The sequence below is a fragment of the Tessaracoccus zhenghani genome, assembly GCF_055326325.1.
Map to the genome: position 1 here is coordinate 515115 of NZ_JBUZNQ010000001.1, position 56870 is coordinate 571984.

The following is a 56870-nucleotide window of genomic DNA, read 5'->3' on the forward strand; positions in this document are numbered from 1 at the left end:
GGTTGGCGGCTTTGAAGTCGATGACCTCGATGGGTTCGGTGTTGCGCTGCGGGATGATCGAGCCCGGGATGGCGGCGATGGCCAGGAGGAACAACAGCAGCAGCGCCGTGCGCATGCTCGTGAGCTGGCCCCAGGCCCACCTCAGTGTCTCCGTGACGGGGTTGCGCCGCCGGTTCACAGGATCGTCCCGAAGTTGGCGGCCCACTGGCGGAGCACCACCATCAGCATGTCCCAGAGGCCGGTGATCATCGCGACGCCCACCAGCATCATGACGATGCCCCCGATGCGCTGCATCAGACGTTGGTTGCGCTTCATCCAGTTCAGCCGCGGCGCCAGGGCGGTGAAGGCCAGCGCGAAGGCGACGAATGGCAGGCCGAGGCCCAGGGCGTAGAAGAAAGCCAGGATGCCGCCGCGCGTGGCGGAGCCCTCATTGAGCGCCATGGTGAGCACCACAGACAGCGCGGGGCCGATGCAGGGCGTCCAGCCCAGGCCGAACACCATGCCGAGGAGCGGCGAGGCCCACACCCCCATCTTCGGCGTCACGCTGGGCGTCCACATGCGCGGCATGGGGAGGAAGCCGGCGAACGCAGCGCCCAGCACCAGGATGATGAAACCGAGCACGATCGTGATGAGCGAGGAGTTGCTGAGGAGCGCGCCACCGATGCCGCCGATCAGCGCCCCGGTGAGCACGAAGACCACGGAGAAGCCGAGGATGAAGCCGAGGGTGCCCAACAGCAGCAGCCGCTTCTTCGCCGTGCCGTCGGCGATCTCGCTGGCCCCCAACCCCGACGCGTAACTGAGGTAGCCGGGCAGCAGCGGGAGCACGCACGGGGAGGCGAAGGACACCAGGCCGGCGAGCACCGCGACGGGGATGGCGAGCAGCATCGACGACCCGAGGGCCGTCTGCACCCAACTCTCCAACAGGATCACGAGGCGTTCACGTCCTCCACGATGCCTTTCAAGGTCGATGCGCTGACCTCTCCGAGCACGCGTGCGGCGACGCGGCCCTCCGCGTCGATGACCACCGTGCTGGGGATGGCCTTGGGCGGCAGCTGGGCGAATTCCAGCAGGAGGACGCCGTCGGGGTCGTGGAGCGACGGGTACCCGATGCCGAACGAGCGCTCGAACGCCAGGGCGGCGGCAACGGTGTCGCGGGTGTTGATGCCGAGGAAATTGGCCGTGCCCTCGAGTTCTTCGGAACTCTTCACCAGTTCGGGGGCCTCCGCGCGGCACGGCGCGCACCAGGATCCCCATACGTTGATGATCAGTGGCTGCCCGGCGAAGTCTGCCGTCGAGAGCGTCTCCCCGTCGAGCGTCTCGCCTTCCAGCGCCGGGGCCTCGGAGCGTTCCTCCGGCGCGATGATGGTCACGCTGCCGTCGCCTCCGACGAAACCGGCCGTGCCCCCGGCGCCTTCGTCCTCTGCCGTGGAACAGGCGCTCAAGAGGAGCGCGGCAGCGGCGAGCCCGGCGACCAGTCGGGTCACGTGCCCACCCTCCACCTGCGGCCGGCCTTGACCGGCAGGAGGTCTGCGGCGGGCTCCGCGTAGTCGACGGCGGTCACCCGGCCGTCACGGAGGGTGAAGCTGGTCACGGAGCAGAGCGTGCACTGCCGCTTCCGCGGGTCGTGGGCGAAGCGGCGGCCCTCCGCGGCCATCCGCGCGATCCAGATGGACAGCTGGTGGCTCACGACGAGGGCCTGACCGCCGTCACCGGCGGCGACGGCCGCGTCCTGGATGGCGGCGGCCATCCGCTTGGCGATCTCCGTGTACGGCTCACCCCAGCTGGGAAGGAGGGGGTTGCGCATGTGCCAGAACATCCTGGGGTCCCGCAGGGCGCGGTTGTCGCGGCCGAAGGACTTGCCCTCGAACTTGTTGTCGGCTTCGATGACCCGCTCGTCCTCGACCACCTCGAGCTGCGGGAACAGCGCCGCCGTGGGCGCCAGGGTCTCCTTGGCGCGCTGCAGCGGGGAGGTGCGCAGGTGCGCCAACGGCACGTCGCGCCAGTGTTCGGCCATGCGGGCGGCCATCTGGTGGCCGAGTTCTGAGAGGCCGAAGCCGGGGAGTCTGCCGTAGAGCAACCCGTCCGGGTTGTGCACCTGGCCGTGCCGCATGACGTGCACCGTAGCTGTGGTCATGGGGAGAGCCTACGCAGTGGCTTCAACGGGCTTGCGCCGGCGACGCCGCTTCCGTTGCGAGGGCTTCGTGAGCGGCAGGCCGGCGTCGATCTGGTCCTGCCTGCGGCGGTCTGCGAAACGGGCGAGCGACTCGGCCAGCGACTCGAACGTGGGGGCGTCGGCGGTCACGTCGACGCGGAGCCCGTGGATCTCGCAGGCGGCTGCAGTTGCCGGCCCGATGGCGGCCACGACGGTGGCGGCGTGGGGCTTACCCGCGATGCCGATCATGTTGCGGACCGCGGTGGCGGAGGTGAAGACGACGGCGTCGAAGTTGCCGGTCTTGATGTCCTCGCGCACCTCCGGCGCGGGAGGCGCTGCACGGACGGTGCGGTAGGCGGTGACCTCTTCCACTTCCCAGCCGAGCTTGCTCAGCCCGACGAGGAGGGGCTCGACGGAAACGTCGGCGCTGGGCACGAGTACCCGGTCCAGCGGGTCGATGAGGTCGTCGTAGGCCGGGAACTCATGGGCGAGGGCGCCGGTGGTGTTCTCAACCACGGGGACGAGATCCGCCTTGATGCCCAGCCTGGTGAGCGCCTCGACAGTGCCGCGACCGACGGCGGCGAGGTTGATTCCGGAGAGCGCGCGTGAGTCCAGGCCGTACTCGTCGAGCCGCTCGGCGATGGCGCCCACGGCATGGGGCGAGGTGAACACGACCCACAGGTAACGACCGTCGACGAGGCCGCGAACGGCGCGTTCCATGGCCTGCTCGGTGCGGGGCGGCTCAATGGTCATGGTGGCCACGATCTCCGTGGAGGCGCCGTAGTGGGCGAGTTCCTCGACGAGGGGATCGAGCGGGTCCTTGGTGCTAGGGGCGACCACCCGCCAGTCGAACAGGGGCTTGCCCTCGAACCAGGCGTAACGCTGGCGGCGGGATTCCTCGATGCCGGGGCCGACGATGAAGAAGCACTCGTCTGCGTCCGAGCTGTCCACCTCGGCCCAGGTGAGCAGTTCGCTGACCTGGCCGGTGCTGCCCACGCCCGTGAGCGAGAGGCAGGAGCCGTCGGCGCCGTAGCGCTGGATGGCCTGCTCGGCCAGCCGGCCGGCGGATTCGCCGGTGGCGCGCACGATCAGCGTCTCGGCGGCGGGCCATCTGTTGATGTCCGGCACCTCGAGCGTGGCGTCGAGAGCAGCGAACGACGACGTCGCCGCAACGGCACCGAACGACAGGGCGGCGCTCCACCGGTTTATGCCCGGTACGACGTTGACGCGCAGGCCCGCAGCCTGGAGAACTTCCGGCAACACCCCACCTGCGTCGGCATCGGTGAAGAAGTCTCCTCCGTGGAGACGGACGACCTTTCGCCCCTTGGCGACCGCACTGAGAATGGCCGTGACCTCGTCGTCGCCACCCGCGAACCGGAGTTCTGCGTGAGCGGGGACGAGATGACTGACCGGTTCCTCGTCGTCGTCCTCGTCGATGATGACCAGATCCGCCATCCGGAGGGCGCGGGACCCGCTCATCGTCAACAGGCCCAGGTCTCCGGGGCCAGAGCCGACGAAGGTCACAGAACCTCCAGTTGGTTCAAACTCCGGCGGGGAGGCCGGGGAGGTTGGTTCCAAGGAGCTGGTCACGTCGAGGATTTTCCGTTCTTAGGCCTTCAGGGGGTCCAGTCTGCGGAGGTGAGCTGAGGCGCGCTGGTAACCAGCGCTGCACGCAACGCCTTCTCGTCGACGAACCAGTAGCCGTGCAGCTCCTGATCCACGAAGGTCACCGGGACGTGGTCTGTAAACCGCGCCCGAAGATGTTCGTGGGTGTCGACATCAATGACGCGCCAGCCCACTCCCATATCCTCACAGGTTCTGCGGATGACAGCTTCGGCTTCCACACAGAGGTGGCAACCGTCGCGGGTCAACAGCAGTACCCGGGAGGGTGGAGTCACTACTTACCGGCGCGGCGACGCTGAATACGAGTGCGCTTCAGCAGCTTGCGGTGCTTCTTCTTCGACATGCGCTTACGGCGCTTCTTGATGACAGAACCCACTGTGTGCCTTTCTAGCCGGGGTTGTACTACGGACGTATCGACTGTCCTGCGGACGGTCAGACTCTCAATCTTAACCTGCACCGGGCAGGTTCAACCAATCCCGCTCCCGCGCGGGCACGGTCAGTGACTAGCTCTTGCCCATCTCGATGCCGCGGGTGCGGCACGCCTCGATGGCGTCGAGGAACGCGGCGCGCACGCCGTGGTCGTCGAGCGAGCGCAGGGCGGCTGCTGTGGTGCCTGCCGGCGACGTGACCATCTCACGCAGTTGGGTGGCCGACTTGCCGGTTTCAGCCAGCATTGCGGCCGATCCGACGAACGTCTGCGTCACCAGCTCGGTGGCCTCCGCGCGGGTGAGCCCCTGGTGCACCCCGCCTTCGATCATGGCCTCGGCGACATAGAAGAGGTAGGCGGGACCGGAGCCCGACAATGCGGTCAGCGCGTCCAACTGCTTCTCGTCGATCACGACGGCGCGGCCCACGGCGTCGAGGAGCCCACGGACCCGCTCGACGTGCTCCACGGTGGCCTGGTTGCCGCGGACGACACCGGCCATCCCCTTGCCCACCAGCGCGGGTGTGTTCGGCATGACGCGGATGACTGCGCGCCCCGGCACGGCGCTCTCCAGCGCTGCGAGGGTCACGCCGGCGGCGATGGAGACCACAAGGCTCTCCCCTGCCAGGTCGTCCTTCAGCACCTTCAGGATGCCGTCGATCTGGTGGGGTTTGACCGCCAGGACGACGGTGTCGGCCTGCGCAGCCTTCGCGAGCGACACCCCGGTGACGCCGTGGCGCTCCTCGAGCTCCTGCACGCGCGGCTCGTAGGCGTCGACGATCACGATGTCGGAGCTGGGGATGCCAGAAGCCAGCCAGCCGGCGATGAGGGCCTCCCCCATGGCCCCGGCGCCGATGACCGCGATCATTTGACGAGCAGTTCTGCGATCTGGATGGTGTTCAGCGCGGCACCCTTGCGCAGGTTGTCGTTGCTGATGAACAGCACGAGGCCCTTGTCGCCCTCGATGCTGCGGTCCTGACGGATGCGGCCCACCAGCGAGGTGTCGCCGCCCGCGGCGGCCAGCGGCGTGGGCACGTCGGAGAGTTCGACACCGGCGGCTTCCGCCAGCACGGCGCGCGCCTCGTCCGGGGTGATGTCGCGGTCGAAACGGGCGTGGACGCTGAGCGAGTGACCGGTGAAGACGGGCACCCGCACGCAGGTGCCGGCGACGAGCAGGTCAGGGAGATGGAGGATCTTGCGCGACTCGTTGCGCAGCTTCTTCTCCTCGTCCGTCTCGCCCTCACCGTCGTCGACGAGGTTGCCCGCCAACGCCACCACGTTGAACGCGATGGGGGCGACGTACGGGCCGGTGCTGGTGGGCTGGAACTGCGAGCCGTCGTGCGCGAGCACGGTGGGGTCCTCGATCTGGCCGAGTTGGCCTGCGAGCGCCTCCACCCCGGCGACGCCGGAGCCGGAGACGGCCTGGAACGTGGTCACCTGCAGCGCGGCGAGGCCCGCCGCGTCGTGGAGGGCCTTGAGCACCGGCATGGCCGCCATGGTGGTGCAGTTGGGGTTGGCGATGATGCCGAGTTCGGCCTTGTCGACGTCCTCCGGGTTCACCTCGGAGACGATCAACGGCACGCGCTCGTCGAGGCGCCAGGCGCTCGAGTTGTCGACGACGGTGGCGCCCGCTGCGGCGACCTTCTCGGCGTACGCCTTGGAGGTGGAGCCTCCCGCGGAGAACAGGGCAACATCCAGACCGGCGAAATCTGCCTTCGCCATGTCCTCGACGATGATCTCCTCGCCCTTCCAGGGCAGCGTCCGGCCGGCGGACCGCTCGGAGGCGAAGTAACGGATCTCATCGACGGGATAGTTGCGCTCCTCGAGCAGGGTACGAAGAACTCCGCCGACCTGCCCAGTGGCACCGAAAATTCCAACACGCATGGGCGCATTGTAACCGCCGACGCCGACGTCGCCCTGGTCGTCGAGCCGCTGTGGACGCCAGGGCGGACTTCAGGTCACACAAGTGCTGGGTTTGAACCCGTCCTTGGAATCAAAGCCAGCATTGAACACGGCCGCCCGGTTTCAGTGCCGGGTTTGGAGCCGAGGACGGCAACAAACCCGGCAGAGGAGCGGAGGGGATGGCGCGAAGAACCCCGGCCTTCCAAGCTGGCTGCCTGGAAGGCCGGGGTTCCGTTTCAGCTACTCGGGTCCTCCGAACATCACGATGTTGTTGAACACCCACTCGTTGCTCTGCGAGAAGGTATACCCACCCGCAGGCTTCGCAGTGGCCGCGTACACCGTCGTCATCGTGTAGGAGCGGCACGCGCCCCGACCGGTGGCGGCAGTGTCGCATTCCGTCTTCCACTGCCGACCGGCCGACGTGAACTCGCCGGCTTGGCCGAGCGGGTTGCCCTTCCACGCCTGACGAGTCATGTACGGCAGGTACGTCAGGTTGTTGAACGCCCACCCCGACTCGCGGACGAACGTGCCGTCCTCGACCTTGACCACCGTGGCCCAGATTTCCGTGCGGCACCGCTCCGTCTGCGAATACGACTCGCACTGCGTGAACCACTGACGACCGTTGACGTCATGCCTGCCCGGCAGCGTGTACGGCGCTGTGCGCACGAGCCCGCCCCCCGGCTTGGTCGGCGTGGTCGTCGGCCTGGCAGTCGGCGACTTCGACGGGCTCGGCGACACCGAAGGCGACGGACTCGGCGACACCGTGGGGGCCGCCTTCTTCGCCACCACGAGGGTGAACGTCGAGTCCGTCGCGTTGCCCTTGGCATCGGTGACCGTCACCGTGACGCTGAACGTGCCGTCCGCCGTCGGGGTGCCCGTGATCACGCCGGTGGTGGCGTTGATCGTCACGCCGGCCGGCAGGCCGGTGGCGGCGTAGGTCAGCGGCGTCGACGCGTCGGTCGCCGTGACGGCGATGCTCAGCGCCTTGCCCACCTGGGCGTCGGCCGGGGCCACGATGGCGTCCACCACGGGTCCGTCCGTATCGGGCACGACGGGCGGGGCGCACCCGACCCAGGCGTTGGCCCAGTCGAAGTGGTCCTGACCGTTGTGACCGTTGGGGTTCAGCACGAGCTGGATGCGGTTCACGCCGGTGACGTCGACGGTGGCGCGCTTGGTGCCCGACGCTGCGGTCACCACACCCGAGGTCCACAGCTGAGTTCCGCTTCCGTCTTCGACGGTAGCGGTCACGTTGGCCGCGGAATTGGTACGCATGCGGTCGTCGATGCCGTAGTTGAACTCCAGCAGCGTGCAGTCGGCGGGCAGGTCGATCACGACGCGGGAGGCGGCGTGGGCGCCGATGCCCTTGGCATAGGTGCGGCCCGACAACGTGATGGCACCGCCGTCGCCGCCAGCGTCCTCACCGTTGGCGGAGTCCCGCTCCACCGGTCCCCACCCGTTCGTGGACGAGACCCATTCCATGTCGGAGAGATAGGTCCCCCCGGCGATCAGGTCGAAGGCCCGGGAGGCCAGCAGGACGTCGCCGTAGGTGAGCTTCGCGGTGAACTCGTCCCATCCGGTGCGGTCACCGGCGTTGAGGGGCAGTTGCACCGTGACGGTGCCACCGGCCGGGACCGAGACCGTGACGGGGCTCCCGAGGAAGACCTCGTTGCCCTCGGCGCCCAGCGTCACGTCGTGCGGCGCGTCGGTGCGGTTGCGCACCTCGACGCTCAGCGTCGCGGCGTCACCGACCTGCTGGACCGACAGCTTGTCGGCGGTGATGAGCGAGCTCGCCACCACCTCGGCGTTGGCCAGCGCGTCGATGACCGCGTCGCGCTTGGCGACCAGCCCCGAGCGGGCGGCCTGCGTGTCCGCCGAGTTGATCGGCTGCGCGAGGGCGGCCGCCACTGCGGCGTGCTGCGAACCGAGTTCTGCTTTGGCGAGGTCGAGCAGTTCGGCGTCCTCCTGGCCGTCCTTGAACAGTTCCCAACGGATGGAGGTCACCGGGCCGTCGGCCCCGGGGTAGACGAGGTACTCGTCGCCCTGCGCGTAGCGGAACGTGGGGTTCTCGTAGACGGATGCCGGCCACGAGTTGTAGGTCCAGCGGAGGTAACCGTCGAGGTCACGCTGCTCGACCACCCAGGGCAGTACGCGCACGTTGACCGGCCGGGTGGCCGTGATGGTGTTCGGGTTGGCGGGTTCGGCCCAGGTGTAGAAGAGGGTGGGTTCGCCGGCGGCCCGGCGGGAGTCGATCAGCTGCTGCGACACCGAACCGAGGAAGGACAGGTTGAACGAGATGTAGTCGGCGATGTCGGCCTCGGCCAGGGAGTTGGCCGCGAGCGCGATCTTGTCGCTCCACTCGGGGTTGACCGACTCGAGCACGGCGAACATGGCGTTCATGCGCGTGAGGGTCTGCTCGTCGAACGCCAGGGAGGTGTCCTCCCACCAGCCCTTGGCCTTCAGGTGCGTCTCGAAGGCAGAGAGGAAGTCGCCCCACGCCTCGTTGTAGCGCGTGCTGCCCACCGTGACCGGTTCGTCGACCCACTCGTTGGTGGTGGTGTCGAGGTAGAAGAGCCTGTCGCGGCTCTGGAACTGCAGCATGGTGAACGCGTGGATCCGGTGGGCGATGCCGGCGGCCTTCGCGTCGGTGACCAGGCGGTCGAAGACGCCGAAGTCGAAGGTGAAGTCGGTGCCGTCGTGGCGCCACTCGACGGTGGAGCGGTAGTTCGACGCGGTCTGCGGGCGGATGGTGCCCTGGTGGTCGACGAGCCAGGGGTCCTCGGTGATGACGAGGTTCAGCACGTCCTGACCGGCCTCAGCCATGTCCTCCCAGTACGGGACGAGGGCCTGGAAATGCTCCTCGCTCCAGTGCTCGAGGCCCAGGTGGTCTGCGACGGTGTCGGGGTGCTGCCACAGGTCGAGGACGAACGGGCGTTCGGCCACGTCACGGAACTGGAGGTCAGGGACCACCACTTCCAGCGGGTAGCTGCCGATCTCGCCGGCGTCGGAGCTGACCGTCACCGAGGTGGTGTAGGTCCCTGCCACGGTGCCCGCGGGCACCCGGACCGTGAGCCAGATGGGCTGGTTCATGCTCGAGGGCAGGTCGACGGATTCCTTGACCTCCAGCGGGTCGGCGATGACGGTGCCCGGCTGGTCGGTGTTGGGGATGTAGCGGGCGTAGCGCACTTCCACCGAGCCGGCCGGGAGGGTGCCCCCTGCGACGGTGGCCTTGACACCGGTCAGGTCCACGCCGGCGGTGACGGCGAGCTGGGCGCTGCCGCGGCTGTTGGCGGGAACCTGCAGCTTCAGCGGCCCCGACGCGGGATCACCCACGGCACCGACGCGCGGCACGCGGGTCAGCGACGAGGTGGCGAAGGAGCCGGTGGGTACCCAGACCTGCGCGTCGAGGCCGGTGCGCATCTCGCGGAGGTCCACCGGGAACAGGTCCGCGGTTGCGTTGACCGTCTGACCTGCGCCCGTGGCGGCTGCGGTGTAGGTCGTGGACCACACCCCCGCCAGAAGATCGGCTTCGGTGACGATGCGGCTGGGGCTGTTGTTCTTGCAGGCGTAGCTGGAGCCGGGCGCCAGCGACGAGAAGTTGCAGACCGTCGCCCCGGTCGGCGCGCTGAAGGCGATGCCCGTCAGCGGGACGTTGCCGGTGTTGTACACCTCGACCCACGGCTGGATCCGGTCGCCGAGCAGGCCGTCGGGCGCGTTGGAGTAGATCGCGTCCAGCACGGGACGGATCTCGAAGCGCGGCTGCGCGGTGAAGCCGGCGCCCTGCGTGACCGCGATGCCGACCGCGACCGCGCTGGTGCCGACAGGGTTGGTGTAGGTCAGCTTGACGGGATGGTTGCGGGCGTCGGCTGTGGCCGGTGCGGTGAGCTGGAGCGTGACCTGGGCCGAGGCCCCGGCGTCGAGCGCCGGCACGGCCACGGGTGCGGCGGCCCAGCCCGCGGTGGCGGGGCTGACGGTGCCGGCCGCCAGGGGGGCGCCGCTCTGATTGGTGACGGTGACGGTGACCGGCGAGGTGGCTCCACCGGTCATGGCCGGCGCGGTGGCAGCGAGCTTGGCGCAGACGCCACCGAGCCAGTCGAGGTCGAACTTCGTGAACGAGAGGTGGCGGTACCCGTCACGCTCGTAGAAGAGGCCAAAGCCGCCCGCGCCCAGCTCGCCGGTTTCGTCGGGCAGGGGGGTGAGGGTGGAGTAGGCCGAGGCGCCGGACTGGACCACCTTGGAGACGGGCCAGGTGGCACCGGAGTCGCACGACATCCGCACCGTGAGGTTGCGGCGCACGTTGCTGTTGGAGGTGTTGGAGAACAGCAGGATCTGGGCCTTGGGGTCCGTCGGGGCGGCGTCCGGGAAGGCGCGGATGATCGAGCCGTTGTTGGCCGGGTCGGGCAGCTGCGAGTCGTTGACCCAGGGGCCGTAGGTCTCACCCTGGTCCGTGGAAATGGCGTAGGCGCGCTGCGGGGCGCGGCGCGTGTTGACCATCACGTCGCCGTTGGCGAGCTCGACCGACTTGTTCTCGTCGGCACCGGCGCCGGGGACCGGCCCGGACGCCTGCCAGGTGGCGCCGTGGTCGTCGGAGTAGACGGACACTGCGCTGAAGCCGGTGCCCTGGATGTTGACCGTGTACTGCTGGATGAGGCGGCCCTTGTGCTCGCCCTGACGCAGCTGGATGCCTTCGCCGGAGGCGGCGAACATGCCTGCCCAGTTGGTCTTGCCGGCCTTGATCTGGTCCGTGATGCGGTGGTGGGTCCAGGTGAGGCCATTGTCGGCGGAGACGGAGTAGTCGGCGTGCAGCACGTTCGGGTCGTCGTGGCTCGCCCCTGTACCGGAGCCTGCGAAGCCCTGGTTGATGGACGCGGCGTAGAACAGGAAGACCTGGTTCGTCTCGCGGTCGACGATGACGGACGGGTCTCCGAAGCCCTTGGGGGCCGCGTCCTGACGGACGACCGTCTGCGGGCCCCACGTCTCGCCGCCGTCGGTGGAGCGGCGCATCAGCATGGTGATGTTGCTGGGAAGGTCGGCCATTGAGGGGCGGCCGTCGTAGAAGGCGAGGATGTCGCCGTTGGGGGCCACCGACAGCGCGGGGATGCGGTAGCGGAGCCAGCCGTTCTCGCCGCGGTTGGCCAGGTCGTGCAGCTCGAGGCCTGCGGCCAGGCCGTCAGCGGGCGCCCAGGTTCCGGCCGGCGTGTCGTTGACGGTGAGCGTGAAGGTGCCAGTGTCGGAGCCGACGGAGTTCGTGGCCGTGACGGTCACGACGGCGGCCACGGCCGCGGCCGGGTTGCCTGAGATGACGCCCGTGGTGGCGTTGATCGAGACGCCCGCGGGGAGGCCGGTGGCGCTGTAGGCGATGGGGGCGGTGCCGGTGGCGCTGGGCGTGACCCAGACCGGCGAGCCGACGTTGACGGACACGTCGGCGATGGCCGCGAGATCCGGCGCCTCGGGGGCGGCGGGCCTGGCGACGGGGAGGGTGCCGTTCAGCGTGGTGACGATCGGGTCTCCGGTGCGCACACCTCCGACGAGGGGATACTGCGTCCAGGTGAGGTCGAAGGCCCCTTGTCCTGCCGCGGCGTCGGCTTCGGTCACCGTGTAGGTGATGGCAGGCGTTCCCGTCAGTGCGCAGGTGTACTTGCCGTCCGTACCCGCGGGGAAGTTGGAATTGGGCCAGCTGCAGCTGGTGGCGTTGGCCAGCGTGGTGGAACTGGCGACGATGTCCCGCGCCGGTGCCGCAGCGTTCGACTCCATGCGGAACTCAAGGGTGACGACGTCGCCCACGGCATATTCTGCCTTGTCGGGCGCGACCGATTGGATCTTCACCCGGCCGAAGTTGACGTCGACCCACTGCCCCACCGCCGGGGTCGTTGCTGCCGTCGCCGATGTGGGAACGAGGGAGAGGCTCCCCAACGCGAGGGCTACGCTCAGCAACCCTGTCAATATCGTTCGGAGGGAGCACTGAGCGCTCGTGGGGGCTGCATTCATCGTCGGCCTTTCGCAGGTGGGCGTCAGCGCCCACTCGTCGTCTCGCAGACCGCAACCGTACGAATTTTGGATGAACAATTCCTAGGCGGCGCCCAAACGCTCATCCGAGTTGTCCGACGTCCGCTCTCCGCGAAGAGAGGCTAATCAGAGCCCGACCCACCCCATCACCACGGGCAGCAGCGGTGCACCGAGGAAGGCGACGATGTCCAGCAGCGTGTGGACGACCACCAGCGGCATGACCCGCTTGATCTTCAGGTAGAGCCAGCCGAAGACCAGGCCCATCACCAGGTTGCCGATGAAGCCGCCGAAGCCCTGGTAGAGGTGGTAGCCGCCCCTGATCACGGCGCTCACCACGAGGATGACCCACATCTGGCCACCCCGCTGGGCCCATCTGGTGAACAGGTAGCCCACCATCACGACCTCTTCGAGCACACCGTTCATCACCGCCCTGGCCAGCAGCATGGGCACCGTCCACCAGTTGTCCGCGAGGTTGGCCGGTTGGACCTGGGTGTTGATGCCGATCTGGAGGGCGAAGATGAAGAAGGCCAGGCCGGCGACGCCGATGACGGCGAACACGCCGAACCCCCACGCCAGGTCGAAGCCTGGTCTACGGAGGTCGAAACCCATCACGCGCCAGGGACCCTCGGCCGGGCGGTGGTGCACGGCCAGCAGGAACAGGACGAGCACCACGGGCATCAGCGGGAAGATGAGGCCGGCCAGCTGGTACGCGAGGTCGAGCCACGGCCGGTCCGGTGTGGTGGACGTGTTCATCCGCGTCACCTGCTGCGCCAGCGGCTCCGGGCGGGTGAGCTTGTTGATGATCGACAGCAGGGCGTAGACCGCCGACTGGCCGAGGGAGATGAGCAGCACCACAACGATCTCGGTGCGCAGGCGCTGGAGCCCCGGGCGGGGAACGGACGTGACTGTCATGGCCTCAACTCTTGTCGGCCACCGCGCGCAGGTAGCTGAACGCTGTGCGGGGACGGGCGGCGACGCGGGTGGTCAGGTACTCGAACCAGCCCGGCCCGAAGGGGACATAGGTGCGCGACCTGAAGCCGATGTCCGCCAGGCGGCGTTGCTCCAGCGGCCGCACGCCGTAGAACATCTGGAATTCGAACCCGTCGCGGGGGATGGCGTTGCGCCGCGCCAGATCCTGGGCGATGGCGATCAGCGTGGGGTCATGCGAGGCCAGCATGGCGTAGGCACCTGATTCCATGGCAACGCGGAGGCAGCGCACCAGGGCCAACTGCTTGTCGCGCTCCCTGCGGTAACCCATCGACGGTGGCACGGGGTAGGAACCGACGCACAGCCGCACGCGGGCACCGGCACCGGCGCCGGCACCGGCAGCTTTGGCCACATCACGCTCGGCGCGTCGGATATCGGCCGGCAACGTGATGCCGAGGAGGGCGTGGTCCAACCTGGCCCGGTGCCAGAGGTCCAGCGTGGGCTGGTACTCGTCGGCCCCCTGCATCTCGAGCGTGATCAGGGCCCCTGCGTCATCTGCCGCCTGGCACAACCCGTCCAGCACTGCTGCTGCCGCCACCCTGTCGGCACGCAGGCCGAGCGACGACGGCTTGACCGACAGTTCGGCGCCCCGGGCAAGGTCGCCCAGGTGCTCGAGCGTCTCCAGGATGCGGCCCGGGGACTCCGACTCGTCGTCGCTGGTGGGCAGGTAGGCCAACGAGATCTCGAGGCCCTGCTTCTGCAGCTTGCGGGCCACCGCGATGGCGTCGGCCTCGGCAGGCACCACGTACGCGCTGGCGAATTCCTCGGCCACGCCGCTGCTCAGGGCTGCGCCCTGAACCCACCGCGACCGGATGACGGAGCGCACTGCGCTGTGGAGCCGCGACATATCAGTGGGCCCCGGCCTGCGCCTTGGCGAGCGTGTCGCGCACGGTCTGCAGGGCCCCGCCCAAGAGGTCCTCGCGTTCGTGGCGCGAGCGGGCCCGGCGCGTCGACACCTCGAGCACGATGTGCCCCGTGTACCCGGTACGCGCGATCTCAGCCAGGACGCCCCAGGCGTTCTGGTCCCCCTCCCCGGGAAGGAGGTGTTCGTCCTTGAAGGACCCGCGACCGTCCGTGAAGTGCACGTTGGCCAGCCTGTCACCCCAGGCGTGCACGAAGTCCATCGACTGGCGCTGCGAGGTGGAGGCATGGGACAGGTCCAAGGCCAGGTGGTCATAGTCATAGGGCGTGGGATCCCAACCCGGCAGGTAGGTCTGCATCGGACCTGCGGGCGTGCGCCAGGGGAACATGTTCTCCACGCAGAACTTCACGTCCCCCTCGGCGTTGAGCCGCTTGATGCCGTCCACGAAGCCGGCACCGTACTCACGCTGCCAGCGGAAGGGCGGGTGCACCACGACGATGTCGCCACCCAGGTGCTGCACCGCCTCACCGGAGCGCTTGAGTTTGCCCCACGCGTCGGAGCCCCAGGTGCCCTGGGTGATCAGCAGGGTGGGCGCGTGGACCGACAGCACCGGCATGCCGTGGTAGTTCGCCAGTTTCTCGACGGCCCCGATGTCTGTGGACAGGGCGTCGACGCCGACCATCAGTTCGATGCCGTCGTACCCGAGCGCTGCCGCCAGCTCGAACGCGCTCGCGGAGGCTTCCGGGTACACGGAAGTGGTCGACAAGAGAACCTTCGACTGGGTCACATCGCCACCCTACCGCGCACACCGATCCGCTCGAACCCCCGCAGGATTGCGAGGGCGGGTACCGCCCGGATGGCCCCCGGCAAGCCCCGATTAGTCGTTTCGCCCCCACGAGGGGAAGAATGTCGGTATGCACGTCGACCATTTGATCTTCGCAACCGGTCCCGCAGGTCTCAAGGGTGAGGCTGAGCGACTGGCTGACGCACTGGGCACCGAATACAAGGATGGCGGTTTCCACCCCCGCTTCGGTACGCGCAACCACATCATCCCCTTGGCGGACGCCCGCTACATCGAGGTGGTCGAGGTGCTCGACCACCCCGCAGCCGACAAGGCCGCCTTCGGCCAAGCCGTCCGCGCCCGCTCCGAAATGGGCGGCGGCTGGCTCGGCTGGGTATTGAGCGTCAACGACATCTCCCCCTACGAGAAGCGCCTCGACCGCTCCGCAGTGCCGGGCTCGCGCCTGTTCCCCGACGGCCGCCGGCTGGAGTGGGTCCAGATCGGCATCCGTGGGCTCATCGCCGATCCGCAGCTCCCCTACTTCCTCGAGTGGAAGTCGGACGATTCGCTGCGCCCCGCCGCTCTCCACGGCGACTGCGTGTTGAAGGAACTGCAGATCTCGGGCTCGGCGGACCGCCTCTCGGAATGGCTCGGCGTGGACGTGGCGGACCAGATCGACGGCATCAAGCTCGACCTGGTGTCGCCCAACGGCACCCCCGGCCTCAACTCCGTCACGTTCGACACCCCCTCCAAGGGCACCGTCACCATCTAGTTTCGTGGGGCCACCGACGACGGCTCATCCACACTTTGTCTGCGCCGTGACCTAGGCTCAAGCGCGTGGCGAAGAAACAGGACACCTACAACTGCACCGAGTGCGGCTGGACGTCCGTGCGCTGGGTCGGCCGCTGCGGCGAATGCCAGGCCTGGGGCACGGTGGTCGAGCGCGGGGCCCCACGGCTGCGTGCGGTGGCCTCCTCCGTGCCGACGCAGCAGGCGGTGCCCATTTCCCAGGTGCCCACAGATTCGGCCCAGCGCAAGCTGACCACCATCGCCGAACTGGACCGCGTGCTGGGTGACGGCCTCGTTCCCGGCGCGGTCGTCCTGTTGGCGGGCGAGCCCGGCGTCGGGAAGTCCACGCTCCTGCTCGACGTCGCCGCCAAGTGGGCCCGCTCCGGGGAGAAGACGCTCTACATCTCCGGCGAGGAGTCCGCGTCCCAGGTGCGGCTGCGCGCAGAGCGCACAGGCGCCGTCGACGACGAGCTGTACCTCGCCTCGGAGACAGACCTCGGCACGGTGCTGGGCCACATGGAACAGGTGCGCCCCTCCCTGCTGGTGCTGGACTCGGTGCAGACCATCTCGGCCGCGGACGCGGACGGCGCGCCGGGCGGCCCCAGCCAGGTCCGCGAGATCACCGCCGCCATCGCCCGCGTCGCCAAGCGCGAGAACATGGCGGCGATCATCGTCGGGCATGTCACGAAGGACGGCGGCATCGCCGGTCCCCGCACGCTGGAGCACCTGGTGGACGTGGTCCTTACCTTCGAGGGGGACCGCCATTCAGGTTTCCGCATGGTGCGGGCCACGAAGAACCGCTACGGCCCCGCAGACGAGGTGGGCTGCTTCGAGATGAGCGAGAACGGCATCGTCGAGGTGCCGGACCCGTCCGGGCTGTTCACCACCGCCCACAACGAGCCGGTGCCGGGCACCTGCGTCACCGTCACGCTCGAAGGGCGGCGTCCGTTGCTGGCGGAGATCCAGGCGCTCATCGCCCCCTCGCCGCAGTCGTCGCCGCGCCGCACCACGCACGGGCTCGACGGCTCCCGCATCGCCATGGTGCTGGCCGTCCTCGAGCGCAAGGTCAAGCTGCCGCTGTCGGCGTTCGACGTCTACGCCTCGACGGTGGGCGGAGCCCGGGTCACAGACCCTTCGGCAGACCTCGCCGCGGCAGTGGCCATCGCATCAGCCGCCCTGGACAGGCACTACCCCAAACGGCTCCTGGCCCTGGGCGAGGTGGGCCTGGCCGGAGACCTCCGCAGGGTGCCCGGTGCCGAGCGTCGTCTGGCAGAGGCGGGCCGGCTCGGCTTCGAACTGGCCATCATCCCCACCGGCTCGCGCGACGTCACGGCCCGGGTGCCCAAGCTCGGGAACCTGCGCGTGGTCGAGGTCCCCACTCTGGCAGACGCCCTCGGGGTACTGGATCTCCGGCGGCCCTGACCTCGCCAGGCCCCGTTGAGCGGTTTGCCGCGGTGACAGGATGCGCACGCCGCCACCGCGCGGCGCGGCTTACGATACGAGGGCGCAGACAGCAGACGGAGGGCAGCAACACGTGAAGACCACCACCTCCATCCCGGGGCTGTTGGTACTGCACCTGAACGTGCAGTACAACGACGACGGGTGGTTCAAGGAGAACTGGCACCGGGCGTCCTTCGGCGCGGCCGGGTTGCCGGATTTCGGTCCGGTGCAGCAGAACGTCACGCACACCGTGGACCGCGGCGTCACGCGCGGCTTCCACGCCGAGCCATGGGACAGGCTCATCACGCTCACCAGCGGACGCGCCATGGGCGCCTGGGTGGATCTCCGGCCCGGCGAGTCCTTCGGCCGCACCTTCTACTGTGACCTGGACACCTCGGTGGCCGTGTTCGTGCCGCGCGGTGTGGCCAACGCCCACCAGGTCCTGGAGGACGGCACCACGTTTTCCTACCTGCTGGAACACCACTGGACCCCAGACGCGCGCAAGCAGTCCGCCACCGTGAACCTCTTCGACCCGGCGCTGAACATCCCGTGGCCGATCTCACGGGACCGGGCTATCGTCGCCCAGCGCGACGCGTCGCTGCCGCTGCTGCGGGACGCCCCGCCGATGCCCCCACGACGCACGCTGGTCGTCGGCACCGACACCTCGTTGGGCAGGGCCCTGGCCCGCCAAGTCCCCCAGGCCGTGGGCCTGCCCTCCTCCGCCTTCGATGCTGGAGCGGCCCCCGTCGACCTCTGGGCGTTCGACACCATCATCGGAGCAGCCGGCAGACTGCCCACCGGTCTCCCGGGCCAGTTCGAGCGCGAAGAGACGTGGTCGTCCGCCGCCGGCCGGGCACACCGGCTCGCGGAGATCGCCCGCACGCACCGGTTGCGCTACGTGCACCTCTCGGCAGACGGGGCTTTCCAGGGCCCGGGTCCAGAGCACGGCGAAACCGACGCGCTCGATCTCAGCCATCCGCACGGGCAGGTGCTCGCGGCTGGCGAACTGATCGCCGCGACAGTCCCCAGGCACCTGATCATCCGGACCGGGTGGGTGATGGACTCGGCTGAGGGGTTCCTCCGCGACATGACCGCCCGGGCCCGGCACCACCAGTCGGTCACCGTGCTGGGAGATCATTTCGGCCGGTTGACCTTCACGGACAACCTCGCGGCGGGAATCATCCACCTCGTCCGGACGGGGGCCGCTCCCGGCGTCTACAACCTGACCGGTGACGGCCGGTCGGTGAGCTGGGCGCAGGCGGCGCAGCGGGTGTTCCAGATCGTCGGCGCAGATCCGGCTCTGGTGCACAGTTCGGCTGTTGCCGATGCCCCATCCCCCGCCCTGCTGCGGCTCGACAAGATCAAGGCCACCGGCTTCACACCGGACAACGCGTGGCTGGGCCTCATCGACAAGGTGCACGGGGCCAAGCCCGCACCGCTGCAGGCCACCGGGGAGGCCGCTACAGCAGCGGCAAGGATGCCGGGCAGGCCCTACACGGTCATGTTCGTCTGCACGGCCAACATCTGCCGCTCGGCCTATGCAGATGTCGTCGCCCGGGCGCGCAGGGTGCCGGGTCTCCGCTTCCTCTCGGCAGGGATCCAGGCCCTCGTCGGGCATGAGATCGACCCGCCCATGGCGGCACGTATCGTGGACGGCGACTCCTCCACCCACCGCGCCCAGCAACTGACCCGGGCCATGCTCGAAGAGGCAGACCTGGTGATCGCGATGGCCGCAGACCACCGTCGCTACATTCTCGACAGTTGGCCGGCGCTGGGCCGCAAGGTGTTCGTCATCGGGCACATCGCCCGGGAACTCGCCACCCTGCCGGAGTCCGCCACCCTCAGCGGAGTCACGGAGCACCTCTGGAGGCACCGCACCTCGGACACCGCTGATGACGTGCCGGACCCGTACGGCCGCGGCGACGCGGCGGCCAGGACGGCAGCGGACAGCATCGACACCCACCTCCACATCATCCTCGGGGCTCTGACCGAGCTGGCCGGCCGTGACTGAGTGGCTCCGCATCGGCGAGGTGTCACGCCTCACCGGCCTGACGCACCGCACGTTGCGGCACTACGACGAGCTCGGCCTGCTGGTGCCCAGCGGCCGTTCCTACTCTGATTACCGGCTCTACTCGCCGGAAGACATGGAACGGCTGCTGGCCGTTCAGCACCTCAAGTCGCTGGGCCTCAGCCTGGACGAGGTGCGGCAGGTGCTGGACGACCCGGGAACGGACGCGGCTGAACTGATCGGCCGGCACATCGTGGCCGTCGAGGCGCGCATCGGCGAGGAGCAGGAACGGCTGGCCCGGCTCCAGCGGCTGCGGGCAGCCGCGCAGACCGGGTGGGACGACGTGCTCGACGTGCTGTCGCTGGGCGAACAACTCCAGCACGAGGACCCCAATGTGCGGTTCCGGGCCGCGCTCACCGAGCAGGGGGCGGCCGCCGTCGAAGACCTCGTGGAGAGGCTCCGCTCAGATCCGGAGCCGGGCGTCAGGGAGGCGGCCACCTGGGCGCTGGTGCACCGCGGCGCCGTCGTGATGAACGCCATCGCGTCGCTCGGAGACGGTGACGAGCAGGCCCGCCGGTCACTGGCCCACGTCCTGGGCAAACTCCGCGACCCGGTGGGGATCGCCACGCTGGGAGAGCTCGCGCACGACGACTCCGAGGAGGTCGCCGCCAGGGCTGCCTTCGGGCTGGGACAGGTCGGCGGCGAGGCCGCAGCGAAGCTGCTGGTGCCGTTGCTCTCCGATGAGCGCGGCGCGGTGCGTGAGGAGGTGACCCGGAGCCTCGGGCGCATCCCCGAAGCTGGATGGTTGCTCAGGGACGCAGCCGTCGACGCTTCGGCCGTCGCGCGCTTGCACGCCATCGAGGCCCTCGCGGGTCACTCGGACCCGGCCGACGTGCCGGTGCTCATCGCCGCGCTGCACGACGCGGACCCCGAGGTGCGCCTGGCCGCCCTGCTGGCGCTGGGCGAACGACCCGAACCCGAGGCGGCCGCCGCCATCCGGGAGGAGGCCTCGTCGACAGACGATCGCACCCGGTTGGTGGCGCGGCGGTTGCTCGGGTCGTCCTAGCCCGCCGCCCCACGTCGCGTCGCCGCTGACCGCCGATTGAGCGCCCCGGCTGGTAGCGTCGATCACCCGAAACAGGAGGACGGCAATGAACAGCGACCAGTACCACGGCAGCGGCCAGCTCCCAGAGGACATCACTCCCCTCCCCGGCGTGAAGGCGCAGGACCCGGACACGGGAGCGGAGGACCCCCGCCGCTCGGACGAGGAGATCGCCGACGAACTCGAAGACGATCCGGCGATCGATTCCGACACCGGCACCGTCCTGGATGCGGACGACGACAACCTTGACGATGACATCGACGAGGACGGCACCGACGACCTCGGCGCGGTGCCGTTCACACCCGTCCAGCCCAAGCATCTCGGCGGCTGACCGGGGCCTGTCGGATTGACCGACGGGCCCCGGCCGCCACTGGAGCTCAGGAGGGGTTGTGCACCCGCTCCTCGAGGAAGCGACGCGCGACGGCCGCGAGCGAGCGGTCGTCGCCCTCAGCCACGCGGGCCAGTGCTTCGTCAGAGGCGTAGCCCAGTTGACCGAGCGCGGAGACGGCGGCGAGCCGCACGTCGGCGTCCTCGTCGGCCGTGGCCTTCTCCAGGGCTTCAGCGGCGCTGTCCGCCTCGGGTCCGCCGACGTAGCCGAGCGCCTCGGCGGCGTGCTCACGCACGGCCGTCGACTCGTCGGTCAGCCGTGCCACCAGTGCGGTCACACCACCCTCGCCCAGCTTGCGGAAGGCGTCACTCAGCGCGTCGCGCTGCCAGTCGTCGCCGTCACCCAGACGCGCGGCCAGGTCACCGGCGGCCAGATGGCCGCCCGTGTTGGCAGCGGCCCGGTACGCCTTGAGTGCGACGTCCTTGTGCGGGTCCGCCACCAGCGCACGGACGTGCTCGAAGTGCTCCGGGTTGCCCACCTTGCTCACCACGTGGGCGCCGGTGAAACGGACGTGCTCGGAGTCGCTCTGCAGCATGGCGAGGATCTCGTCGTTCGCCTCGTCGGCGTGCTGCACGACGGCCCACGTGAGGTCCTCCCGCACGCGTCCGTCGGTCTCCGTCTTCAGGTGCGCCAGCAGCGCCGGGACGACGGCCGGGTCCTTGATGGACCCGAGAGCCAGCGCGGCCATGCGACGGTCGGTGCCGACGGGGGAATCGAGCTGATTGATCAGGGTCTGGGCATTTCGTGTCATGCCTCAGAACGTAAAGCCTCACGTCGCGTGAAGGTCAACCGGCGAAACCGGGGTCGACTACGCTGTGGGCAGAACCAGGGACAGGGAGCAACGATGCCGGACATGGCCATGATCACCAGGTTGGGCACGCTGCTGGTGCGCCACATGGGCGCCTTCAGCACGCAGAGCTCCGAGATCCCTGGTGACTCGCCGGACAGCAACAAGACGGCTGAGGACGCGCGCAACTTCACGCGGTCGCTCGAGGAGATGGGCCCCACCTTCATCAAGTTCGGGCAACTCCTGTCCACGCGGCGTGACCTGCTGCCCGCCGTCTACACCGACGAGCTCAGCCGGTTGCAGGACGACGTCGAAGTGGTGCCCGTCGAACAGATTCGCGCGCGCATCGAAGAGTCGCTGGGCGGCGCGTCCGTGAACGCGATGTTCTCGGAGTTCGACGACGTGCCGATCGCCGCCGCCTCCCTCGCGCAGGTGCACCGGGGGGTGACGAAGTCCGGCCGCGACGTCGTCGTGAAGGTGTTGCGCCCCGGCGTGCGCGACCGGGTGCGCAACGACCTGGATTCCCTCGCAGGCCTGGCAGATTTCGTGGACCACAACACACCCGTCGGCCCCCGCCTCGGTGCCGCGCGGATGCTGGCCCAGTTCCGGCGCTCCATGGCCGACGAGCTGGACTACCGCAAGGAGGCGGCGAACCTGCGCCTGTTCGCGGACCTCGCCGAGGACGAACGCGACCTCGTGGTGCCCACCCCCATCGACGACTACTCCACCGACGAGGTGCTCACGCTCGAGTTGATGCCCGGGAAGAAGATCACCGACGTCGGCAGGATCGAACTGCTCGACGTCGACGGCCCGGCGCTGGCGGGTTCGCTGTTCCACTTCATGCTGAAGGCCATGCTGGTGGACGGCATCCTCCACGCGGATCCCCACCCCGGCAACCTGTTCCTCACCCCGGACCACCGCATCGCCATCCTCGACGTGGGCATGGTGGTGCGTCTGCCCGCGCGGGTCCGGACGTCGCTGGTGAAGCTGCTCGTGGCCATCGGCGACGCCGACGGCGAGGCCGCGGCCATGGTGCTGGCCGGGATGGGCCACCCGCTGGAGGACTACGATGCGGCGGCCTTCCGTGACTCCGTCACCCACCTCGTGTCCACCACGCTCGCCATGGGCCCGGATCTCCAGGCGGGCACCGTGCTGATGGAACTGGCCCGGCTCTCCGGGGAACACGGACTCCGTCCTCCCGCGGAGATGACGATGGTGGGCAAGGCGCTGCTGAACCTGGATCAGGCCACGCAGCACCTGGATCCCGGCTTCACGCCCATCGAGGCCATCCGCGCCAACGTCTCCACCATCCTCCGCGCCGGTTTCAGCCCGAGCGCCAGCCAGACGCTGCTGAGCGGGCTGGAGGGCAAGGAGTTCATCGAGCGGCTCCCCCGCCGCGCGAACCGCATCCTCGACTCCCTCGCCGAGGGCGAGTTGAGCGTCAACATCAACGCCGTCGACGAGGACCGGCTCCACATGGTGCTGCACCAGGTGGCCAACCGGGTGTCGGTCGCGCTGATCCTGGCCGCGATCACGGTGGCGGCCGCCCTGCTGATGGTCGCCGACGTCGGGCCCCGCCTCCTGGGGTACCCGGCGCTGGGCGCGATCTTCTTCCTCATCGCCGCCATCGGCGGCCTGGTCATGGTGGTCGGCATCCTCTTCGAGGACCGGCCCCCGGTCCGTCGCGTCAAGCGTCGTGACAGGCGCCGCAAGCTGTACGACGACGCCCCCGTAGACTGACCCCGACGTAAGGAGTCCAGGTGCCAAGGTCCGCCATCCGCCGCTATCTGCGGTTGCTCGCGCCGGGCACCCAGCTGCGCGGTGGCCTGGATCGCATCCTGCTCGGCCGCACGGGTGCCCTCATCGTGCTGGGCAACAACACGAAGGTCCAGCAGGTCTGCTCGGGAGGCTTCCAGCTGGGCGTCGACTGCACCGAACAGAACCTCCGCGAACTCGCGAAACTCGACGGGGCGATCATCCTCACCAACGACCTCAGCCGCATCGTGGCCGCCGGCGTGCACCTCGTGCCGGAGGGCGACCTGCCCACGGCGGAGACGGGCACCAGGCACCGGTCGGCGGACCGCACCGCCCAGTCGGCCGGCGTGCCGGTGGTCACCGTGTCGGCCTCGATGAGCACCGTCTCGCTGTTCCTGGGCGGCCGGCGCCATCCCGTCGAGACCGTGCCGCAGGTGATCAGCCGGGCCAACCAGACGCTGGCCACCCTCTCGCGCGTGGTCACGCGGCTCACGGACCAGATGGAGCAGTTCACGCTGCTCGAGATCGGCGAGCAGGTCACCCTGCGCGACCTCACGCACGTCGCGCACCGCCTGGAACTCACCCGCAGGTTGTCCACCGAGATGCGGTTCCATGTGGACATCCTCGGGGTCGAGGGGAGGCTGGTCGCGCTGCAGCACACGGAACTGGCCAGCCACTTCGAGGGGGTCGCGGATCTGCTGACGGAGGACTACGCGCACAACCTGGCGGACCCCTCGGAATTCGACCTGCTGGCGCTGCACAACTTCTCCCCCGAGGAACTCTTCAGCGGCGGCCTGGTGGCGGAGCGGCTGGGGTTCGGGGCGAACGCCAACCTGGAACAGAGCCTGGAGACGCGCGGCGTGCGACTCCTCTCCCGGGTGGGCCGGTTGCCGGCGCCGATGGTGTCGAAGCTGGTGGGCAGGTACACGCTGCAGGAGATGTTCGGGGCCTCCGTGTCGCAGTTGATGGAGATCGACGGGATCGGCCCGCGCCGTGCGCGCCAGATCCGCGACGCTCTGCTGCGGATCACGGAATCCAGCGGTTCCTGACAGACGCCCGTCAGCCCCGAACCCCCTGCGGAGCGCTTCCCGGACTGCGCTATGGTGGACGCCGAACACAGGGGAGCGCCACCGGGGCGCTGAGAGTGCGGGAGGCCGCAGACCCTCAAACCTGATCCGGTTAGCACCGGCGTAGGGAGTTGGGAATTCTCCTCGGCATCCGCCGAGCCCTCCTCTTGAAGGAGCGGACATGAAGTTCTTCGCACACTCGGCCATCGCGGGCACCGCCGTGTTGGCGCTGGCGGCCTGCGGCGGCGCGGCCACGCCGGGGGGCACGGACAGCCCTGCGGGCGAGACGTCCGAGGCGGTCACCTCGTCGTCGACCCTGACTGTGGTGACCCACGATTCGTTCAGCCTGCCGGACGACCTCAAGGCCAGGTTCGCCGAGGAATCGGGTCTGGACGTGACCTACGTCCAGCCCGGCGACAGCGGCACCCTCGTCAACCAGCTCATCCTCACCAAGGATTCGCCGCTCGGCGACGTGGTGTTCGGCATCGACAACACCTACGCCTCGCGCGCCGCGGAGGAGGGTGTCCTCTCCGGTTACGAGTCTGAGGCCCTTCCCGAGGAGGCCGAGGCCATGGCCACCGAGGGCCTCACGCCCATCGACTTCGGCGACGTGTGCATCAACGCCGACAAGCGCTGGTTCGCCGAGCACGACGTGGCGATCCCGGCCACCCTCGACGACCTCCTGAAGCCTGAATACAAGGACCTCCTGGTCGTGACCCACCCGGCGTCCTCCTCGCCGGGCCTGGCCTTCCTGCTCGCCACCATCGGCGAGAAGGGCGACGGCTGGCTCGACTACTGGTCCGCCCTGGCGGACAACGGCCTGAAGGTCGCCTCGGGTTGGACCGAGGCCTACTACACGGACTTCTCGGGTGCCGACGGCGCAGGGCCCCGCCCGCTGGTGCTGAGCTACGCCACCTCCCCCGCGTACACCGTGGACGGGGACGAATCCACCACCGAGGCGCTGCTGGACACGTGCTTCCGCCAGGTCGAGTACGCCGGCGTCCTCGCGGGCGCCCAGAACGAGGAAGGCGCCCGCGCCTTCGTCGACTTCCTGCTCAGCCCCGATGTGCAGAGCGTGTTCCCCACCGAGATGTACATGTACCCCGCGGTGACCGACACCGAACTGCCCGAGGAGTGGGCCCGCTTCGCGCCGCTGGCGCCGTCGCCGGTGGAGGTCTCCCCCGAAGAGATCGACGCGAACCGTGACCAGTGGATCCGTGACTGGACCGAGGCCATGGGGTGAGATCGACCCTGGGTTGGCGGCTGGGATGGGCGCTGACGGCGCTCGTCCCGGCCGCCTTCCTGACGCTCTTCTTCGCGTGGCCCGCCGCCGCGCTCGTGCTGCGGGGGTTCCACGACGACACCTCATGGACGCTCGAGGGTTTCAGCTCAGTCTTCGACTCCCGCCGCACCTGGGGGGCCATCTGGTTCACCCTCGGCTCGGCCACCGCCTCAACGCTGCTGTGTCTGGTGCTCGGGTTGCCGGGCGCCTACCTCCTCTACCGCTGCCGGTTCCGTGGCCGCGACACCTTGCGCGCCCTCATCACCATCCCCTTCGTGCTGCCCACGGTGGTGGTGGGCGTCGCATTCGGCTCATTGCTGCGCCCCGACGGGCTCCTCGGCTGGCTCGGCCTGGCCGGCACCCCGGCCGCCATCCTCGCCGCGATGGTGTTCTTCAACTACTCCGTGATCGTGCGCACGGTGGGCACCCTCTGGGCGCGCCTCGACCCGCGCCTGGCCCAGGCCGCCGGCACTCTGGGCGCCTCTCCCCTCCGCACACTGCGCACCGTGACGCTGCCGGCGCTGACGCCGGCGATCGTCTCCGGCGCATCCCTGGTGTTCCTGTTCAGCGCCTCCAGCTACGGCATCGTGATGGTGCTGGGCCAGACCCGCTACCGCACCATCGAGACCGAGATCTGGTTCCTCACCACCCAACTCCTCGACCTGCCGTCCGCCGCCGCCCTGTCGATCACCCAACTCATCATCGTGTCCGCCGCTCTCTGGTTGAGCGGCCGCGCCCAGGCCCGCATGACCCGCGCCCTGAGGCTGCAACCCGACGTCGACTCGGAGCGCGGCCTCTCCCTTCGCCGCGACGGCCTGGCGCTCGGCCTGACGCTGGCCGTGGCCGTGGTGCTGCTCGGCCTCCCCCTCGCCAACCTCGCGTGGCGCTCACTGCACCGCGACGGTGGGTTCACCGTCGTCAACTACCTGCAACTCGCCGCCGAGGGCGGCGCCGGAGTCAGCGTGTGGGAAGCACTCCGCACCTCACTGGTCACAGCCCTCGCAGCGACGGCCATCGCCGTGACGCTCGGGCTGCTCGTGGCGCTCGTCGCCTCCCGGCGACCCCGGCGTGCCGTGGGCAGATCGGCCCTGGCCGTGTTGGAGTCACTGTTCCTGCTGCCACTGGGCGTGTCCGCCGTCACCGTGGGCTTCGGGTACCTCATCACGCTGAACCGGCCGCCGCTGGACCTCCGCTCCAGCATCGTGCTCATCCCCGTGGCCCAGGCCGTCGTCGCCCTGCCGCTCGTGGTCCGCACGCTGCTGCCCACCCTGCGCGCTATCGACCCCCGGCAACTGGAGGCCGCGGCCACGCTGGGCTCCACGCCCTGGCAGGTGGTGCGCCGTATCGAGCTGCCCCATCTCGGCCGGGCGGTGGGTCTGGCGGTGGGGTTCGCCTTCGCCACCTCGCTGGGCGAGTTCGGCGCCACGAGTTTCCTGGCCCGGCCGGACAACCCGACGCTGCCGGTGCTGATCTTCCGGCTGTTCAGCCGCCCGGGCGCAGAGAACTACGGCGTGGCGCTGGCCGCCTCCGTGGTGCTGGCAGGATTGGCAGGGATCACGATGGCCGCCGCCGAACGCCTGCGGCCGAAGGAGGTGGCCGCGTGGTAACCGGTCTGGAAGTGCGCGATGTGTCGGTCCACTACGGCCGCACCGTCGCCGTCGACGACGTCTCGCTCCGGGTGGAGCCGGGCACGATCGTGGCGCTGTTGGGCGCGTCCGGATCCGGCAAGTCGACGCTGCTGCGGGCCATCGCCGGCCTGCAACCCCTCTCGTCCGGGGCCATCCTCTGGGACGGAGAGGACCTCGCCCCCGTGAAGGTGCACAAGCGCAACTTCGGCCTCGTGTTCCAGGACGGTCAGCTGTTCCCGACGATGAACGTGGCCCGCAACATCGCCTACGGTCTGGGCAAACTCCCCAAGCCGGAGCAGCACGAGCGCGTGGAGGAGATGCTCGAACTCGTGGGCCTGGCAGGCTACGGCAGCCGCAGGCCCACCGAACTGTCCGGAGGCCAGGCCCAGCGGGTGGCGCTGGCCCGCTCGCTGGCCCCGTCGCCGCGGGCCCTCCTCCTCGACGAGCCCCTCTCCGCGCTCGACACCGGTCTGCGGCGCCGGCTGGCCGACGACCTCGCCAGGATCCTGCGCGAGACCCACACCACCGCCGTCTACGTCACCCACGACCACCAGGAGGCGTACACCATCGCGGACTTCGTGGCCGTGCTCGACGAGGGCCGGCTGCTCCAGCTGGCCTCCCCCGAGATCCTGCGGGAGCGGCCGCACAACAGGCAGGTGGCCGCCTTCCTGGGCTACCGCGCGTTCGTCGTCGAGGCCGAGGCACGCCGCCTGGGCTGGACGGGCAGCCTGGCCACGGGCGAGCTGCTGGGCATCGGCCCGGCCTCGCTCCAGCTGGATCCGCACGGTGTCGAACTGCAGGTCGTCGACCAGACGCTCACCATCGACGACGTCGAGGTGAAGGTGCTGCTGCCCGACGGCCAGACGGCGATGGTGGCCTCGCCGTCGAAACTCGACACGCGCTCAGTTCGGGTGACCCTCGTCGGGGGCGCGATCGTTCCGGCGTGACACAATGTCGCCATGCCGAAGATCGCCGCTGCCTCCGTCGCAGAGCACCGCGCGCAGGTGGAGGTCAAACTCCTCGACGCAGCCGAGGCGCTGCTCCGCGCCGGGCTGCCCCTCACCGCTGGGAAGGTGACGCAGGACGCGGGCATCGCGCGCAACAGTATCTACCGCTACGTGGACAGCATCGACGACCTCCGTGGCATGGTCGTGGCCCGCTACCTCCCCCTGTGGTCCAAGACGGTCGGTGACGCCGTCGCCGAGGTGTCGGACCCCGGGGACCAGGTTGTCGCCTGGGTGCGGGCCAACCTCGAGGAGGCCGCCAGCACCGGCCACGGGTGGCTCATGCAGATGGCCCAGCAACCTGGAGCCTCCAGGGCGACCTCCGCCATCGCGGACCAGGCCCACGACGTGCTGCGCGCCTCACTGATCCGCGCCTGGCGCGCACTGTTGACGGACCCGGATCTGATGCGCCTCAACGTCGCCCTGACCCGCGGCATCCTCCAGGCCGCGTTCGTGCAGCTTGATCGTGGATTTCCACCCGAGAAGCTGATTCCGTCGGTGGTGGACGCCGCCAGGGCCCTGGTTGACGCGGCAACCGGCCCTGCGGCACGCGTAAATTAGTTTCCTCCCCCCTGCCCCGCCTGGGACACCGGGGATAAGATTGCCCCGAACGGCGCCTGATGGGCGCGGAAGGTGCGGGGGCCATGTCACCACAGATGGCAGATCGGCTGGTCGCGGTCCTCGCGCGGCTGTCGCCAGGGGTGGTGTGCGTCAGCGGAGGCGCGGCAGGTGACCGTTCCGCCGTCGTCGAGGAGGCGCTGCAGCGGCTGACCGGCCAGTACCGGGAGCCCTCCCACGTCGACCTGACCACGCTCGACGCCGACCAGGCGCTGGCGCGGGTACTCACCGCGATGCGCAGGCTGCCGGCCCGCCGCACCTCCGCTCCCGGGCGGTCCTCCATGTGGGAGCCGGAACTCCTCGTCGCAGACCACGCCGAGAACCTGGCGGGACGCGAGGCCCAGGTCTCGGCGGCCGCGGAGCGCGAGGGCGTGGCCGTGCTGGCCGTGTCCCCGCACCGCCTCAGCGGCGGGTTGCTCGCGTCCCTCTCGCTCGGCCCGGTGGAACAGCAGCCACCGCCCCGGGCACCGGCGGAGCACGACGCAGCAGTCGGTCCCGAGCGGTACGCGGCCATCGCCCGGCAGGCCGCACTCCACCGCTCGAGCGGCGACGACCTGTCGGCCATCGCCCTGCTCGCCTCCACCTACGATGCCGCCCGTGGCGCCGTCCACGAACTGGAGGCGGTCAACCCCCCGATGGCCGCGAGGCTCGCCGTCGACCTCCTGCCGGAGGCGGACCGCCGGGGCGACGAGGACATCATCGGCGACGTCCTGTACCGGCTCCTGAACCGGGCAGACACCCCCTTGGAGGTGAAACTGGACGGTTTCACCTGGTTGGCCCTCATCGAGTCCTTCACCCCGGACGCGGTCCAGCGGGTGCCACGCATCCAGAAGAACCTCAACACCGGGGTGGCGATAGCGGAGGCCCTGGGGCGTCCTGAGTACCTGCTGTTCCCGCGCCTGGCCGAAGTCCTGACCCTGGGCGTGCTGCGCGACTACGACCGCGCCGGCAAGGCCGCCGCTGACGGTCTCGAGATCGCGACGCGCCTCGGGCTGGACGGCTGGCGGGCCCGCTTCGAGTTCGGCGTCGCCACGATCCGCCACGTGCTGGGGGACCACAAGGGTGCCACCGACATCGCGATGTCCGCCTGGCAGCGGGCCGAAAACGCCGGAGACCAGAAGGCGATGATCTACAGCGCCCTGCTGCTCGGGCGGCTGCCGTCCACCAGACCTGATTCCCCCGGCGGCCTGCCTACCCTGCGCCGGGCGCTGTCGCTCGCCCGGGACCTGGGTGACCGGCGCCTCGAATCCTTCACCCTGGTGCTCCTCGCGGTCCAGGCGCTCTTCACCGCAGACCCCCTCAGCTCCGCGCCCTGGCTGATCGCGCGCTACCGGCTGGTGGCCCGCAACCGCAACGGCAACGCCCTGGTGCCCCACGTGCTGTTGACGCTGCGGTTGGCCGCCCGCATGGGGCATCCCCGGGTCGCGGCCCGGTTGCACGGCTCACTGCTGCAGTGGAACGAGCTCATCCTCGGCGCGCTCCCCTCGGTGCTGGAGACCCAGTACTACGAAGCGGTGGCGATGGCCAGCGCTTCCCTGGGCGAGGCCGAGTTCGGCCGGTGTGCGGAGGAGGGCACGTACCTGTCGCTGGAGAGCGCCGCCGCGGAGGCAGTCGATTACGTGCTGCGGATCGCGAACCCCGGCGCGGCTGCCGCACCCACCTCGTCACCGCCGGGCGAGTTGACCGCCCGGGAGCGGGACGTGCTGCGCCTGCTGGTGAGCGGGCACCGCAACAAGGAGATCGCCGAGCGCCTGGTCCTCTCCCCGAAGACCGTGATGCACCACACCAGCGCCATCTACCGCAAGCTCGGCGTACGCGGCCGGGCAGAGGCCGCCGTCGCCGCCGTGCGCGTGGGCATCATCCCACCACCCTGAGGCGGGCCGGGACGCAGCGCGGGGTGGGCCCTTCCGGACCCACCCCGCGACAGCTGTACGGACGGTTACTCGGCGGTCTTCGCCGGTTCCAGTGCCTCGACGGCGGACTTGACGACGCCGGTGAACGTGAACGGCAGCTCCGCTCCCTCTTCCGCGACATCCACCAGGACGATCTGACCGGCGGTCAGGTCACCGAAGAGGATCTTCTCGGCGAGGATGTCCTCCATGTCGCGCTGCAGGGCGCGACGAAGCGGACGGGCGCCCAGCACGGGGTCGAAGCCCCGCTTGGCGATCAGCGTCTTGGCCGCGGGCGTGAGCTCGATGCCCATGTCCTTGTCCTTCAGGCGGCCCTCGATCTGGGCGACCATCAGGTCGACGATCCGCTCGATGTCCTCCTGCGGAAGCTGGTGGAACACGACGATCTCGTCCACGCGGTTGAGGAACTCGGGGCGGAAGTGCTGCTTGAGCTCGTCCGACACCTTGTTCTTCATCTTCTCGTAGCTCGAGCCATGGTCGTCGGCCCGGGAGAAACCCAGATTGACCGACTTCGAGATGTCGCGCGAACCGAGGTTCGTCGTCATCACGATGACCGTGTTCTTGAAGTCCACGACCCTGCCCTGCGCGTCCGTGAGGCGACCCTCATCGAGGATCTGCAGGAGCGAGTTGAAGATGTCCGGGTGGGCCTTCTCGATCTCGTCGAACAGGACCACGGAGAACGGCTTGCGGCGCACCTTCTCCGTGAGCTGGCCGCCCTCCTCGTAGCCGACATAGCCGGGGGGCGAGCCGAACATCCGGGAGGCGGTGTGCTTCTCGGAGTACTCGGACATGTCGAGCGTGATGAGCGCGTCCTCGTCGCCGAACAGGAACTCCGTGAGCGCCTTGGTCAGCTCCGTCTTGCCGACGCCCGAGGGGCCGGCGAAGATGAACGAGCCGCTGGGGCGCTTCGGGTCCTTCAGGCCTGCGCGGGTGCGTCGGATGGAGCGCGACAGCGCATGCACCGCGTCGCTCTGGCCGATGATCCGCTTGCCGATCTCGTCCTCCATGCGGAGCAGCCGCTGGGACTCCTCCTCAGTGAGCTTGAACACCGGGATGCCGGTGGAGCCGGAGAGCACGACCGCGATCTCCTCCTCGCCGACGACGGCGGGGATGTCGGAGTCGCCCTGCTTCCAGGCCTCCTCCTTCTCCGCACGCTGCGCGCGAAGCTTCTGCTCCTCGTCTCGGAGGCGTGCTGCCTTCTCGAAGTCCTGCGCGTCGATCGCGGAGTCCTTCTCCATCTTGTTGGCAGCGATCATCTCGTCGAATTCACGCAGGTCCGGCGGCGCCGTCATCCGCTGGATGCGCAGGCGGGCGCCGGCCTCGTCGATCAGGTCGATGGCCTTGTCCGGCAGGAACCGGTCCTGGATGTAGCGGTCTGCCATGGTGGCCGCGGCCGCGAGGGCCTCGTCGGTGATCGTGATGCGGTGGTGGGCCTCGTAGCGGTCACGCAGGCCCTTGAGGATGTCGATGGTCATCGCGACGGAGGGCTCAGCCACCTGGATGGGCTGGAAACGGCGCTCCAGCGCGGCGTCCTTCTCGATGTGCTTGCGGTACTCGTCGAGCGTGGTGGCACCGATGGTCTGCAGCTCACCGCGGGCCAGCATGGGCTTCAGGATCGACGCGGCGTCGATGGCACCCTCGGCTGCACCCGCCCCGACGAGCGTGTGGATCTCGTCGATGAACAGCATGATGTCGCCGCGGGTCTTGATTTCCTTGAGCACCTTCTTCAGGCGTTCCTCGAAGTCACCGCGGTAGCGGGAGCCGGCGACCAGCGCGCCGAGATCCAGCGTGTAGATCTGCTTGTCGCGCAGCGTCTCCGGCACGTCACCACGCACGATCGCCTGGGCCAGGCCCTCCACGACGGCGGTCTTGCCGACGCCGGGCTCGCCGATCAGCACCGGGTTGTTCTTGGTGCGGCGGCTGAGCACCGTCATGACGCGCTCGATCTCGTGCACGCGGCCGATCACAGGGTCGAGCTGGTTCTCACGCGCAGCCTGTGTGAGGTTGCGGCCGAACTGGTCGAGCACCTGCGAGCTGGACTTCTCAGCCCCGGTCTCTGGTGCACCGGACATGGAGGACTCGCGCCCCTGGTAGCCGGTGATCAGCTGCAGCACGGTGTTGCGCACGCGGCTGAGATCAGCACCGAGCTTGATCAGCACCTGGGCGGCCACACCTTCGCCTTCGCGGATGAGGCCGAGCAGGATGTGCTCGGTACCGATGTAGTTGTGGTTCATCTGCAGAGCCTCGCGGAGCGAGAGCTCGAGCACCTTCTTGGCGCGCGGCGTGAACGGGATGTGCCCCGTTGGCACCTGCTGGCCCTGGCCGATGATCTCCTCGACCTGGTCACGCACGGCCTCGAGCGCGATGCCCAGCGATTCCAGAGCCTTCGCAGCCACGCCCTCGCCCTCATGGATGAGGCCGAGCAGGATGTGCTCCGTGCCGATGAAGTTGTGGTTGAGCAGCTTAGCCTCGTCCTGCGCCAGCACTATCACGCGGCGGGCTCGGTCCGTGAACCGTTCGAACATAAGAACTTCTTCCCTTCCCGTTGCCGCGCGACGCGCACGGAGGCAACTTGAGTCTCAAGCTTACTAACGCTTGGAGAGGAACAAAGGTCCTACGCTTCTCCCGCGGCGAACAGACCCGCGGATGGACCAGGGTGCCCGGCGGTGGTACACCGCCGGGAGATCAGTTGGCGGCTTCGTACGCAGCGACGATGTCGGCTGCGATCCGGCCACGATCGGAGACCTTGTACCCGTTGGCGCGAGCCCAGGCGCGCACGTCGGAGTTGGTCACCTTCTTGGCCCCACCGCGACCGGAGGAGGCACGCCGGCGGCCGACCTTGTCCGCCTTGGCGATGTAGGGGGCGAGCAGTTCCCGCAGCGCCTCTTCATTCTCGGGCGTGAGATCGATCGTGTAAGCGTCACCACCGATGGAGAATTCCACCGGCTTAGCCCCCTCGGCGCCGTCGAAGTCGTCGATGTGAACCACGCGGACCAGTCGGGCCATTGAAATCTCCTTATTGGATGTATCCCTAGAAAGCTAGGATAACTAGCAGATTAGCGCTTCGGTCGGGTCTATGAATAGAGGGTGCCAGCATGATTTCCACGAGATACAGCGTTGGCGGGCTTGCATTCCCTGACCACCGGCCCATCAGCCTAGGCCCACGCCACCCCACGAGCGCCGGCCTGATCACCATCGCCGTCGACACTGAGGCCGGCCGCATTGTCGCCGCGGATGTGACCAGCGGTTACGGTCACCGGGGTGCGGAGAAGCTCTTCGAGGTGCGGGATTACCGGACCATGATCATGCTCGGGGACAGGCATGATTGGCTCTCAGCATTCAGTGGTGAATTGTCGCTGACTCTCACGCTGGAGAATGCCATGCGCCTCAGCGCCCCACCACGGGCAATCATTCTGCGCACCCTCCTCGCCGAATTGGCCCGCATTCACTCCCACCTTTCCTTTCTCAGCTATTTGTCACCCGGCACGGAACCACACGAGCGCCTGTGGCGGGTGATTGAGGAAATCCGCACCCGCTTCCTGGCCTGGACCGGCAACCGGGTCCACCCCATGCTGAACCGGGTGGGAGGCCTCTCCGCGGACGCCCCCGACGGGTGGCTCGCCACGCTGGACGAATTGTTGGACGACGTGGCCCGGCTGTCGGCTGACCTCCGCGGGACCCTCGACCGGACCAGCAGGTTCTCCGGCCTGGGAATCCTGGACGAGTCCGCCTGCCTGGGGTTCGGGCTGACCGGCCCGGTGGCGCGGGCTGCCGGTTTCGACCCGGATCGGCGGGCCGACGGCTACCTCGCCTACGGCAGTGTCTTCCGCCCAGTCCACACCCGCACCGCGGGAGACGCCGAGGCCCGCCTCGGGGTGCTGATCGACGAGGTGGGGACCTCCGTCGACATGATCCGCGTGGCCCTCTCCTTGGCGGCGCAGACGCCTGGTGAGGTCAACATCAAACTCTCCCGTCGTCTCCGGGTGCCGGAGGGAGAGCACAGCACCGACATCGAGGCACCCTGGGGGGTCGCCTCGTGCCTGATGAACTCGCGGGGCGGGCAGACTCCCTGGCGGGTGGCGCTGCGCACGCCGTCGTTCGCCAACGTGTCCGCGCTGGGCAAGGCCCTCGAGGGCGCCATCACAGCGCAGATCCCCGACGTCATAGCCTCATTGGGCTACTCCATCGGGGATCTGGACAAGTAGGGCGGTACTGCGCCTCTCAGGCGTGCCTGCGCAGGTCCGGCAGTACGTCGAGGTTGAGCTTGGCGATGTCCACCATCGTGGGGTGCTCGTCCTCGCCCCAGATGTCGTCGATGCTGGGGTGCAGCGCGCGGCTGGGCAGTTCGACGATATTGGCGGTGTTCTCGGCCTCACGCCCGGCGCGCTCCGCCTCGAGGTCTGCGATGCGCTTCTCCAGGGCGACGATGCGGGCCTGCCGCTCCGCCACCTCCGCGCGCAGCCAGACGCTGTTGCCGCGCATGGAGCTGAGTTCCGACTTGGCGGCTCCCAACTGGCCACGCAGCTTCGCGATCACGGCCTTGAGGTTGTCTGCCCGGGCGTTGTACCGCTCGATCATCGCAACAGATTCGGCGTGGTGCCGGTCCGCCTGCTGCGAGCGCAGATCCACCTCGTGCTTGAGTTCTTCTGAGTGCAGCACCCGCTCGAAGCTGAGCTGACGCCACACCACATAGACGGCAGCGACCGCCATGAGGACAGCGACGACGACCCCCGCGCGGACGAGCCAGACGTTGCCCGCCATCGAGGCGAGCGAGACAACGGTGCCGACGGCGAGAATTGTGAGTGCAATAGTGCGCTCTGAGGACTTGTGAGCTGCGCGACGACCAACCATGGCGCCCATTGTAGGTACGGTCGAACAAACACCCGTGTATTGAAACGGGCATGTTGCCGTGTTTTCCCGCGCGTCTGCCGGCGGCCTGCTATCTCAGGCCGGCGATGGCGAGGCCCCGTCGGGCTTGTCCTCGTCATCGTCGTCGTCGTGGATGACGCAGGCCCGTTCCAACAGCGCGCCGGCGCCGGCCAGCAGAAGGGCCGCGACGATGGTGGCGCTGCCCTGGATCACGCGGGCCGACGGCAGTGCCGCGTCCAGTTGGGAGAGATAGCGCATCACGTAGACGATGTGCCCACCGGCGAACAGCGCACCGGTCATGATCATCGATTTGCCGACGGCGAGGGCGGCCAGGCCCTCCTGCGGCGCGAGGCGCTTCTCCTCGATCCGCTTGGGCAGAGCCCTGCTGTAGATGGCCACGGCCAGCGCGAGGCCGACGAGCATGATGGGCACGGACCAGGGAACCACGGGCGGGAACTGGCCGGCGGCCTCGAACCCCAGGATGACCAGGGCGAAGATCACCGCCCCGGACAGCACCGATACGACGGCCTGCCGGGGTGTGGTCAACCCCAGCTTCGGCCTGGGCTCCCTACTGGTCAAAAGCCAGTGTTGGCTTGGATCGTGATGTCGCGGCGGGGGGTGAGCACGCTGGCGTCGATGTCGTCCAGCAGCTCAGCGATGGGGCCGTGACCTGCGATCTCGCCGTTCGGGTCCACGTCGTGCCACGGCACGAGCACGAAGGCGCGCTCGTGGGCGCGGGGATGCGGCAGCTCGATGTCGCCCTCCGAGATGCGCTTCCCCACCATGATGATGTCGATGTCGAGCGTGCGGGGGCCGTTGCGGACCTCGCGGCTGCGGCCGAAGTTCTCCTCGATCGCCAGGCAGCGGTCCAGGATGGTGAGGGGCTCGAGGGTGGACTCGGCCACCACCACCATGTTGAGGAAGTCACCCTGGTCAGGGCCCTCCCCCACCAGTTCGCTCTGGTAGACGGGCGACACGTCGACGAGGATCAGGTCAGGCGTCTCTGCGAGGAAGTCAACTGCTTCCTGGAGGATTGCGGCCGAGTCACCGAGGTTCGAACCCAGGCTGAGCACCACCTTGGAGATGGGGCGGAGGTTGCCGAGGGTGTCGACATCGATTTCGAAGGGGCCGTTAGACATGTCTGCTCCTGCTGATCGTGACGGATACGTCCGTGAAGGTCTGGTTGATGGGGGCCTTGGGCTTGTGCACCGTAACCGTGACCCGGTCCACTCTCCCATGGCTGAGGCATCTGTCCGCAATCTCGCCTGCGACGGTCTCAATGAGATTTCGCGGTTCGCCGGTGACAACGGCTTCGACATCTGCGGCGATCTCGGCGTAGTTCACGGTGTTGGCCAGTTGGTCGCTGACGGTGTCAACCGTCAACTCCAGTTCGACGTCGACGACGAAGGGTTGACCCTCGCGGCGTTCCTGCGGGAAGACACCGTGAAAGCCGGTGGCCGTGAGCCCGGTGAGCGTGATTCGGTCGATGGCGGGATCCCCCTTAGCTTCCACTGGCACCTTACCGGACCTCTTTCCCGAGGGGTGCCTCGCGGTCCAGCCGACGGGCGACGGCGATGGCGTCGGCCTGTCCACTGACGTCATGGGTGCGCACCGCCCACACCCCGTGGAGCGCGGACCAGAACGACACGGCCGCCGTGGCGCCGTCGCGGCCCAACGGTTCGCGTCCGCCGAGCAGCTCACCGAGGAAGGCCTTCCGGGAAGCACCCACCAGCACCCGGTGACCCAGTCCCTGGAACCGGTCGAGGTGGCGCAACAGCGTCCAGTTGTGGTCCCACGTCTTCGAGAATCCCAGGCCCGGGTCAAGGATGATCCGGCCTTCCGGGATGCCCGCCTCGAGGGCCTTGTCGCGCTGCCCGAGCAGTTCTGCCAGCACATCGGCGACCACGTCGCCGTACTGTGCGGTGGATTGGAACCGGGCGGAATGGTCGCGCCAGTGCATGAGCACGAAATCCGCCGACGATTGGGCCACCACCCCGAGCATGTCCGGGTCCGCCAGACCACCGGAGACGTCGTTGATGATGCGGGCACCGGCGTCGATGGCGGCCGAGGCCACCTTGGCGCGCATGGTGTCGACGGAGACGGTGATGCCGTCTGCGGCCAGCGCGGCGACGATCGGCACCACCCTGCCGAGCTCTTCGCGCAGACCCACCCTGGCCGAGCCCGGGCGCGTGGACTCGCCACCGACATCGATCATGGACGCCCCGGCGGCCAGCATGGCCCGGGCGTGGGTGATGGCGACATCGGCGTCCAGGTAGGCGCCGCCGTCGGAGAACGAATCGGGCGTCACGTTGAGGATGCCCATCACGAGTGTCATCGGGTCACCGCCCGATGATCAGGCTCATGGCCTCCGCCCTGGTGGCAGGGTCGCGCAACAGGCCGCGCACCGCCGAGGTCACCGTCCGCGAGCCGGGCTTGCGCACGCCCCGCATGGTCATGCAGGTGTGCTCGGCCTCGATCACGACGATGACGCCCCGCGCACCGAGGTGCTCGACGAGGGCCTCGGCGATCTGCGACGTGAGGCGTTCCTGCACCTGGAGGCGACGGCCGTACATCTCCACGAGGCGGGCGATCTTGGACAGACCCGCCACCCGGCCGTCCATGGACGGGATGTAGCCCACGTGCGCCACGCCGGTGAACGGCAGGAGGTGGTGTTCACAGAGGCTCACGAGCTCGATGTCCTTCACCAGGATCATCTCGTCGTGTGAGATGTCGAACGTGGTGCCGAGGACCTCGGTCACGTCGGCGCGGTACCCGGCGCTCAGCTCCGCCCAGGCGCGGGCGACCCGGTCAGGGGTCTCCCGCAGGCCGTCCCTGTCGGGGTCCTCGCCGAGGGCGATGAGCAGTTCACGGATGGCGGCCGCGGCGCGCGGCTGGTCCACGGCCATCAGTGGCTCGGGGGTGCGGTGGGCGGCCCCCACGGGGAGGGACCGGTCTCGGGCAGCGGCAGCTTCGTCGGCTGCTCGGGGAGGGGTTCCGGTGCGGGGGGCACCTCGACCGGGGGGTCGGTGGACGGGACGCGGAGATCAGAGCCCGTCCAGGCGGGACGCTTGTCGCGCCGGGCCAGGCTCTTGAACACCTCGTCGACCTCCTTGCGGTTCAGCGTCTCCTTGGCGAACAGCTGACGCACGAGCTCGTCGAGGACCGCTCGGTTCTCCACGAGCACGTCGAACGCCTCCTGGTGCGCGGTGTGGATCAGCTTGGCCACCTCGTCGTCGACGATCGCGGCCATGTGCTGCGAGAACTCCTGGCTGGAATCCGTGCCGCGCATGCCCATGAACGGCTCAGAGTCGCCGCCGCCGAGCTTGACGGAGCCGACGCGCTCGCTCATGCCGTACTGCATCACCATCGCCCGGGCCACCTTGGTGGCCTTCTCGATGTCGTTGGCGGCGCCCGTCGTCGGGTCGTGGAAGATGAGTTCCTCCGCGGCGCGGCCACCCATCATGTAGGCCATCTGGTCGAGGAGTTCACCGCGGGTGCGGGAGTACTTGTCCTCGTCCGGCATGACCATCGTGTAGCCCAGGGCGCGGCCGCGGGGAAGGATGGTGACCTTCTGCACCGGGTCGTTGCCCGGCATCGCGGCGGCGACCAGGGCGTGGCCGCCCTCGTGATAGGCCGTGATGAGGCGTTCGCGGTCGTCCATGAGGCGGGTGCGCTTCTGGGGGCCGGCGATCACGCGGTCGATGGCCTCGTCCAGCATGGGCTGGCGGATCATCTCCTCGTTCATGCGGGCAGCCAGCAGCGCCGCCTCGTTGAGCACGTTGGCCAGGTCCGCGCCGGAGAAGCCGGGGGTGCGGCGGGCGATGGACACGAGGTCCACGTCGCTGGCGAGCGGCTTGCCCTTGGCGTGGACCTGGAGGATCTTGGCGCGTCCGTCGGCGTCCGGGGCGTCGACGCCGATCTGGCGGTCGAAACGGCCGGGGCGCAACAGCGCCGGGTCGAGCACGTCGGGCCGGTTGGTGGCGGCGATGAGGATCACACCGCCGCGCACGTCGAAGCCGTCCATCTCGACCAGCAGTTGGTTGAGCGTCTGCTCGCGTTCGTCGTGGCCCCCGCCCATGCCGGCACCGCGGTGCCGGCCGACGGCGTCGATCTCGTCGATGAAGATGATCGCGGGGGCGTTCTCCTTGGCCTGGTTGAACAGGTCACGCACCCGGGAGGCACCCACGCCGACGAACATCTCGACGAAATCAGAGCCGGAGATGGAGAAGAAGGGCACGTTCGCCTCCCCCGCGACCGCACGCGCGAGGAGGGTCTTGCCGGTGCCGGGCGGTCCGTAGAGCAGCACACCCTTGGGGATCTTGGCACCCAGCTTCTGGAACTTCGCGGGCTCCGCCAGGAACTCCTTGATCTCTTCCAGTTCCTCGACGGCCTCGTCAGCGCCGGCGACGTCGCCGAACGTCGTCTTGGGGGTGTCCTTGGACACCAGCTTCGCCTTCGACTTGCCGAAGGACAGCGGCCCACCGGCGCCGCCGCCGGACATGGAACGCATCAGCCAGAAGAAGACCAGGATGATGATGAGGAACGGCAGGCCCGTGTAGAGGAACATCTGCAGCAGGCCGGGCGTGGGGTTGCGGCCCGTCCACTTGTCGATGGTGCCGTCCTCGGCACGCTTCTCGAGCAGCGGCACCACGTCGTCGACCTGGTTGCCCACCCACTGGGACTGCGTCTTCTTACCGGTGTCGTCCGTGACCTGGATCTGCTGTTCGCCGTCCACCAGGATGACTTCGGTCAGCTTCGTGTCGCCGGCGAGCAACTCCAGGGTCTCCGAGGTGGGGACCGTCTGGTAGCCGGTGACTGAACTGATCATCTGCATCCCCAGCATGAGGAAAACGATGCTGATGAGAATCCAGGCGAACGGGCTCTTGAAAAATCTCTGCAACTTAGGGTCAGCTCTCTGGCGGCGTTAAGGACGCGCCGTGAGTCGACACGGGCGCACGGTCACATTACCAGCGGCCGCAAGACCTCCGGGTCCGCTGAGAGCGGACGGGACGCGAGCTCAGGCGTAGACGTGGGGGGCGAGCGTGCCGACGTCGCGCAGGTTGCGGTACCGGCCGGCGTAGTCGAGGCCGTAGCCGACGACGAATTCATTGGGGATCTCGAAGCCCACGTACTTGACGTCGACATCCATCTGGGCGGCGTCCGGCTTGCGGAACATCGTCATGATCTCGAGGCTCGCCGGGTTGCGCGTGGCCAGGTTCCTCATCAGGTAGCTCAGCGTCAGGCCGGTGTCGATGATGTCCTCCACCACGATGACGTCGCGGCCCTCGAGGTCGGCGTTGAGGTCCTTCAGGATGCGCACCACACCGGAGGACTGTGTGCCTGCGCCGTAGCTGGACACGGCCATCCAGTCCATCTCCACGTGGCTGCGCATCGCGCGCTGCAGATCACTCATGACCATCACCGCGCCGTTCAGCACCCCCACCAACAGCAGGTTGCGACCCACATAGTCGGCGTCGATCTGGGCGGCGATCTCGGCCACGCGGGCCTGGATCTCGTCGTTGGTGAAGAGGACCTTCTCGAGGTCGCCTGAAACGTCTGCAGCATCCACGAGGACGAGCCTATCGCACGGTGAGCAGGTGTCCGACCCTCAGCACCTGGCCACCCGGGACGGCGAGGGCCCCCTGACCGCGCCAGTCCGTGACGAGCGCGTCGACGGCGAGCACGTGCTGGAATTCCACCGTGGGCGACACCCGGGCCAGCCAACGGTGCAGTACCCGCCAGCGCAGCGCGTCTGGCAGGGGGGCGAGGTCGTCGACGGTGAGGTCGCCGTCGACCGGCACCGCCCGGGCGGCCAGTTCGTCGAGCAGGTCGGCATCCGCGCGGGCGAGCTGCGCAGTGCGCGCCAAGGACGGCGCGAGGTCGCGGCCGACGGCCCGCCTCAACTCCGTGAGGTGCTGCCGGAAGGCGACCCTGGCGAACCTGGGGTCGTCGTTCATGGGGTCCTCCCAGGGTGTCACGTCCCAGTCGCGACAGGCGGCTTCCGTGTCCGCGCGCCGGAGCCCGAGCAGCGGCCGCAGGAGGGTCACGGCCCGGGCGTCGCCCCCCGGGGCGGACGGGGCTGCGGCGAAGGAGGTGGAGGCGGCCATCCCCGAGAGCGACCGCGTACCCGAGCCGCGCAGGAGGCCCAACAGCACCGTCTCGGCCTGGTCGTCGAGCGTGTGGCCGAGCAGCACCGGCAGGCCGGCGGCGGTGAGCGCCCCCAGCCGGGCCTCCCGGGCGGCGGCCTCCAGCCCACCGTCGGACCCGTCCACCGTGACGCGCACCACCTCTGCCGCGATCCCCCGATCGTCGAGCAGCGAAGCCACCCTGACCACGACCTCGGAGGACCCCGCCTGGAGACCGTGGTCCACGACCACTGCCCTGACGCTGCTGCCCCGCTGCCGCGCCGCCCACTGGGCGCCGAGCGCCAAGGCCAGCGAGTCTGCCCCACCGGAGCACCCGACGACGGCCGCCTCCGGCAGCACGGCATGGACGGCGTGCGCGACGCGCAGCGCGGCCTGGCCGAGCTCGCGCCTAGCCATGGACCCGCTTCAGCCAGAGCGCCGGATCAGAGATCTCCTCCGCGGTGGGCAGGTTGTCGGGCCGTTCGAAGGCCCGCTTCAAGGCGGCGCGGTTCTTCAGCCGCTGTACGCGCAGACAGAACTCGAGCCCGTCGCGGTACTGGGCGTTCTTGTCCAGGGACTTCGACAGCCGGGCGAGCAGCCCCGCCCGCTCCGGCCTCGCGAACGCCCGGCGCATGCCGGGGATGGTGGGCGCGTGGCGCCGCCCGGCGTAGTCCGAGGTGTAGTCCGCGTGGCCTTCGAGGAACGTCATCGTCGCCGTGAGCTCGGCCATCGCGGTGGCCGCGTCGGCAGAGGTCAGGAGGGCGGAGGCGTCCCGCGTGCGGGCCCACCGGAGCAGGCCCTCGCCGAGCGGCACCTCGTCGTGGACCACCAGGCGCATCCGTTCGGCCACGTGGTCACGCAGCCACGGCGCCAACCGGAACTGCAGGGCGTGGGTCTGCTCATGGAGCGCCACCCACATCCGGAAGTGGGCAGGGGTGAAGCGGTGCGAGCGTTCGTGGGCGACGATCGTGGGCGCCACCAGGTAGAGGGTGTCCGAGCCGGTGAAGGCGTCGTACTGCCCCAGCAGCCGGCGGCTGACCGCCCGCATCCCCACGCCGATCAGCAGGCCGTTGCGCACCGCGGTGCCCCGTGCCGCGATACCGGCGTCGGCGGGTCCGAGGCCGAGTTCGGCCACGGCGCCGTCCACCATGCCGCGCACGCCCCTCCCCCAGCCGTCCCAGTCGACGACGCGGATGCGGGTGGCGCCCACCGCCTGCAGACCCAGGTGCTTCGCCGCGATCTCGCCCGCGCGCCGCGCGGTCACGCGGAGGTCCGCGACGAGGCGGGTGAGTTCCCGGGAGGTGAGGTCCGGGAGGTCGTCGGGGCGCAACGCCGCGACCTTGTGGGCCAGGCGCCAGTTGATGCTCGGGGCGTGTTCCATCAGCAGCCGCACGACGCGAGGGTGCCGGTGGCCTGGTCCGTCCAGACCCGCGCGGCGAAGCCATCCGGCGTGCCGTTGATGAAGAAGGCGAAGGCCAGGAGCCGGTCGTCCGCAGTGAGAGTGGTGCCGCCGAGAGTGGCCACCAGCGACAAAGAGCCGGTCTTGGCCCGGGCGATGCCGCGGGCCGGGCGCGAGACGGGGTCCGCGAACCTCTCGGCGAGGGTGCCGGTGACCCCTGCGGTGGGCAGCCCGTCGAGGATGACGGAGAGCCGGGGCTCCGACGCGAGCGTGGCCAGGGCCGCCGCGAGCATGTTCGGGGTGAAGCGGTTGCCCCGCGAAAGGCCCGAGGCGTCGTGCAGGACGGTGCCCTCATCCCAGATCCCCAGTTGCGTGAGCTGCTCCTGGATGGCTGCCACCGAGCCGGCGAACGTGGCCGGGTGCCCCGTCCTGACCGCCAACTGGTGACCCATCACCTCGGTGAAGGAGTTGTTGGAGCGCTGCATGAACTGTTCCACGAGGATGTGCACCGGCAGGGACTCGATCCGGGCGATCTCCTCGGCGTCGCCGGAGCCGGGCGCGGCGACCGGGGCACCGGTCACGGCGACCCCCAGGGCGCTCAGCTGAGCGGCGAACGTGGTGGCCGCCGACAGGGCGGGGGTGAGACTTCGCGGGCCGCCCCTGGGGCCGCGCCCCTCGTCGATCCACAGGGCCGAGATGGCCGTGACCTGGTCGCGGTAGTTCTCCGGCCAGGTCTCGTTCCAGCCCGGGCCGGCGAAGTGCGATTCGTCGTAGCCGAGCGTGACCGACGTCACCCCGGCGGCGCGCAGGGCCGCGACGGTGCGCTTGGCCAGTTCCTCGGTGGTGGGCAGCTGGGGGTAGGCGCCCTCCGCGTTGGCGATGCTGCGCAGCATGGGGTCGCCCCCACCGACCAGCACCAGCTGACCGGGGGCCGGCTGGACGACCCGTGTTGCGAACGTCTCAGAGCCCTCGAACGCGTTCATCACGGCCAGCGCCGTCAGCGTCTTGGTGTTCGACGCGGGGATGAGCGGGGTCTTCTCCTGCGCCGCAGCCACCACTTCGCCGCTGGCGACATCGATCACCTCGTAGCCGATCACCACGGGCTCACCGCCCTCGGCCGGGACGAGCTTGGAGGTGTCCAGGGTGCCGATCTTCGCCTCGAGCGCGGCGCGGTCCGGCAGCACGCCGGGGGCCGGCAGCTCCACTGCAGCGACCAGCCCGGTGCCGGCCGGGGGCGGCGTGGGGGACTCAGCGGGCGGCGCCTCCGGGGTGCTGGGTGGGGCGAAGAGGGTGGGGCTGACGGTGGCGGGGGCCCCGTCGCGGGTGAGGCCCGTGACCGCCAGCGCTTCCCGGTGGAACACGGAGATCAGGAAGCCGCCGGCGAGCAGTACACCAACCACGAGCCAGGTGATCACCCACTCCGCGACGCGTCCACGGCTCCGCACACCGACCTCCAAAGGGGTATCCTGCAGGGACCCGCAACGATGCGCGGGCAACGACACCAATCATAGGAGTGCCCAAGTGAGCGAAGACGCGCCTGTTGGTCTGCGGCCGATCGATCCCAGCCGTCGGGTCCTGTTCGACGTCACTGTGGAGATCCCCAAGGGCACCAAGAACAAGTACGAGATGGACCACAACACCGGCCGCCTCCGTCTGGACCGCGTGCTGTTCACCTCGACGCAGTACCCCTATGACTACGGGTTCGTGGAGGGCACGCTGGGCCTCGACGGCGACCCGCTCGACGCCATGGTCATCGGTGCTGATCCCACCTTCCCCGGCTGCCTCATCGAGTGCTACGCCGTGGCGATGTTCCGCATGACGGATGAGATGGGCGGCGACGACAAGGTGCTGTGCGTGGCCACTGCGGACACCCGCCGTGCCAACATCACCGATCTCGCTTCAGTGCCGGAGCACATGCTGCTCGAGATCGAGCACTTCTTCTCGGTGTACAAGGACCTGGAGCCCGGCAAGTCGGTCGAAGGGGCCACCTGGACCAGCCGCGCAGAGGCCGAGGCCGAGGTGCATGCATCGTTCGAGCGCGCCAAGGGCACGCCTTACGAGCACCACCACGTCAACCTGGCCTAGTTAGCCGGTCAACGCCCCCATCCAGGCGGCCAGCAGGCAGCCTGCGATGGTGACCAGTGAGTAACTGACGGCGATCCCCGGCCGCCTGCGCCCGAATTCGCGGGCGGCCTGCCAGCAGGCTGACGAGAAGGTGGTGAAGGCACCGCAGAACCCGGTGCCCACCACCGCCAGCCAACTGCCTGAGAGATGCACCGACGCGGCGCCCAGGATGAAGGAACCGGCGAGGTTGACCCCCAGGGTCGCCTTCCACGGCGCCCAGCGCCGGGCGACGATGACGTCGACGCCGGCCCGGGCCGCTGCACCGAACCCGCCGGCCAGGCAGATGAGCCAGATCACCTGTGTTCCCGCACCGTGATCCGCCACCCGGCGAGATGGCCCATCCCGGCCGCGAAGACACCGAAGGCCGTCTCCAGCACCGCGATCAGCACGCCTCCCACGGACAACGACTGCAGGGCCAGCGTGGACCACGAGGTGAACGACGCCACCCCGCCCACTGCGAGGAACAGCCGCACCAGGGTGACCCGGCGTCGGTAGAGGCCCGAAATGAGGCCGAGCGCGAAACAGCCGAGCAGGTTGATGGCCGCCAGGGCGATCACCTCATGCCCGATGAGGTTGAGGATCCCCAGCCGCAGCCCCGTGCCGAGCGCGCCACCCGCGAAGACCGCCACGGCCCTCGCCCACCATCTGTCCACCATTTCTGCAGCCATCGCTGGCAAGGATAACGCCTGGGGTTTGTGGGAAACTGGCCAGATGCCCCGTTATCTGATGCTGCGCACCCCGTCTGCCAACCGTGTCTACGCCGGCGAATCCGGGCCGCTGACCGCCGCAGAGCTCGAGATCACCGCGCCGTTCGCCACGGAGATCGAAGAGCAGGACATCGCTGGCGTCGGCTACCTGGCGTTCCAGGCGCCTGAGCTGAACGAGGGGCAGTTGGCCACCGTCGCACGGCAGTCGGCGGCGTTCGCCCTCTTCGAGGACGCTACACCTGAGGGCCTCCTCCGTCCCGTGGCGATGCCCAGGCCGTTCCTGTTCGACGACGACCTCGTCACCATCCCGAAGTACCAGGGCAAGACCAACGAGCAGTTCACCCAGCTGCTGCTGAGCGTGACGCTGGCCGCGATCACCCGCGAACCGACGGGGCCCCGGCAGATCCTCGACCCCCTGGCGGGGCGCGGCACCACCCTGTCGATGGCCCTGCTGCTGGGTCACGACGCGTTCGGCGTGGAGGGCGACGCCAAGGCCTTCGAGATGATGGCGTCCTTCTACAAGACGTACCTGCGCCGCAGCCGGATCAAGCACGTCGCCGACACCACCCCGGTGCGGCGCGAGGGCAAGAACGTGGGCAAGCGCTTCGACGCGGAGATCACCACGCCGGAGGGCAAGAGCGTCCTCACGGCCTTCACCGGCGACACCAGGGACTCCGCCGCCCTGTTCGGCAAGAAGCGCTTCGACGCGATCGTGGCCGACGCCCCCTACGGCATCGCGCACGGCTCGACCACCGACGTCAGGGGCGTGTCCGGCAAGCGCGACCGCTCTCCGGCCGGGCTCCTCAAGGAGGCCATCCCGGTGTGGGCCGGGCAGTTGATGCACGGCGGCGCGCTGGGGTTGTCCTGGAACACCTTCGGCCTCTCCCGGGAGGACCTCGCGCACCTGCTCACCACCAACGGCCTCACGGTCCAGGCCGGCGGCGCCTGGGAGCGCTTCGCGCACCGCGTCGACTCCGCCATCAAGCGCGACCTCATCGTCGCCGTCAAGCGCTGACCTTCGGAGGGCGATTTCTGCCACATCGAGCCACCAAGGGCCGATGAGGCAGAAATCGCCCTCGTTCTCCCAGGCGTAGAGTGGCCGGATGAGACGACTGGTCCTGATGCGGCACGCCCACACCGAGCCCACCAACGTCCACGGCGACAAGGCCAGGCGCCTGACCCCGCGCGGCATCCAACAGGCGCAGGAGGCGGGCGTCGAACTGCGTGCCCTCGGCGTCGACCACGCGCTGGTCTCGGCTGCGGAGCGCACCCGTCAGACCTTCGCGGCACTCGGCCTGGACGTCCCAGCCGAGTTTCAGGACGCCCTCTACCACCAGGGCACCGAGACGATCATCCAACGGATCTCAGAGACCGACGACGACGTGCAGGCGCTCCTGGTGGTCGGCCACGCACCCACCATCCCCAGCCTCGTGGCCGAGCTCGCTTATGCCAGCAACCGCGCCGCGGCCGACGACGCCCAGTGCCACTTCCCCACCTCCTCCTACTCCGCGTTCTCCTTCGACGGGAGTTGGGCGGATCTGGCCGACGGCGACTTCGGGCACGTGCGGCTCGATCACCTCGAGCGCCGCTGAGGTAACGCCGCCGCAACAACCGCGACCCCGGGTTGAAACCCAGGGCCCGGATCGCTAACGCGTTCGTTACCCTGCGGTGCCCACGGCCGAAATGTGCCACCACGAGGATTCGTTGACATGGAACTCCTCGAAATTGATACCGGCGACACAGCCTGGGTCCTCATCAGCGCAGCGCTGGTGCTCCTCATGACGCCTGCCCTGGCGTTCTTCTACGGCGGCATGGTCAGAGCCAAGTCCGTCCTCAACATGCTCATGATGTCGATCGCCACCATGGGGGTCGTCGGGGTCCTCTGGATCGTCGTCGGCTTCTCGATGTCGTTCGGCAACGACATCGGCGGCGGCCTGCTCGGCAACCCGTTCGAGTACGCCTTCCTCAACGGGCTGATGTCGCCTGATGCTGTCGTCGGCACCATCCCGACGGCCGTCTTCGCCGGCTTCCAGGGCGCGTTCGCGATCATCGCGGTGGCCCTGATCTCGGGCGCGGTGGCCGACCGGATGAAGTTCTCCGCTTGGCTCGTGTTCTCGGCTGTGTGGGCACTGCTGGTCTACTTCCCCGCAGCGCACTGGGTCTTCAGCTTCGACGAGAGCGTCAGCGCCGAGGGAGGGTTCATCGCCAACTCCATCCAGGCCATGGACTTCGCCGGGGGCACCGCCATCCACATCAACGCCGGCGCGGCCGCGCTGGCCCTGGCCCTCGTGCTGGGGCCGCGACTGGGCTTCGGCAGCGTGCCGATGCGCCCGCACAACCTCACCCTGGTGATGCTGGGTGCCGGGTTGCTGTGGTTCGGCTGGTTCGGGTTCAACGCCGGCTCTGCGCTGAGCGCCGGCACGCTGGCCGGTGTCGCCTGGGTCAACACCCTCGCCGGTGCTGCGGCCGCGATGCTGGGCTGGCTCCTCGTGGAGCGGCTCCGCGACGGCCACGCCACCTCGCTCGGCGCCGCGTCGGGCATCGTGGCCGGCCTGGTCGGCATCACGCCCGCCGCGGATTCGGTCAGCCCGCTGGGCGCGCTCATCATCGGCCTGCTGGCCGGCGTGGCCTGCGCCTACGCCATCAGCCTGAAGAACCGCCTCGGCTACGACGACTCGCTCGACGTGGTGGGCGTCCACCTCGTCGGCGGCCTCGTGGGCACCCTGGCCATCGGCCTGCTGGCCGACCCGGCCTCCCCGGCCGAAACGGCCGGCCTGCTCTACGGCGGAGGGGTCGACCAACTGTGGCGGCAGACGCTGGGAGCCACCGTGGTGCTGGTCTACTCCTTCGCGGTGACGTACGCCATCGCCAAGGTGATGGACCGGGTGATGGGGCTGCGCGTCCCGGAGTCCGCCGAGACCCACGGCATCGACACCGCCGTGCACGCGGAGACCGGCTACGACCTCAGCCACGTCGGCTACTCCACCTACGGCGTCAAGCAGACGCTGATCGTTCCTGTCCGAGAGGATGCCCGTTCATGAGGCTCGTCACCGCCATCGTCCAGCCCACCATGCTCACCGCCGTCCAGATCGCCCTGGCGCACCACGGCGTGGCCGGCATGACCGTCACCGAATGCTCGGGCTACGCCCGGCAGCGGGGGCACAAGGAGTTCTACCGCGGCGCCGAGTACACCATCGACTTCATCACCAAGGTGAAGATCGAGGTGCTCGTCGAGGACGCCGAGGCCGAGGCGGTGATCGGGGTGATCACCGAATCCGCCCGCACCGGCTCCGTCGGCGACGGGAAGGTGTGGTCCACCATGGTCGACGAGGTGGTCCGCATCCGCACCGGCGAGAGCGGCGCGGCCGCCGTCTAGCCGGTCACGAAGGGGAACGCGGCGAACTGCTTCTCGAGTCTGGTGGCCGTCGCCGGCGTGATGTCGGTGAACGCATCGATCTCGAACTGCCGCTTCCCCGGACGGCCACTCCTCGTCCACACGCCCACCACCGTGCCGCCGATCACCACCGAACGCTTGAACACCCCGTTGTTGCCGGGGACGAGCCGCTGGTGGTGGTCGGCGGTCATGGCGAACAGGCGGTCCTGGTAGCCGAGGACGAACTCATCGAAACCGGGCAGCAGCAGCGGCGCTGACGTGGCCCGGCCCAATTCCCGGGTCTCTTCGAGGAGCCCCGGACGCCAGTAGCTGGCCTCCTCCGCCCCGTCGGTCTCGAACTCGCCGACGATGAGCGCCAGGCCCCGCCTGATCTGGGCCAGCGTCAATTTGGTCCACCACGCGAAGTCGCGCACCGTGGCCGGCCCGTGGGTGGTGAGGTAGCGGCGCAGGAGTTCTGCGGTGGCCGCCTCGAGGTCGCCGTTGAAGCGGCTCTCCAGATCTGTGCCCGGCGGGAGCCAGCCGTCGGCCACCACCACGTCCTGCTCGGTGCCGTTCCACGGCCCGTAGACGACGGTGCCCTCGGCGATGAGGTGGAACAGCAGGTGGTATCCGCGCCCCCCTTTGGTGCGCAGGCCGTGCTCGTCCCAGAGCTCGAACAACTCCGCCCGGGAGAAGGGCTCCCCGAGCAACCCGACGGCGAGGTCGCGCGCACGGCCCAGCTGCTGCTGGTCCAGTTCGAGTTGCTGCTTGCGCCTGTCCGCCGCCCGGATGGAGGGCCACGAGCACAGTTGCGTGATCCAGGCCGCGTCCGCCGCGGGCATCAGGAAGACCGTGCCGCGCATGGGGTAACCCCGCACGATCCGGGCCTCGTTGAGGTCCGTCAGCACGTCGTCCACGGAGTTCGACGGGGTGCGCAGCGCCGCCGACGCCAGCACGCCCGGAAGGTCCTGGCCCTGCATGGCGCCGAACGCGGTGAGAGCGTCAACCGGAGACGGGTAGGGACGGGTGATCAGCCCCTGGGCGACGAGGCGGCTTCTGCCGAGCGTGGATGCCATGCGCCCCAGTATTCCCGGTGGCGGGGACAGTTCAGGCCAGGTTGCGAGCCACCACAGCGGCGACCTCGCGGCCGCTGCGCACCGCACCCTCCATGTAGCCGTTGAAGCGGGTGGAGTACTCCGCCCCCGCCCAGTGCAGCACGCCGTCGGGTTCGGCCAGCACGGGCCCGTTCGTGGTCCACACGCCGGGCGAGAAGTGGGCGCCGTGGCAGCCTCCGGTGAACTTCTCGGTGCCCCAGTCGCGCTCGATGTAGGCGAGCGGCTCGGCGGCCTCCTGCCCGAAGCTGCGCACCACGGAATCCGTGAAGGCGCGCTCGCGCAGCGTGATGGAACGACGCGACAGCGAATCCGCATCCGCGCCCTCGAAGAAGCCCATGAGGTGGCCCTTGGAGGCGCCCACGGCCGTCGTGTCGAACGTGACCCGGACGGCGCCCTCATCGGCGGAGGACTGCCCGCTGAGGCCGCGTTCACGCCAGAAGGGTGTGTCGTAGATGAGGAAGGCCTTGATCACGTTGCCCGGGGCGACCTTGTCGGCCGCTTCGCCGCGCCACGCCGGCAGCGGCGGCTCGTGCTCGAGCGACATCGCGAGACGGGGAGGCAGGGTGGAGATGACCTGCTTGGCCTCGATGACCTCACCGTCGGCGAGGTGGAGGGTGGCGGAGAGGGGGCCGTGTTCCACCTTCACCACTTCGGCTCCCAGCCGGACGACGTCGCCGAGCCTGGCGGCGAGGGCCTCGGCCACCGTCGCCATGCCGCCCTGGACGCGACGCTGGTGGAGGCCACCGTTGCTGGCGAGCATGGATTCGAGATCCGGGCCGGAGTTGACCTGGTGGAGGCCCTCCAGCAGCGTGCAGTCCTTCGGTATGGGGCCGAACGCGGCGGAGTAGACCTCCGAGAAGCGACGCTGCGCTCCCTGCGTGCGCAGGTTGGTGGTGATCCAGCGACGGAGGTCCTGGTTCAGCCAGGCGTCGTTGGCCTTGCGCCAGGCGTTGTCGGAACGGAAACGCTCGGCGAGGCGGCGCAGGCGCAGCAGGCCCTGGCCCAGGTCTGAAACCTCGAACGGTGTGAGGGCCGGTTCGTCCTCCGACGACGGCACGGCCAGCGCCTGCCCGCGGAGACGGATGATGAGATTGCCCTCGGCGGGCAGCCCGATGACCTCGAGGCCGAGGTCGTCGATGATCTCGAGGAGCGAGTCGAAACCGGGGCCGATCCACTGGCCACCCAGTTCGACGTAGCTCCCATCGGCGAGGGTCTTGTTCTCCACGCGCCCGCCGACGCGGTTGCGAGCCTCGAGCACGGTGACACTCAGCCCTCGATCCACAAGATGCTGTGCGGCCACCAGCCCTGCAAGGCCAGCCCCGATGATGGCGCAGTCGAACACGAGTTTCCTCCTCTACCGGACGTCTCGGGCTCGTTCCCGAACGCAGACACCAGAGTACAAGGCGACCGGCGGCCCGATCCTCCTGGGTCGGCCATGGGACCTCACTCACCCCCGACGCGTCACGCCACAAAGGCTCAGACCCCCGGTCGGGGACCGGGGGCCTGGTTGGAGCCGCCCACGGGAATCGAACCCGTGACCTACGCTTTACGAGAGCGTCGCTCTACCGACTGAGCTAGGGCGGCAGCAAGACGGAACTATACAGAACCACGGGCACCTTGTGCCAACCGGCTACGAGCAGCGCTTCCCCTCGTCCGGGACCACCCCGTCGTACAGGAACTCGTTGACCGCGTCGCGGATGCAGGTGTTGTCGCCCGTGACCGCACCGTGACCGGCTCCCTCGAGCGTGAGCAGCGCGCCCGATTCCAGTTGCTCGGCCATGGACACGGCCTGCTCGTACGGCGTGGCCGAGTCACCCGTCGTGCCGACCACGAGGATGGGGGGCGCGCCCGGGGCGGTGATCTCCAGTTGCGGAGCAGAGCCCGCCGTCCAGAACTCACAGGCGTACGACGTGCCCATGTTGGGCGCCATCACCGGCGCGGCGGAGAAGGTCTCCTTCCACGCGGGGAGCACTGCGGCGGCGCCCTCATCCACCCCGTCGACGCAGCCCATCGCGGGGAAGGCGTACAGCGGGGTCCCGTAGCTGTCCGGCGCGCGGCCGTTGTACAGGTCTGCGAGCATGAGCAGCGACTCGCCGTCGCCGGCGATGGCCTCACCGAGGTACTGCGCCAGAGAGCGGTAGGCCTGGTCGTCCTCGTACAGCAGCACCGCGATGCCCAGCGCCGCCAGCGTCTGCGTCAACTGCCTCCCGTTGACCTCCAGGGGCCTCTGGTCCAGGCGGGTCAACATGCTCTCGATGTCGGCGCGGATGGCTCCGGCGTCGTCGCCCAGATCACAGAGGTCTGAGCCGGCGCACCAGTCGATGAAGTTGTTCAGGGCGAGTTCGAACCCGGCCACCTGGGGTGTCGGTTCACGATCCGAGATCTCGACGGCGGCGTCGAGGACCAGCCGGCCGGTGGTGTCCGGGAACAACTGGGCGTACATGGCGCCCACGTAGGTGCCGTAGGACACGCCCAGGTAGTTCAGCTTGGGCGCGCCGGAGAGGTGGCGGAGCAGGTCGAGGTCGCGCACCACGTCGATGGTGGTGAGGTGGTCGAGCAACTTCCCGGAACCGTCGCGGCACTGCTGCGCGAAGTCGATGGAGCCCTGACGCAGCGCCTTGTCCTCCGCGGTGTCATCAGGGCTGCCGTCGAGCAGCACCATCTGCTCGGTCTCCTTGAACGTGCCGCACACCACGTGCGTCGACCCGCCGGTGCCGCGCGGATCCCAGCCGTAGGTGTCGTAGTTCTGCCAGCGGCCGGCCAGTCCCACCGCCATGTCCTGGCCGCCGAACCCGGGCCCGCCCGGGTTGACGAACAGCGGGCCGCGCGAGGAGTCACCGCCGGGCACCCGCGTCATCGCGAGTTCGATCGCATCGCCTTCGGGGTCCTCCCAGTCGAGGGGCGCCAGCACGGTGGCGCACTGGGCGCGGCCGCCCTGGCCGCATTCCTCCCACTCGACCGTCTGGGTGGCGTACTCGCCGTAGCCGCCCAGCCCGTCCAGGAAGTCGACGCTGGGCTGGCCCTCGGCCTGGTAGTCGAGTTGCCGATCCGCGTTCGCGTTGTCCACCGGGGGCATCGTGGGCTGCTCGGAGATGGCCTTCTCCGGAACTCCCGGCATCCGGGAACCGGACGGCACCGGCGACGGCGTCACCGTGCCCGGCCTGGTGGGCGTGGCGGGCGTGTCGCGGCTGCGTCCGCCGACCATGCCGCCGAGGAACAGGGCACCGACGAGGGCCAGCGCGATCATCGCCAGGATCATCTGGGTGACCTTGACCGACCTACTCATCAACAACCTTTCCCGCCACGCGTTCCCTACGCGCCCGCGCCGTCGAACATACCGACTCCAGCGGACAGCGCACGACCTCGCCCGTGGGCTGGCGCACCGTCACGGCGTTGGACGGCACGTCGTGCCCCACCACGACGCCGCCTCCCCCGTCGTCCGTTGTCACCTCATCGCCGATCGACGGGGCCTTCCGCAGGAAGTCCACGTACAGCGGGTGCTCATACTTCAGACAGCACAACAGACGCCCGCACGCCCCGGAGATCTGCAGCGGGTTCGCCGGCAGCCCCTGCACCTTCGCCAGCCGCATCGAAACCGGCTCGAAGTCCTCCAGGAAGGTGGCGCAGCACAGGTCGCGGCCGCACTGACCGATGCCGCCCAGCACCCTGGCGGCGTCCCGCGAGCCGATCTGCCGCAGATCGATCCGGGCGTCCAGCGCCCTGGCGAGGTCGCCGAGCAACTGGCGGAAATCCACCCGGTGCGGGGCGGTGTAGTAGATCGCGACGACGCGGTCATACTCGGCCGAACGGTCGAGGAAGTCGATGCCGACCACCTTCATCGGCAGCTGCCGCTTGGCGATCAACTCACGGGCCACCGTGTTCGCGTTGGCGCGGAGCAGACGGTTGCGCTCGTCGCGCTCCATGTCCGCCTTCGACGCCGGGCCTGCGCAGCGCGGGAGGTCACCGTCGGCGAACTCCACGTGTTCGGGTGCCCACACGCACTGGGCCACCTCCACACCGTCGGCAGTGGGGTAGCGGACCCAGTCGCCGACCGTGTAGTCGTGCTCTCCTGGGTCCAGGTAATGCAGTTGGCCGTGGCGCTCGAACGCCACCGCCATCACCCGTGTCATGCGCATAGCCTAACCAACGGCTCAATCCGCCAGCACAGAGGCGTCCCCGCGAGGAGAACCTCGCGGGGACGCTTACAGTGTCAGGCGGTCAGGGCGTCAGCTCCGGCGCGCCTCACGTGCGTCCTCACGGCTGCGGTGGATGGCGCCGTCGATGCCGAACCGGCCGCCGCCGAGCGACAGGAACAGCACGCCGACGCCCGCGAGCAGGAGGTCCTTGTCGCCGAGGAACCCTTCCATGCCCTCCACGAACGGGCTGAAGCTGCCCCACCGGACCAGTACGAGGGTGGCGACGGCGAGCACCGTCAGGAGGACGCCCACGACCCGCACACCCAGCCCGATCACGAGCATCACGGCCATCGCCGCGAGGGTGAACCCCACGATCCAAGCCACCAGGCGGGGCTCGGGGATCAGGGGCTGGCCGGCGAGGAACTCAGCGGTGTCGTCGATGCTGTACAGGACCTGGTACGCCAGGATGCCGAGGATGCCGGCCGTGATGAGGCGCAGCACGAACAGGCCGAAGCTGCCGAAGCCGCCGACGCCCCTGCGGCGGGGACGCATTTCCCGCTCCGCGTTCGCCTGGGAGGTCTGCACCATGCCGAGGCGGCGGTCGCGCTCCTCCTTCTCGGCACGCAGTGCTGCGGCGCGGGCCTCTTCCTCAGCGGCCTCGTCCGCGAGGCTGCGGCGCTCCGCCGTCGTGTCGAGCACCTGGGTCTCGTCGCCGTCCGTGCGGTACAGGCCCGCCATCCCGGGCGCGGCGAGGCCACCGGCGCTCGCACCCGCGGCGCCGCCCGTGGCGGCCGCGACAGCGGCCAGCGACGTCGTGGCGTCAGCGTCGCCCAAGGGGCGGCCGAAGCTCGACTCCTCAGGGCTGCGGACGGTGGTGGGCTCGTCGTCGTCGACGCTGGTGGCGCCCGAGTCGCCGGGGCGCTCGTCGTCCAGGTACTCGTCGTCCGGGTCCCCGGGGCGGGCGTCCGCCTCGGGCAGTTCGTTGTCGTCGACGAGGGTGGCGCCGGAGTCGCCGGGGCGCTCATCGTCGATCCCCTCCGACACCTCACGCGTGAGGTCTTCGTCGGCGGTGTCGACCGGGCGGTCGTCCTCGAACACCGTGGCGGTGCCCGGCACGTCGTCGTCCTCGGCGGCGGCGCCGGTGATCTCCTCGGGCGTCTCCCCCAGTTCGACGGTGGACACAGGCTGGTCCTCGCCGGCGACCGCGTCGTCCGGATCCGGGGCGGTGGGCAGGCTGGAGCGCTCCGCGATCGACTCGCCGGTCACCTCGTCCTGCGGGGTCTCCGGGAGGACCGGCTGCTCCGGTGTGTCCGGCTGCGCGGGAGGATTGGGCGCAGGCATGGCCTGCTCCGACGAGTAGTCGTCCCACTCGGTGGGCTCGACGGGCACACCGTAGTCGTCGGCCTCTTCCGTCCACTCCGCACGGTCGCGCGGCGTGCCTTCCTGGACCCAATCATTGTTGGACATCGGCTGTTCCTATCCCTGGGCAGTCTTGGTTTTCATCTTGGCACCGACTGGAGCCCCTGCCCGGGGTGACACGCCCGTCCGGCTCAACTCCGGCGCGCGAGCGACAAGCTGATCAGGAGCGACTCCAGCGCGAGCAGCGGGGCGACGTTGCCCTCCAGCGCGGTGCGCGCCTGCAGGATGGCGTCCAAGGCATGCACCGTCTGTTCGGGCGTGGAGCGGCGGGCGACGGGCTCGATCTCGTCTGCCAGGTCCGCGTTGACCAGCGGCACCCCCGGCGCGGTCTGGGCCACCAGCACGTCGCGGTAGTAGCCGGTCAGTTCCGTCAACACCCTGTCGAACGAGTCGCGTTGCAGCCGCTTGCCCCGCATCTTCTGCTGGTCTTCCAACTCCCGGATGGCGGCTTGGGCGTTGCGCGGCTTGGCGCTCCCCCGCCCCCCGATGCCGAGGGCCTCCTGCAGCGCCGCCATCTCCTTGGCGTCGAGTTCCGTGGTGGTCTGCTCAGCCTCCTCCTTCGCGGCGGCCACGAGGTTCTCCGCGGCGGTCAGGCAGGCCGAGACGGAGGTGAGCTTGCCGGGCAGCGTGAGGATCTCATGACGACGGATGCGGGCGGTCTCTGAGCGCGCCAGCATGCGCGCCCGGCCGACGTGGCCCTGGGCCGCGCGGGCGGCGTGGGCGGCGAGCGCCGGCGAGATGCCGTCGCGCTCCACCAGGAGCCGGGTGACCGCCTCGTCGCTGGGGGTGGCCAGCTTGATGGTGCGGCAGCGGGAGCGGATGGTCACGATCACGTCGTCCGGGTTGGGCGCGCACAACAGGAACACCGTGCGGGGAGCCGGTTCCTCCAGGCCCTTGAGCAACGCATCCGCGCCGCGCTCGGTGACCCTGTCTGCGTCCTCCACCACGACGATCTGGTGGCGCTGCTTGACCGGAGCCATGTTGGCGCGGCCCACGAGCGCCCGCACCTCGTCGACACCGATGGACAACTGCTCCGTGCGCAACAGCGTGACATCCGGGTGGGCGCCCGAGAGCGTGGTGCGGCACTCCTG

At 69.3% G+C, this 56870-nt stretch carries 53 protein-coding genes, 1 tRNA gene and 1 riboswitch (2 of these 55 cut by a window edge); of the genes, 18 read left to right on the forward strand and 36 right to left on the reverse strand.

The genetic code is table 11. The features are described from left to right. The 13 genes from resB to ACZK4S_RS02360 form a co-directional block, all read right to left on the reverse strand. Positions 1 to 178, reverse strand: the beginning of a protein-coding gene (gene resB / locus ACZK4S_RS02300) for a cytochrome c biogenesis protein ResB (protein WP_233120771.1). It extends 1388 nt beyond the left edge of the window; the window shows 178 of its 1566 coding nt (coding positions 1-178); it begins with the start codon at positions 176 to 178; its stop codon lies beyond the left edge, outside the window. Then, positions 175 to 885 carry a cytochrome c biogenesis CcdA family protein gene (locus ACZK4S_RS02305; protein WP_076062053.1) on the reverse strand — a complete coding sequence of 237 codons (711 nt, stop codon included), beginning with the start codon at positions 883 to 885 and terminating at the stop codon, positions 175 to 177. The genes resB and ACZK4S_RS02305 overlap by 4 nt, the downstream gene beginning before the upstream one ends. A 41-nt stretch (positions 886 to 926) precedes the next feature. Beyond that, positions 927 to 1484 carry a TlpA family protein disulfide reductase gene (locus ACZK4S_RS02310; protein ID WP_076061903.1) on the reverse strand — a complete coding sequence of 186 codons (558 nt, stop codon included), beginning with the start codon at positions 1482 to 1484 and terminating at the stop codon, positions 927 to 929. After that, positions 1481 to 2134 (reverse strand): histidine phosphatase family protein, encoded by a 654-nt coding sequence (locus tag ACZK4S_RS02315; protein ID WP_463643230.1) that lies wholly within the window; start codon positions 2132 to 2134, stop codon positions 1481 to 1483. The genes ACZK4S_RS02310 and ACZK4S_RS02315 overlap by 4 nt, the downstream gene beginning before the upstream one ends. 9 nt (positions 2135 to 2143) lie before the next feature. After that, positions 2144 to 3676 carry a uroporphyrinogen-III synthase gene (locus ACZK4S_RS02320; RefSeq protein WP_083665521.1) on the reverse strand — a complete coding sequence of 511 codons (1533 nt, stop codon included), beginning with the start codon at positions 3674 to 3676 and terminating at the stop codon, positions 2144 to 2146. A gap of 92 nt (positions 3677 to 3768) precedes the next feature. Beyond that, positions 3769 to 4050, reverse strand: coding sequence for a glutaredoxin family protein (locus ACZK4S_RS02325; RefSeq protein ID WP_076061899.1), 282 nt, complete (start codon positions 4048 to 4050; stop codon positions 3769 to 3771). Continuing rightward, positions 4050 to 4151 carry a 30S ribosomal protein bS22 gene (locus ACZK4S_RS02330; RefSeq protein WP_074436903.1) on the reverse strand — a complete coding sequence of 34 codons (102 nt, stop codon included), beginning with the start codon at positions 4149 to 4151 and terminating at the stop codon, positions 4050 to 4052. Before ACZK4S_RS02330 ends, ACZK4S_RS02325 begins: the two co-directional genes overlap by 1 nt. 127 nt (positions 4152 to 4278) lie before the next feature. After that, complete coding sequence (gene proC / locus ACZK4S_RS02335) at positions 4279 to 5067, reverse strand: pyrroline-5-carboxylate reductase (protein WP_076061897.1); 789 nt, start codon at positions 5065 to 5067, stop codon at positions 4279 to 4281. Further along, the gene (locus tag ACZK4S_RS02340; RefSeq protein WP_076061895.1) at positions 5064 to 6083 is read right to left on the reverse strand and encodes an aspartate-semialdehyde dehydrogenase; all 1020 of its coding nucleotides are present in this window, start codon (positions 6081 to 6083) and stop codon (positions 5064 to 5066) included. The genes proC and ACZK4S_RS02340 overlap by 4 nt, the downstream gene beginning before the upstream one ends. 258 nt (positions 6084 to 6341) lie before the next feature. Beyond that, positions 6342 to 11957 (reverse strand): glycoside hydrolase domain-containing protein, encoded by a 5616-nt coding sequence (locus tag ACZK4S_RS02345; RefSeq protein WP_463643231.1) that lies wholly within the window; start codon positions 11955 to 11957, stop codon positions 6342 to 6344. 273 nt (positions 11958 to 12230) lie between these two features. Next, positions 12231 to 13016, reverse strand: coding sequence for a CPBP family intramembrane glutamic endopeptidase (locus ACZK4S_RS02350; protein WP_463643232.1), 786 nt, complete (start codon positions 13014 to 13016; stop codon positions 12231 to 12233). A 4-nt stretch (positions 13017 to 13020) separates the two neighbouring features. After that, on the reverse strand, positions 13021 to 13938 hold the full coding sequence (locus tag ACZK4S_RS02355) for a proline dehydrogenase family protein (RefSeq protein WP_463643233.1): 918 nt from the start codon (positions 13936 to 13938) through the stop codon (positions 13021 to 13023). A gap of 1 nt (position 13939) precedes the next feature. Continuing rightward, complete coding sequence (locus ACZK4S_RS02360; protein WP_463643234.1) at positions 13940 to 14740, reverse strand: sugar phosphate isomerase/epimerase family protein; 801 nt, start codon at positions 14738 to 14740, stop codon at positions 13940 to 13942. Between the two features lie 127 nt (positions 14741 to 14867). Here ACZK4S_RS02360 and ACZK4S_RS02365 point away from each other — a divergent pair, with 127 nt between their 5' ends. The 5 genes from ACZK4S_RS02365 (at position 14868) to ACZK4S_RS02385 (ending at position 20404) form a co-directional block, all read left to right on the forward strand. Then, positions 14868 to 15506 (forward strand): VOC family protein, encoded by a 639-nt coding sequence (locus tag ACZK4S_RS02365; protein ID WP_463643235.1) that lies wholly within the window; start codon positions 14868 to 14870, stop codon positions 15504 to 15506. A gap of 65 nt (positions 15507 to 15571) precedes the next feature. Then, complete coding sequence (radA, locus tag ACZK4S_RS02370) at positions 15572 to 16945, forward strand: DNA repair protein RadA (protein WP_076061883.1); 1374 nt, start codon at positions 15572 to 15574, stop codon at positions 16943 to 16945. 112 nt (positions 16946 to 17057) lie between these two features. Then, complete coding sequence (locus tag ACZK4S_RS02375; protein ID WP_463643236.1) at positions 17058 to 18974, forward strand: dTDP-4-dehydrorhamnose 3,5-epimerase family protein; 1917 nt, start codon at positions 17058 to 17060, stop codon at positions 18972 to 18974. Further along, a complete protein-coding gene (locus ACZK4S_RS02380; RefSeq protein ID WP_459396154.1) occupies positions 18967 to 20037 on the forward strand; it encodes a HEAT repeat domain-containing protein in 1071 nt (356 codons plus the stop codon). The genes ACZK4S_RS02375 and ACZK4S_RS02380 overlap by 8 nt, the downstream gene beginning before the upstream one ends. 85 nt (positions 20038 to 20122) lie before the next feature. After that, the gene (locus tag ACZK4S_RS02385) at positions 20123 to 20404 is read left to right on the forward strand and encodes a hypothetical protein (protein ID WP_459396155.1); all 282 of its coding nucleotides are present in this window, start codon (positions 20123 to 20125) and stop codon (positions 20402 to 20404) included. 46 nt (positions 20405 to 20450) lie between these two features. On the opposite strand, the gene ACZK4S_RS02390 is transcribed toward ACZK4S_RS02385, so the two are convergent. After that, on the reverse strand, positions 20451 to 21212 hold the full coding sequence (locus ACZK4S_RS02390; protein WP_463643237.1) for a HEAT repeat domain-containing protein: 762 nt from the start codon (positions 21210 to 21212) through the stop codon (positions 20451 to 20453). Positions 21213 to 21314: 102 nt separating this feature from the next. On the opposite strand from ACZK4S_RS02390, the gene ACZK4S_RS02395 reads away from it, so the two are divergent. The 7 genes from ACZK4S_RS02395 to ACZK4S_RS02425 all read left to right on the forward strand — a co-directional run bounded on the left by ACZK4S_RS02395 (position 21315) and on the right by ACZK4S_RS02425 (position 30476). After that, on the forward strand, positions 21315 to 22988 hold the full coding sequence (locus ACZK4S_RS02395) for an ABC1 kinase family protein (RefSeq protein ID WP_463643238.1): 1674 nt from the start codon (positions 21315 to 21317) through the stop codon (positions 22986 to 22988). Between the two features lie 20 nt (positions 22989 to 23008). Further along, the gene (gene disA, locus ACZK4S_RS02400) at positions 23009 to 24052 is read left to right on the forward strand and encodes a DNA integrity scanning diadenylate cyclase DisA (protein WP_076061870.1); all 1044 of its coding nucleotides are present in this window, start codon (positions 23009 to 23011) and stop codon (positions 24050 to 24052) included. 59 nt (positions 24053 to 24111) lie between these two features. Beyond that, positions 24112 to 24217, forward strand: a riboswitch (TPP riboswitch). 34 nt (positions 24218 to 24251) lie between these two features. Further along, entirely contained in the window at positions 24252 to 25313 is a 1062-nt protein-coding gene (locus tag ACZK4S_RS02405; protein ID WP_463643239.1) for a thiamine ABC transporter substrate-binding protein, read from the forward strand. Next, entirely contained in the window at positions 25310 to 26959 is a 1650-nt protein-coding gene (locus ACZK4S_RS02410; protein WP_463643240.1) for an ABC transporter permease, read from the forward strand. The genes ACZK4S_RS02405 and ACZK4S_RS02410 overlap by 4 nt, the downstream gene beginning before the upstream one ends. Next, positions 26953 to 27927: an ABC transporter ATP-binding protein gene (locus tag ACZK4S_RS02415; protein WP_463643241.1), complete on the forward strand. Its 975-nt coding sequence runs from the start codon at positions 26953 to 26955 to the stop codon at positions 27925 to 27927. The genes ACZK4S_RS02410 and ACZK4S_RS02415 overlap by 7 nt, the downstream gene beginning before the upstream one ends. A gap of 12 nt (positions 27928 to 27939) precedes the next feature. Continuing rightward, entirely contained in the window at positions 27940 to 28545 is a 606-nt protein-coding gene (locus ACZK4S_RS02420; protein ID WP_463643242.1) for a TetR/AcrR family transcriptional regulator, read from the forward strand. Between the two features lie 83 nt (positions 28546 to 28628). After that, positions 28629 to 30476 (forward strand): helix-turn-helix transcriptional regulator, encoded by a 1848-nt coding sequence (locus ACZK4S_RS02425; protein WP_463643243.1) that lies wholly within the window; start codon positions 28629 to 28631, stop codon positions 30474 to 30476. 65 nt (positions 30477 to 30541) lie between these two features. On the opposite strand, the gene ACZK4S_RS02430 is transcribed toward ACZK4S_RS02425, so the two are convergent. After that, positions 30542 to 33037: an ATP-dependent Clp protease ATP-binding subunit gene (locus ACZK4S_RS02430; protein WP_076061860.1), complete on the reverse strand. Its 2496-nt coding sequence runs from the start codon at positions 33035 to 33037 to the stop codon at positions 30542 to 30544. A gap of 160 nt (positions 33038 to 33197) precedes the next feature. Continuing rightward, positions 33198 to 33518 carry a histone-like nucleoid-structuring protein Lsr2 gene (locus ACZK4S_RS02435; RefSeq protein ID WP_463643244.1) on the reverse strand — a complete coding sequence of 107 codons (321 nt, stop codon included), beginning with the start codon at positions 33516 to 33518 and terminating at the stop codon, positions 33198 to 33200. Between the two features lie 89 nt (positions 33519 to 33607). On the opposite strand from ACZK4S_RS02435, the gene ACZK4S_RS02440 reads away from it, so the two are divergent. Beyond that, entirely contained in the window at positions 33608 to 34717 is a 1110-nt protein-coding gene (locus ACZK4S_RS02440) for an NADH-quinone oxidoreductase subunit D-related protein (RefSeq protein WP_463643245.1), read from the forward strand. 16 nt (positions 34718 to 34733) lie between these two features. Here ACZK4S_RS02440 and ACZK4S_RS02445 read toward each other — a convergent pair whose 3' ends face one another. From ACZK4S_RS02445 to dacB, 11 genes are all read right to left on the reverse strand, one after another. Then, entirely contained in the window at positions 34734 to 35363 is a 630-nt protein-coding gene (locus ACZK4S_RS02445) for a hypothetical protein (RefSeq protein ID WP_463643246.1), read from the reverse strand. Between the two features lie 93 nt (positions 35364 to 35456). After that, positions 35457 to 35927, reverse strand: coding sequence for a DUF3180 family protein (locus tag ACZK4S_RS02450; RefSeq protein ID WP_463643247.1), 471 nt, complete (start codon positions 35925 to 35927; stop codon positions 35457 to 35459). A 29-nt stretch (positions 35928 to 35956) separates the two neighbouring features. Continuing rightward, a complete protein-coding gene (folK, locus tag ACZK4S_RS02455; protein ID WP_076061850.1) occupies positions 35957 to 36520 on the reverse strand; it encodes a 2-amino-4-hydroxy-6-hydroxymethyldihydropteridine diphosphokinase in 564 nt (187 codons plus the stop codon). After that, a complete protein-coding gene (gene folB, locus ACZK4S_RS02460) occupies positions 36513 to 36899 on the reverse strand; it encodes a dihydroneopterin aldolase (RefSeq protein ID WP_463643248.1) in 387 nt (128 codons plus the stop codon). The genes folK and folB overlap by 8 nt, the downstream gene beginning before the upstream one ends. Before the next feature lies 1 nt (position 36900). Next, positions 36901 to 37716: a dihydropteroate synthase gene (gene folP / locus ACZK4S_RS02465; RefSeq protein WP_463643249.1), complete on the reverse strand. Its 816-nt coding sequence runs from the start codon at positions 37714 to 37716 to the stop codon at positions 36901 to 36903. Positions 37717 to 37720: 4 nt separating this feature from the next. Further along, positions 37721 to 38287: a GTP cyclohydrolase I FolE gene (gene folE / locus ACZK4S_RS02470; RefSeq protein WP_076062043.1), complete on the reverse strand. Its 567-nt coding sequence runs from the start codon at positions 38285 to 38287 to the stop codon at positions 37721 to 37723. Then, positions 38287 to 40281, reverse strand: coding sequence for an ATP-dependent zinc metalloprotease FtsH (gene ftsH / locus ACZK4S_RS02475; RefSeq protein ID WP_076061845.1), 1995 nt, complete (start codon positions 40279 to 40281; stop codon positions 38287 to 38289). Before ftsH ends, folE begins: the two co-directional genes overlap by 1 nt. A gap of 117 nt (positions 40282 to 40398) precedes the next feature. Next, entirely contained in the window at positions 40399 to 40950 is a 552-nt protein-coding gene (gene hpt, locus ACZK4S_RS02480) for a hypoxanthine phosphoribosyltransferase (RefSeq protein WP_463643250.1), read from the reverse strand. A 10-nt stretch (positions 40951 to 40960) separates the two neighbouring features. After that, the gene (tilS, locus tag ACZK4S_RS02485; protein WP_463643251.1) at positions 40961 to 41923 is read right to left on the reverse strand and encodes a tRNA lysidine(34) synthetase TilS; all 963 of its coding nucleotides are present in this window, start codon (positions 41921 to 41923) and stop codon (positions 40961 to 40963) included. Next, positions 41916 to 42899: an Rv3626c family coenzyme F420 biosynthesis-associated protein gene (locus ACZK4S_RS02490; protein WP_459396165.1), complete on the reverse strand. Its 984-nt coding sequence runs from the start codon at positions 42897 to 42899 to the stop codon at positions 41916 to 41918. Before ACZK4S_RS02490 ends, tilS begins: the two co-directional genes overlap by 8 nt. Further along, positions 42887 to 44350 carry a D-alanyl-D-alanine carboxypeptidase/D-alanyl-D-alanine endopeptidase gene (gene dacB, locus ACZK4S_RS02495; RefSeq protein ID WP_463643252.1) on the reverse strand — a complete coding sequence of 488 codons (1464 nt, stop codon included), beginning with the start codon at positions 44348 to 44350 and terminating at the stop codon, positions 42887 to 42889. Before dacB ends, ACZK4S_RS02490 begins: the two co-directional genes overlap by 13 nt. Positions 44351 to 44450: 100 nt before the next feature. Here dacB and ACZK4S_RS02500 point away from each other — a divergent pair, with 100 nt between their 5' ends. Next, positions 44451 to 44990, forward strand: coding sequence for an inorganic diphosphatase (locus tag ACZK4S_RS02500; protein ID WP_076063066.1), 540 nt, complete (start codon positions 44451 to 44453; stop codon positions 44988 to 44990). On the opposite strand, the gene ACZK4S_RS02505 is transcribed toward ACZK4S_RS02500, so the two are convergent. Together ACZK4S_RS02505 and ACZK4S_RS02510 are read right to left on the reverse strand one after the other, a co-directional pair. Further along, a complete protein-coding gene (locus ACZK4S_RS02505) occupies positions 44991 to 45326 on the reverse strand; it encodes a fluoride efflux transporter FluC (RefSeq protein WP_083665618.1) in 336 nt (111 codons plus the stop codon). Continuing rightward, on the reverse strand, positions 45323 to 45697 hold the full coding sequence (locus tag ACZK4S_RS02510) for a CrcB family protein (RefSeq protein ID WP_463643253.1): 375 nt from the start codon (positions 45695 to 45697) through the stop codon (positions 45323 to 45325). Before ACZK4S_RS02510 ends, ACZK4S_RS02505 begins: the two co-directional genes overlap by 4 nt. 43 nt (positions 45698 to 45740) lie before the next feature. Between ACZK4S_RS02510 and ACZK4S_RS02515 the strand changes: the two genes are divergently transcribed. From ACZK4S_RS02515 to ACZK4S_RS02530, 4 genes are all read left to right on the forward strand, one after another. Next, the gene (locus tag ACZK4S_RS02515) at positions 45741 to 46751 is read left to right on the forward strand and encodes a TRM11 family SAM-dependent methyltransferase (protein WP_076063050.1); all 1011 of its coding nucleotides are present in this window, start codon (positions 45741 to 45743) and stop codon (positions 46749 to 46751) included. An 88-nt stretch (positions 46752 to 46839) separates the two neighbouring features. Beyond that, positions 46840 to 47328 carry a SixA phosphatase family protein gene (locus tag ACZK4S_RS02520; RefSeq protein WP_463643254.1) on the forward strand — a complete coding sequence of 163 codons (489 nt, stop codon included), beginning with the start codon at positions 46840 to 46842 and terminating at the stop codon, positions 47326 to 47328. A gap of 117 nt (positions 47329 to 47445) precedes the next feature. Further along, positions 47446 to 48777, forward strand: a complete 1332-nt coding sequence (locus ACZK4S_RS02525) for an ammonium transporter (protein ID WP_463643255.1) — start codon at positions 47446 to 47448, stop codon at positions 48775 to 48777. Continuing rightward, complete coding sequence (locus ACZK4S_RS02530) at positions 48774 to 49112, forward strand: P-II family nitrogen regulator (protein ID WP_076063044.1); 339 nt, start codon at positions 48774 to 48776, stop codon at positions 49110 to 49112. The genes ACZK4S_RS02525 and ACZK4S_RS02530 overlap by 4 nt, the downstream gene beginning before the upstream one ends. On the opposite strand, the gene ACZK4S_RS02535 is transcribed toward ACZK4S_RS02530, so the two are convergent. The 7 genes from ACZK4S_RS02535 to ACZK4S_RS02565 form a co-directional block, all read right to left on the reverse strand. Next, entirely contained in the window at positions 49109 to 50185 is a 1077-nt protein-coding gene (locus tag ACZK4S_RS02535; protein ID WP_463643256.1) for a winged helix DNA-binding domain-containing protein, read from the reverse strand. The genes ACZK4S_RS02530 and ACZK4S_RS02535 overlap by 4 nt on opposite strands. A 31-nt stretch (positions 50186 to 50216) precedes the next feature. Next, entirely contained in the window at positions 50217 to 51566 is a 1350-nt protein-coding gene (locus tag ACZK4S_RS02540; RefSeq protein ID WP_076063040.1) for a flavin monoamine oxidase family protein, read from the reverse strand. Positions 51567 to 51732: 166 nt separating this feature from the next. After that, positions 51733 to 51808, reverse strand: a tRNA-Thr gene (locus tag ACZK4S_RS02545). Between the two features lie 46 nt (positions 51809 to 51854). Continuing rightward, positions 51855 to 53510 (reverse strand): alpha/beta hydrolase, encoded by a 1656-nt coding sequence (locus tag ACZK4S_RS02550; protein ID WP_463643257.1) that lies wholly within the window; start codon positions 53508 to 53510, stop codon positions 51855 to 51857. Continuing rightward, positions 53503 to 54354 (reverse strand): PSP1 domain-containing protein, encoded by an 852-nt coding sequence (locus ACZK4S_RS02555; RefSeq protein ID WP_076063038.1) that lies wholly within the window; start codon positions 54352 to 54354, stop codon positions 53503 to 53505. Before ACZK4S_RS02555 ends, ACZK4S_RS02550 begins: the two co-directional genes overlap by 8 nt. Before the next feature lie 96 nt (positions 54355 to 54450). Next, the gene (locus tag ACZK4S_RS02560) at positions 54451 to 55827 is read right to left on the reverse strand and encodes a DoxX family protein (RefSeq protein ID WP_463643258.1); all 1377 of its coding nucleotides are present in this window, start codon (positions 55825 to 55827) and stop codon (positions 54451 to 54453) included. A gap of 83 nt (positions 55828 to 55910) precedes the next feature. Further along, positions 55911 to 56870: the 3' portion of a DNA polymerase III subunit delta' gene (locus ACZK4S_RS02565; protein ID WP_076063033.1), read on the reverse strand. Its footprint extends 192 nt past the window's final position; only the last 960 of its 1152 coding nucleotides appear in the window; the start codon falls outside the window, past its right edge; its stop codon occupies positions 55911 to 55913.

Bases quoted from the DNA above. Each gene is read 5' to 3' on its own strand.
- ACZK4S_RS02425 (WP_463643243.1), top strand. From the start codon at position 28,629: ATGTCACCACAGATGGCAGATCGGCTGGTCGCGGTCCTCGCGCGGCTG.
- ACZK4S_RS02525 (WP_463643255.1), top strand. From the start codon at position 47,446: ATGGAACTCCTCGAAATTGATACCGGCGACACAGCCTGGGTCCTCATC.
- ACZK4S_RS02420 (WP_463643242.1), top strand. From the start codon at position 27,940: ATGCCGAAGATCGCCGCTGCCTCCGTCGCAGAGCACCGCGCGCAGGTG.
- ACZK4S_RS02520 (WP_463643254.1), top strand. From the start codon at position 46,840: ATGAGACGACTGGTCCTGATGCGGCACGCCCACACCGAGCCCACCAAC.
- proC (WP_076061897.1), bottom strand. From the start codon at position 5,067: ATGATCGCGGTCATCGGCGCCGGGGCCATGGGGGAGGCCCTCATCGCC.
- ACZK4S_RS02340 (WP_076061895.1), bottom strand. From the start codon at position 6,083: ATGCGTGTTGGAATTTTCGGTGCCACTGGGCAGGTCGGCGGAGTTCTT.
- ACZK4S_RS02445 (WP_463643246.1), bottom strand. From the start codon at position 35,363: ATGGTTGGTCGTCGCGCAGCTCACAAGTCCTCAGAGCGCACTATTGCA.
- ACZK4S_RS02385 (WP_459396155.1), top strand. From the start codon at position 20,123: ATGAACAGCGACCAGTACCACGGCAGCGGCCAGCTCCCAGAGGACATC.
- ACZK4S_RS02395 (WP_463643238.1), top strand. From the start codon at position 21,315: ATGGCCATGATCACCAGGTTGGGCACGCTGCTGGTGCGCCACATGGGC.
- ACZK4S_RS02350 (WP_463643232.1), bottom strand. From the start codon at position 13,016: ATGACAGTCACGTCCGTTCCCCGCCCGGGGCTCCAGCGCCTGCGCACC.
- ACZK4S_RS02555 (WP_076063038.1), bottom strand. From the start codon at position 54,354: ATGACACGGGTGATGGCGGTGGCGTTCGAGCGCCACGGCCAACTGCAT.
- ACZK4S_RS02390 (WP_463643237.1), bottom strand. From the start codon at position 21,212: ATGACACGAAATGCCCAGACCCTGATCAATCAGCTCGATTCCCCCGTC.
- folE (WP_076062043.1), bottom strand. From the start codon at position 38,287: ATGGCCGTGGACCAGCCGCGCGCCGCGGCCGCCATCCGTGAACTGCTC.
- folP (WP_463643249.1), bottom strand. From the start codon at position 37,716: ATGACACTCGTGATGGGCATCCTCAACGTGACGCCCGATTCGTTCTCC.
- ACZK4S_RS02550 (WP_463643257.1), bottom strand. From the start codon at position 53,510: ATGAGTAGGTCGGTCAAGGTCACCCAGATGATCCTGGCGATGATCGCG.
- ACZK4S_RS02315 (WP_463643230.1), bottom strand. From the start codon at position 2,134: ATGACCACAGCTACGGTGCACGTCATGCGGCACGGCCAGGTGCACAAC.
- ACZK4S_RS02535 (WP_463643256.1), bottom strand. From the start codon at position 50,185: ATGGCATCCACGCTCGGCAGAAGCCGCCTCGTCGCCCAGGGGCTGATC.
- ACZK4S_RS02365 (WP_463643235.1), top strand. From the start codon at position 14,868: ATGCACGTCGACCATTTGATCTTCGCAACCGGTCCCGCAGGTCTCAAG.
- ACZK4S_RS02510 (WP_463643253.1), bottom strand. From the start codon at position 45,697: ATGGCTGCAGAAATGGTGGACAGATGGTGGGCGAGGGCCGTGGCGGTC.
- ACZK4S_RS02530 (WP_076063044.1), top strand. From the start codon at position 48,774: ATGAGGCTCGTCACCGCCATCGTCCAGCCCACCATGCTCACCGCCGTC.
- folK (WP_076061850.1), bottom strand. From the start codon at position 36,520: ATGTCTAACGGCCCCTTCGAAATCGATGTCGACACCCTCGGCAACCTC.
- ACZK4S_RS02560 (WP_463643258.1), bottom strand. From the start codon at position 55,827: ATGTCCAACAATGATTGGGTCCAGGAAGGCACGCCGCGCGACCGTGCG.
- ACZK4S_RS02305 (WP_076062053.1), bottom strand. From the start codon at position 885: ATGCTGCTCGCCATCCCCGTCGCGGTGCTCGCCGGCCTGGTGTCCTTC.
- ACZK4S_RS02430 (WP_076061860.1), bottom strand. From the start codon at position 33,037: ATGTTCGAACGGTTCACGGACCGAGCCCGCCGCGTGATAGTGCTGGCG.
- ACZK4S_RS02405 (WP_463643239.1), top strand. From the start codon at position 24,252: ATGAAGTTCTTCGCACACTCGGCCATCGCGGGCACCGCCGTGTTGGCG.
- ACZK4S_RS02355 (WP_463643233.1), bottom strand. From the start codon at position 13,938: ATGTCGCGGCTCCACAGCGCAGTGCGCTCCGTCATCCGGTCGCGGTGG.
- tilS (WP_463643251.1), bottom strand. From the start codon at position 41,923: ATGGCTAGGCGCGAGCTCGGCCAGGCCGCGCTGCGCGTCGCGCACGCC.
- ACZK4S_RS02435 (WP_463643244.1), bottom strand. From the start codon at position 33,518: ATGGCCCGACTGGTCCGCGTGGTTCACATCGACGACTTCGACGGCGCC.
- ACZK4S_RS02515 (WP_076063050.1), top strand. From the start codon at position 45,741: ATGCCCCGTTATCTGATGCTGCGCACCCCGTCTGCCAACCGTGTCTAC.
- ACZK4S_RS02440 (WP_463643245.1), top strand. From the start codon at position 33,608: ATGATTTCCACGAGATACAGCGTTGGCGGGCTTGCATTCCCTGACCAC.